Origin of the sequence: Endozoicomonas acroporae (assembly GCF_002864045.1) — a bacterium.
GTDB lineage: Bacteria > Pseudomonadota > Gammaproteobacteria > Pseudomonadales > Endozoicomonadaceae > Endozoicomonas > Endozoicomonas acroporae.
In genome coordinates this window covers 1-57,442 of record NZ_PJPV01000044.1, presented here as the reverse complement: position 1 = coordinate 57,442, position 57,442 = coordinate 1, and the positions used below count along the sequence as shown (strand labels likewise).

The 57,442-nt window shown below is 49.6% G+C and carries 59 protein-coding genes (1 of these 59 cut by a window edge); 25 read left to right on the top strand and 34 right to left on the bottom strand.

The window, feature by feature from the left end; translation table 11 throughout:
* A protein-coding gene (gene ilvD / locus CX664_RS06995) for a dihydroxy-acid dehydratase (RefSeq protein ID WP_101746038.1) crosses the window boundary here: on the bottom strand, positions 1 to 1,786 show its 5' portion. The gene continues 56 nt to the left of window position 1, outside the view; the window shows 1,786 of its 1,842 coding nt (coding positions 1–1,786); it begins with the start codon at positions 1,784 to 1,786; its stop codon lies beyond the left edge, outside the window.
* A 265-nt stretch (positions 1,787 to 2,051) separates the two neighbouring features.
* On the bottom strand, positions 2,052 to 2,762 hold the full coding sequence (locus CX664_RS06990; RefSeq protein ID WP_101746037.1) for a DUF3581 family protein: 711 nt from the start codon (positions 2,760 to 2,762) through the stop codon (positions 2,052 to 2,054).
* 410 nt (positions 2,763 to 3,172) lie between these two features.
* On the opposite strand from CX664_RS06990, the gene CX664_RS06985 reads away from it, so the two are divergent.
* Positions 3,173 to 5,740, top strand: coding sequence for a tetratricopeptide repeat protein (locus CX664_RS06985; RefSeq protein WP_145999876.1), 2,568 nt, complete (start codon positions 3,173 to 3,175; stop codon positions 5,738 to 5,740).
* A gap of 37 nt (positions 5,741 to 5,777) precedes the next feature.
* Here CX664_RS06985 and lipA read toward each other — a convergent pair whose 3' ends face one another.
* The 5 genes from lipA to CX664_RS06960 all read right to left on the bottom strand — a co-directional run bounded on the left by lipA (position 5,778) and on the right by CX664_RS06960 (position 10,002).
* On the bottom strand, positions 5,778 to 6,788 hold the full coding sequence (lipA, locus tag CX664_RS06980) for a lipoyl synthase (RefSeq protein ID WP_101746056.1): 1,011 nt from the start codon (positions 6,786 to 6,788) through the stop codon (positions 5,778 to 5,780).
* Positions 6,789 to 6,941: 153 nt separating this feature from the next.
* Complete coding sequence (gene lipB / locus CX664_RS06975; RefSeq protein WP_180966404.1) at positions 6,942 to 7,649, bottom strand: lipoyl(octanoyl) transferase LipB; 708 nt, start codon at positions 7,647 to 7,649, stop codon at positions 6,942 to 6,944.
* Between the two features lie 14 nt (positions 7,650 to 7,663).
* Positions 7,664 to 7,930, bottom strand: a complete 267-nt coding sequence (locus tag CX664_RS06970) for an HP0495 family protein (protein ID WP_101746054.1) — start codon at positions 7,928 to 7,930, stop codon at positions 7,664 to 7,666.
* Positions 7,931 to 8,200: 270 nt separating this feature from the next.
* The gene (locus CX664_RS06965; RefSeq protein WP_241693405.1) at positions 8,201 to 9,412 is read right to left on the bottom strand and encodes a D-alanyl-D-alanine carboxypeptidase family protein; all 1,212 of its coding nucleotides are present in this window, start codon (positions 9,410 to 9,412) and stop codon (positions 8,201 to 8,203) included.
* 122 nt (positions 9,413 to 9,534) lie between these two features.
* Positions 9,535 to 10,002, bottom strand: coding sequence for a GNAT family N-acetyltransferase (locus CX664_RS06960; RefSeq protein ID WP_101746034.1), 468 nt, complete (start codon positions 10,000 to 10,002; stop codon positions 9,535 to 9,537).
* A 267-nt stretch (positions 10,003 to 10,269) separates the two neighbouring features.
* On the opposite strand from CX664_RS06960, the gene CX664_RS06955 reads away from it, so the two are divergent.
* Entirely contained in the window at positions 10,270 to 10,677 is a 408-nt protein-coding gene (locus CX664_RS06955) for a hypothetical protein (RefSeq protein WP_163369678.1), read from the top strand.
* A gap of 35 nt (positions 10,678 to 10,712) precedes the next feature.
* Here the strand turns inward: CX664_RS06955 and CX664_RS27755 are convergent, their stop codons facing one another.
* The 8 genes from CX664_RS27755 to CX664_RS06915 all read right to left on the bottom strand — a co-directional run bounded on the left by CX664_RS27755 (position 10,713) and on the right by CX664_RS06915 (position 20,101).
* Positions 10,713 to 11,606 (bottom strand): septal ring lytic transglycosylase RlpA family protein, encoded by an 894-nt coding sequence (locus CX664_RS27755; protein ID WP_180966403.1) that lies wholly within the window; start codon positions 11,604 to 11,606, stop codon positions 10,713 to 10,715.
* A 392-nt stretch (positions 11,607 to 11,998) separates the two neighbouring features.
* Positions 11,999 to 13,069 carry a lytic murein transglycosylase B gene (mltB, locus tag CX664_RS06945; RefSeq protein ID WP_101746031.1) on the bottom strand — a complete coding sequence of 357 codons (1,071 nt, stop codon included), beginning with the start codon at positions 13,067 to 13,069 and terminating at the stop codon, positions 11,999 to 12,001.
* 133 nt (positions 13,070 to 13,202) lie between these two features.
* Complete coding sequence (rodA, locus tag CX664_RS06940; RefSeq protein WP_101746030.1) at positions 13,203 to 14,348, bottom strand: rod shape-determining protein RodA; 1,146 nt, start codon at positions 14,346 to 14,348, stop codon at positions 13,203 to 13,205.
* Positions 14,348 to 16,213 (bottom strand): penicillin-binding protein 2, encoded by a 1,866-nt coding sequence (mrdA, locus tag CX664_RS06935; RefSeq protein WP_101746029.1) that lies wholly within the window; start codon positions 16,211 to 16,213, stop codon positions 14,348 to 14,350. Before mrdA ends, rodA begins: the two co-directional genes overlap by 1 nt.
* A gap of 21 nt (positions 16,214 to 16,234) precedes the next feature.
* Entirely contained in the window at positions 16,235 to 16,702 is a 468-nt protein-coding gene (gene rlmH / locus CX664_RS06930; protein ID WP_101746028.1) for a 23S rRNA (pseudouridine(1915)-N(3))-methyltransferase RlmH, read from the bottom strand.
* Complete coding sequence (gene rsfS, locus CX664_RS06925) at positions 16,702 to 17,049, bottom strand: ribosome silencing factor (RefSeq protein ID WP_101746053.1); 348 nt, start codon at positions 17,047 to 17,049, stop codon at positions 16,702 to 16,704. The genes rlmH and rsfS overlap by 1 nt, the downstream gene beginning before the upstream one ends.
* Positions 17,050 to 17,205: 156 nt before the next feature.
* Positions 17,206 to 18,444: a glutamate-5-semialdehyde dehydrogenase gene (locus tag CX664_RS06920; protein ID WP_101746052.1), complete on the bottom strand. Its 1,239-nt coding sequence runs from the start codon at positions 18,442 to 18,444 to the stop codon at positions 17,206 to 17,208.
* Between the two features lie 100 nt (positions 18,445 to 18,544).
* Positions 18,545 to 20,101 carry an ATP-binding response regulator gene (locus CX664_RS06915; protein WP_101746027.1) on the bottom strand — a complete coding sequence of 519 codons (1,557 nt, stop codon included), beginning with the start codon at positions 20,099 to 20,101 and terminating at the stop codon, positions 18,545 to 18,547.
* A gap of 245 nt (positions 20,102 to 20,346) precedes the next feature.
* On the opposite strand from CX664_RS06915, the gene CX664_RS06910 reads away from it, so the two are divergent.
* Positions 20,347 to 21,243 (top strand): SDR family oxidoreductase, encoded by an 897-nt coding sequence (locus tag CX664_RS06910; RefSeq protein WP_101746026.1) that lies wholly within the window; start codon positions 20,347 to 20,349, stop codon positions 21,241 to 21,243.
* 12 nt (positions 21,244 to 21,255) lie between these two features.
* Positions 21,256 to 21,993, top strand: a complete 738-nt coding sequence (locus tag CX664_RS06905) for an FAD-binding oxidoreductase (RefSeq protein ID WP_101746025.1) — start codon at positions 21,256 to 21,258, stop codon at positions 21,991 to 21,993.
* On the opposite strand, the gene CX664_RS06900 is transcribed toward CX664_RS06905, so the two are convergent.
* A complete protein-coding gene (locus CX664_RS06900) occupies positions 21,978 to 23,204 on the bottom strand; it encodes a VTT domain-containing protein (protein WP_101746024.1) in 1,227 nt (408 codons plus the stop codon). The genes CX664_RS06905 and CX664_RS06900 overlap by 16 nt on opposite strands.
* Before the next feature lie 389 nt (positions 23,205 to 23,593).
* Between CX664_RS06900 and tesB the strand changes: the two genes are divergently transcribed.
* From tesB to CX664_RS06865, 6 genes are all read left to right on the top strand, one after another.
* On the top strand, positions 23,594 to 24,469 hold the full coding sequence (tesB, locus tag CX664_RS06890) for an acyl-CoA thioesterase II (protein ID WP_101746023.1): 876 nt from the start codon (positions 23,594 to 23,596) through the stop codon (positions 24,467 to 24,469).
* A gap of 259 nt (positions 24,470 to 24,728) precedes the next feature.
* Positions 24,729 to 25,829, top strand: coding sequence for a polysaccharide deacetylase family protein (locus tag CX664_RS06885; RefSeq protein ID WP_101746022.1), 1,101 nt, complete (start codon positions 24,729 to 24,731; stop codon positions 25,827 to 25,829).
* Positions 25,830 to 25,963: 134 nt separating this feature from the next.
* Positions 25,964 to 26,317 carry a c-type cytochrome gene (locus tag CX664_RS06880; RefSeq protein ID WP_163369668.1) on the top strand — a complete coding sequence of 118 codons (354 nt, stop codon included), beginning with the start codon at positions 25,964 to 25,966 and terminating at the stop codon, positions 26,315 to 26,317.
* A gap of 169 nt (positions 26,318 to 26,486) precedes the next feature.
* Positions 26,487 to 26,933 carry a hypothetical protein gene (locus tag CX664_RS06875; protein WP_145999874.1) on the top strand — a complete coding sequence of 149 codons (447 nt, stop codon included), beginning with the start codon at positions 26,487 to 26,489 and terminating at the stop codon, positions 26,931 to 26,933.
* Positions 26,934 to 27,042: 109 nt separating this feature from the next.
* Positions 27,043 to 27,351: a hypothetical protein gene (locus CX664_RS06870; RefSeq protein ID WP_101746019.1), complete on the top strand. Its 309-nt coding sequence runs from the start codon at positions 27,043 to 27,045 to the stop codon at positions 27,349 to 27,351.
* Between the two features lie 58 nt (positions 27,352 to 27,409).
* Positions 27,410 to 28,360 (top strand): hypothetical protein, encoded by a 951-nt coding sequence (locus tag CX664_RS06865; protein ID WP_101746018.1) that lies wholly within the window; start codon positions 27,410 to 27,412, stop codon positions 28,358 to 28,360.
* Here the strand turns inward: CX664_RS06865 and CX664_RS06860 are convergent.
* Both CX664_RS06860 and mpl read right to left on the bottom strand, forming a co-directional pair.
* Positions 28,328 to 28,951, bottom strand: coding sequence for a flavin prenyltransferase UbiX (locus CX664_RS06860; RefSeq protein WP_101746017.1), 624 nt, complete (start codon positions 28,949 to 28,951; stop codon positions 28,328 to 28,330). The genes CX664_RS06865 and CX664_RS06860 overlap by 33 nt on opposite strands.
* A gap of 9 nt (positions 28,952 to 28,960) precedes the next feature.
* Positions 28,961 to 30,334, bottom strand: a complete 1,374-nt coding sequence (gene mpl, locus CX664_RS06855; protein ID WP_101746016.1) for a UDP-N-acetylmuramate:L-alanyl-gamma-D-glutamyl-meso-diaminopimelate ligase — start codon at positions 30,332 to 30,334, stop codon at positions 28,961 to 28,963.
* A gap of 211 nt (positions 30,335 to 30,545) precedes the next feature.
* Here mpl and CX664_RS06850 point away from each other — a divergent pair, with 211 nt between their 5' ends.
* Entirely contained in the window at positions 30,546 to 31,811 is a 1,266-nt protein-coding gene (locus CX664_RS06850; RefSeq protein ID WP_101746015.1) for a 6-phosphofructokinase, read from the top strand.
* A gap of 22 nt (positions 31,812 to 31,833) precedes the next feature.
* Here CX664_RS06850 and CX664_RS06845 read toward each other — a convergent pair whose 3' ends face one another.
* The 7 genes from CX664_RS06845 to livH all read right to left on the bottom strand — a co-directional run bounded on the left by CX664_RS06845 (position 31,834) and on the right by livH (position 43,023).
* Positions 31,834 to 33,186, bottom strand: coding sequence for a two-component system response regulator (locus CX664_RS06845; RefSeq protein ID WP_101746014.1), 1,353 nt, complete (start codon positions 33,184 to 33,186; stop codon positions 31,834 to 31,836).
* Between the two features lie 59 nt (positions 33,187 to 33,245).
* The gene (locus CX664_RS06840) at positions 33,246 to 34,076 is read right to left on the bottom strand and encodes a CheR family methyltransferase (RefSeq protein ID WP_101746013.1); all 831 of its coding nucleotides are present in this window, start codon (positions 34,074 to 34,076) and stop codon (positions 33,246 to 33,248) included.
* On the bottom strand, positions 34,073 to 38,251 hold the full coding sequence (locus CX664_RS06835; RefSeq protein ID WP_101746012.1) for a response regulator: 4,179 nt from the start codon (positions 38,249 to 38,251) through the stop codon (positions 34,073 to 34,075). The genes CX664_RS06840 and CX664_RS06835 overlap by 4 nt, the downstream gene beginning before the upstream one ends.
* Before the next feature lie 1,003 nt (positions 38,252 to 39,254).
* On the bottom strand, positions 39,255 to 39,974 hold the full coding sequence (locus CX664_RS06830) for an ABC transporter ATP-binding protein (RefSeq protein ID WP_101746011.1): 720 nt from the start codon (positions 39,972 to 39,974) through the stop codon (positions 39,255 to 39,257).
* Complete coding sequence (livG, locus tag CX664_RS06825) at positions 39,974 to 40,705, bottom strand: high-affinity branched-chain amino acid ABC transporter ATP-binding protein LivG (RefSeq protein WP_420810351.1); 732 nt, start codon at positions 40,703 to 40,705, stop codon at positions 39,974 to 39,976. The genes CX664_RS06830 and livG overlap by 1 nt, the downstream gene beginning before the upstream one ends.
* A gap of 54 nt (positions 40,706 to 40,759) precedes the next feature.
* The gene (locus CX664_RS06820; RefSeq protein WP_101746009.1) at positions 40,760 to 42,100 is read right to left on the bottom strand and encodes a high-affinity branched-chain amino acid ABC transporter permease LivM; all 1,341 of its coding nucleotides are present in this window, start codon (positions 42,098 to 42,100) and stop codon (positions 40,760 to 40,762) included.
* Positions 42,097 to 43,023, bottom strand: coding sequence for a high-affinity branched-chain amino acid ABC transporter permease LivH (gene livH, locus CX664_RS06815; RefSeq protein WP_101746008.1), 927 nt, complete (start codon positions 43,021 to 43,023; stop codon positions 42,097 to 42,099). Before livH ends, CX664_RS06820 begins: the two co-directional genes overlap by 4 nt.
* A 290-nt stretch (positions 43,024 to 43,313) precedes the next feature.
* Here livH and CX664_RS06810 point away from each other — a divergent pair, with 290 nt between their 5' ends.
* Positions 43,314 to 44,468 carry a tyrosine-type recombinase/integrase gene (locus CX664_RS06810; protein ID WP_101746007.1) on the top strand — a complete coding sequence of 385 codons (1,155 nt, stop codon included), beginning with the start codon at positions 43,314 to 43,316 and terminating at the stop codon, positions 44,466 to 44,468.
* A gap of 17 nt (positions 44,469 to 44,485) precedes the next feature.
* Here the strand turns inward: CX664_RS06810 and CX664_RS06805 are convergent, their stop codons facing one another.
* The 8 genes from CX664_RS06805 to CX664_RS06770 are packed head-to-tail and all read right to left on the bottom strand — an operon-like array spanning position 44,486 to position 49,985.
* Complete coding sequence (locus tag CX664_RS06805) at positions 44,486 to 44,740, bottom strand: pyocin activator PrtN family protein (protein WP_219622134.1); 255 nt, start codon at positions 44,738 to 44,740, stop codon at positions 44,486 to 44,488.
* 17 nt (positions 44,741 to 44,757) lie between these two features.
* Complete coding sequence (locus CX664_RS06800) at positions 44,758 to 46,008, bottom strand: Rha family transcriptional regulator (protein WP_101746006.1); 1,251 nt, start codon at positions 46,006 to 46,008, stop codon at positions 44,758 to 44,760.
* Between the two features lie 47 nt (positions 46,009 to 46,055).
* On the bottom strand, positions 46,056 to 46,409 hold the full coding sequence (locus CX664_RS06795) for a hypothetical protein (RefSeq protein ID WP_101746005.1): 354 nt from the start codon (positions 46,407 to 46,409) through the stop codon (positions 46,056 to 46,058).
* Between the two features lie 12 nt (positions 46,410 to 46,421).
* Positions 46,422 to 46,901, bottom strand: a complete 480-nt coding sequence (locus CX664_RS06790) for a single-stranded DNA-binding protein (protein ID WP_101746004.1) — start codon at positions 46,899 to 46,901, stop codon at positions 46,422 to 46,424.
* A 2-nt stretch (positions 46,902 to 46,903) separates the two neighbouring features.
* The gene (locus CX664_RS06785; protein ID WP_101746003.1) at positions 46,904 to 48,457 is read right to left on the bottom strand and encodes a YqaJ viral recombinase family protein; all 1,554 of its coding nucleotides are present in this window, start codon (positions 48,455 to 48,457) and stop codon (positions 46,904 to 46,906) included.
* Positions 48,457 to 49,347, bottom strand: coding sequence for a recombinase RecT (locus CX664_RS06780; RefSeq protein ID WP_180966402.1), 891 nt, complete (start codon positions 49,345 to 49,347; stop codon positions 48,457 to 48,459). Before CX664_RS06780 ends, CX664_RS06785 begins: the two co-directional genes overlap by 1 nt.
* Positions 49,337 to 49,684, bottom strand: a complete 348-nt coding sequence (locus tag CX664_RS06775; RefSeq protein WP_101746001.1) for a hypothetical protein — start codon at positions 49,682 to 49,684, stop codon at positions 49,337 to 49,339. Before CX664_RS06775 ends, CX664_RS06780 begins: the two co-directional genes overlap by 11 nt.
* Complete coding sequence (locus CX664_RS06770) at positions 49,653 to 49,985, bottom strand: hypothetical protein (RefSeq protein WP_101746000.1); 333 nt, start codon at positions 49,983 to 49,985, stop codon at positions 49,653 to 49,655. The genes CX664_RS06775 and CX664_RS06770 overlap by 32 nt, the downstream gene beginning before the upstream one ends.
* Positions 49,986 to 50,146: 161 nt before the next feature.
* Between CX664_RS06770 and CX664_RS06765 the strand changes: the two genes are divergently transcribed.
* Positions 50,147 to 50,638, top strand: coding sequence for a RusA family crossover junction endodeoxyribonuclease (locus CX664_RS06765; RefSeq protein ID WP_101745999.1), 492 nt, complete (start codon positions 50,147 to 50,149; stop codon positions 50,636 to 50,638).
* Here CX664_RS06765 and CX664_RS06760 read toward each other — a convergent pair.
* Complete coding sequence (locus CX664_RS06760) at positions 50,633 to 51,271, bottom strand: helix-turn-helix domain-containing protein (RefSeq protein ID WP_180966401.1); 639 nt, start codon at positions 51,269 to 51,271, stop codon at positions 50,633 to 50,635. The genes CX664_RS06765 and CX664_RS06760 overlap by 6 nt on opposite strands.
* A gap of 193 nt (positions 51,272 to 51,464) precedes the next feature.
* On the opposite strand from CX664_RS06760, the gene CX664_RS06755 reads away from it, so the two are divergent.
* From CX664_RS06755 to CX664_RS06700, 12 genes are all read left to right on the top strand, one after another.
* On the top strand, positions 51,465 to 51,743 hold the full coding sequence (locus CX664_RS06755) for a hypothetical protein (protein WP_101745997.1): 279 nt from the start codon (positions 51,465 to 51,467) through the stop codon (positions 51,741 to 51,743).
* Positions 51,727 to 52,875 carry a hypothetical protein gene (locus CX664_RS06750; RefSeq protein WP_101745996.1) on the top strand — a complete coding sequence of 383 codons (1,149 nt, stop codon included), beginning with the start codon at positions 51,727 to 51,729 and terminating at the stop codon, positions 52,873 to 52,875. Before CX664_RS06755 ends, CX664_RS06750 begins: the two co-directional genes overlap by 17 nt.
* Positions 52,760 to 53,320, top strand: coding sequence for a replication protein P (locus tag CX664_RS06745; protein ID WP_145999873.1), 561 nt, complete (start codon positions 52,760 to 52,762; stop codon positions 53,318 to 53,320). Before CX664_RS06750 ends, CX664_RS06745 begins: the two co-directional genes overlap by 116 nt.
* Positions 53,321 to 53,405: 85 nt before the next feature.
* Positions 53,406 to 53,909: a DUF1367 family protein gene (locus tag CX664_RS06740; protein ID WP_101745994.1), complete on the top strand. Its 504-nt coding sequence runs from the start codon at positions 53,406 to 53,408 to the stop codon at positions 53,907 to 53,909.
* A 7-nt stretch (positions 53,910 to 53,916) separates the two neighbouring features.
* Positions 53,917 to 54,228 (top strand): Ref family recombination enhancement nuclease, encoded by a 312-nt coding sequence (locus CX664_RS06735; RefSeq protein WP_101745993.1) that lies wholly within the window; start codon positions 53,917 to 53,919, stop codon positions 54,226 to 54,228.
* Between the two features lie 62 nt (positions 54,229 to 54,290).
* The gene (locus tag CX664_RS06730; RefSeq protein WP_101745992.1) at positions 54,291 to 54,824 is read left to right on the top strand and encodes a hypothetical protein; all 534 of its coding nucleotides are present in this window, start codon (positions 54,291 to 54,293) and stop codon (positions 54,822 to 54,824) included.
* Entirely contained in the window at positions 54,814 to 55,038 is a 225-nt protein-coding gene (locus CX664_RS06725; protein WP_101745991.1) for a hypothetical protein, read from the top strand. The genes CX664_RS06730 and CX664_RS06725 overlap by 11 nt, the downstream gene beginning before the upstream one ends.
* A gap of 156 nt (positions 55,039 to 55,194) precedes the next feature.
* Positions 55,195 to 55,593 carry a M15 family metallopeptidase domain-containing protein gene (locus tag CX664_RS06720; RefSeq protein WP_101745990.1) on the top strand — a complete coding sequence of 133 codons (399 nt, stop codon included), beginning with the start codon at positions 55,195 to 55,197 and terminating at the stop codon, positions 55,591 to 55,593.
* On the top strand, positions 55,586 to 55,993 hold the full coding sequence (locus tag CX664_RS06715; RefSeq protein ID WP_180966400.1) for a 3TM-type holin: 408 nt from the start codon (positions 55,586 to 55,588) through the stop codon (positions 55,991 to 55,993). The genes CX664_RS06720 and CX664_RS06715 overlap by 8 nt, the downstream gene beginning before the upstream one ends.
* Positions 55,994 to 55,995: 2 nt before the next feature.
* Positions 55,996 to 56,244, top strand: a complete 249-nt coding sequence (locus tag CX664_RS06710) for a hypothetical protein (protein WP_101745988.1) — start codon at positions 55,996 to 55,998, stop codon at positions 56,242 to 56,244.
* 2 nt (positions 56,245 to 56,246) lie between these two features.
* Complete coding sequence (locus tag CX664_RS06705) at positions 56,247 to 56,606, top strand: helix-turn-helix domain containing protein (RefSeq protein WP_101745987.1); 360 nt, start codon at positions 56,247 to 56,249, stop codon at positions 56,604 to 56,606.
* Positions 56,582 to 57,442: terminase large subunit (locus CX664_RS06700; protein ID WP_219622132.1), on the top strand; the 861-nt coding region annotated here is incomplete at its 3' end. The genes CX664_RS06705 and CX664_RS06700, both read left to right, overlap by 25 nt.

Sequence of the window (57,442 nt, the reverse complement as noted above, 5' to 3'; positions counted from 1 at the left end):
GGGCATAAGCTTTAAGCGCCGTGGAGACCCTTCTTGGCCTGGGCTTAACCGGCTGCCAGGCAGCTTTCCCCCGGGCCTCCATGGCTGCCCGTCTGACGGCCAGCTGGTCTTCGGTCAACTGGACATTAATGCTTCGGCTGGGAATATCTATCCGAATGATATCCCCATTTTCCACCAGACCAATAGCACCACCGGATGCGGCCTCAGGAGAAGCATGACCAATGGAGAGTCCGGAAGTCCCCCCGGAAAAGCGTCCATCCGTCAGCAGCGCACAGGCCTTACCCAGTCCTTTCGATTTCAGATAACTGGTGGGGTAGAGCATTTCCTGCATACCCGGCCCACCTTTTGGCCCTTCGTAGCGAACAATCACCACCTCTCCCGGCTGCACCCGGTCTTCCAGAATAGCGTTGACCGCGTCCTCCTGACTTTCACAGATATGGGCCGGACCTTCGAAGACCAGGTTATCATCATCAACACCCGAGGTTTTGACGACACAGCCATCGGCGGCAATGTTGCCATAAAGCACTGCAAGCCCCCCTTCAGTACTGAAAGCATGTTCCAGTGAGCGAATACAGCCTTCTGCCCGGTCATCATCCAGTGTCTCCCAGCGATAATCCTGACTGAAGGCTTCTGTCGTACGAATACCGGCAGGACCGGCCTTAAAGAACGTTGTTACCGACTCATCACGGGTTTGGATAATATCCCAACGGGACAGGGCTTCACTGACGGTGGCGCTGTGCACCATGGGAATATCATTGTGCAATAATCCGGCACGATCCAGCTCACCAAGGATACCCATCACCCCACCCGCCCGGTGCACATCCTCCATATGGTATTTCGGGGTGTTGGGTGCCACTTTGCATAACTGGGGAATCCGACGGGATAACTCGTCAATATTACGCATATCGAAAGGTATGCCACCTTCCTGGGCAGCCGCCAGCAGATGCAGGATGGTATTGGTCGATCCACCCATGGCGATGTCCAGACTCATGGCATTTTCAAACGCCTTGAAACTGGCAATGGATCTGGGCAGTACACTCTCATCGTCGTGTTCATAATAACGCCGGGTGATGTCAACAATACGGCGAGCTGCTTCCAGAAACAGCTGCTCACGGTCAGCATGAGTAGCCAGCATGGAACCATTGCCCGGCAGGGAAAGACCCAGCGCTTCCGTCAGACAATTCATGGAGTTGGCGGTAAACATCCCTGAGCAGGAACCACAGGTTGGACAGGCTGAACGCTCATACTCGGCAACGGTTTCATCATCGGCATCTGAAGCGGCGATCACCATGGCATCAACCAGGTCAAGCCCATGTTGTGACAGTTTGGTTTTACCCGCTTCCATTGGCCCACCTGACACAAAAACCACCGGGATATTCAGGCGCATGGCCGCCATCAACATACCCGGGGTGATTTTGTCACAGTTGGAAATACAGACCAGCGCATCGGCTGTGTGGGCATTGACCATATATTCCACAGAGTCAGCGATGATGTCCCGGCTGGGCAGGGAATAGAGCATGCCATCGTGCCCCATGGCAATGCCATCATCCACGGCAATGGTGTTGAACTCTTTCGCCACACCGCCATGCTGCTCAATTTCACGGCAAACCAGTTGCCCCATGTCCTGCAAATGAACATGGCCAGGCACGAACTGGGTAAATGAGTTAGCGACAGCAATAATGGGTTTGTTGAAATCCCCATCGTTCATACCTGTTGCCCGCCATAGCGCACGGGCTCCGGCCATATTACGGCCATGGGTGGATGTTCTGGAGCGATAGGCTGGCATGAAACAGTCCCTCTACTAACGGTCAATGGCAAATGGTTTTATTCTTGCTTCGTCTGTACCCGGTAACGTTTAGAAAGCCACTGCACTCCATTGCTGACGGGTTTTTCATCACCATCCGATGGCGGCCGGTTAGAATATCAAAATTCAGGCGATTTGTCTGACTATGTGGCAATACCACTAGAAAAACCGGAATCGAATCCACGCTTCAAAGTCATCACAGAAAATAAGACGTAATCATTGAAAAGTGGCCATTAAAAAAAGACGCTCAGCCGGCAAACTGGTGCTGCCGGGCGCTGTGCTTTTCAATCATGATATCAATGGCTTCCTGGTCATAGGGCCGCAAGCCGGAGAGAATCATGGTTTTCTCCCCCATGCCCACCACATCGCCATTTTCACGGTAAACAAAGTTAAGCGTTACCTTACCGCGCTTGCCATTAACGTCCAGAGTCGCGCCTGCTGCTTCCAGGTGCGGATTTACCAGGTCAACACGGGCCATTTTCAAGGTCATGCTGTCGTAGATGACCAGCGGTTTGACGGCATTGATCATTACCCCATGGGATTTCATCAGCGGCACAAAGACATTGGGGAAACTCTCACCGGAGAAAGCCACATAACTGCGCACCAGCTGCTCAATCATCAACGTATCGTGGCTGCAGGCTCCGTGGCGCTCAATATCCAGATACAGCTTGCCGGAAAGATCATAAATGCTCTTATGCCCTTTATCGTTGGTACAGATTTCCAGCTCAACACCGTCGGTGACCATACCATTGAAAGTGACACGCATATCGCTATACAGGCCTTCGCTCAGCAGGATTTTGGCAAATAGCAGATCACCCGGAACGCAGAAGCGGGAGTTATCCACATCATGCAGAGGGTTAAAATCATTGGCAATGCGCTTCGCAAACTGGCTGGCCTGTTCGCGGGTAAAGGAAAAGCGGTTGTCTGCCAGAGAGGTACAGTATTGATCAATAAACATAGTGTTAAAGCTGAATTCCTGCCGCAGTCATCCCTTCAGTCAGGCGGCACTCAATGCCGCTGGCTATCGGATGTTCAGTCATTAGTGACAAATACCCATGGTAAAACAGCGAATATTCTACCCTGCTCTGGCCCACAGAACAGTAGGGACGGGAAAGCGGCTATTACTCAGAGGCATAAGAGCAATAGCAAACACCTTACCATAAGTGGTTGACCAACTACTTATGAATATCAAGCAAGCATTGCGAAGGCCGTAGTTTCAGGAAACACATCTTAAGTGAGTAGCCCCCTGAAGCCTACCAGTAAATCGTAGCTTTTTGTTTAAAGCATCATTACCGAACTTAACGTTATTGCCGTGGTCTAAACATACAGTTCAACTGCAATTCAACCCCTGACGCTAGACCCAAACCGATGGCAAACTCTTATAACCTCTCCCCTCATCTACCGTTTGTCCCTCAAACCTCAAACGATCACGGGGCATTTCTGGAAGCATTAGCGTTAACTGAAGCGATAACGACTTTGAAGGCACATCTGCCAAAAGAGGGGCAAACACAGGAACCACTGGATCTACGTAACCGATCTGTCAAAGCAACTGAACATCAGGTTGTTCAGTACACGAAAGCACAACTGGAAACGAAAAAAAAGCTGTGTCATCGAGGGAACAATGTCACTTTAGAAAGAGAAAAACGATATTTTCAAACACCATCAGCAGAAACACTCTCTCATCTTCTGGACCAGTTCCAGGCTACTTATGTGAAATTCTGGGAGCTACAGGAAGTCGTGGAATGCAGACCAGAGAGTTTGCCAAAGAGCTTATTAAACATAGCGGATGATCTTGAACAGTTTGAAAATCACACTATTGATTTTTTACTGAGCTGCATGCCTTCCGATCCTGAGCAAATTCAGGACCTTTTCTTAATGGCTATTTGGTTACAGTGGACAAAAAACTCTAAACGTGAAATAGAATCAGCCAACTATATTTTAATCAGCAAACGGATTTTATCCTTTTTCGAAAATGACAAAATGGCCAATATACCACTTGCAAAAATTAATCATAGAGTCATTTGCTGCGATCTAGAGAGTCAGAAAATGGAGCCTTTTGATGAAGACTTACTGCCCACATTTATCATCACAAGTATTACCAACTCATTAAAATACATACTTTTTTTTAGAGATACTGAAACTATAAAAACCAATGTCATTAAATTTATTCATGACTCCGAATTATTTAAAAAAGATCAAGACACGCAACAACGGCTCGCAAAAAATTTAACTATCACAGAATTGTGTGGGTCTGCGCTCAATTTGGTTAATAAAGTAAAATGCAGTAATCTTGCTATCATTCCCGATTCAACAGACATTCCTGATTTAAACCCGAATTCGTTATTATTCTACGTGTTTCGGTTTGGTGAAAATGGTCAGCTGGCATATAACTCACCGGACATTAGCCTGTCAGCATTGGAACAGCTCATCCGTTTCCTCCAGATCCCCGAATTCAAGAAAAAAGTATCACCTTTAATACAGGAAATTGCATCAACAGAAATACACCTGCCAGTTTTGAATACTATTTGTAATTTTCTGATCAGTCCAGATACCTTCCACCTTATCGATATCCCCAACAAAGACAGCAGGCTCTATTTATCCGCAGTTTTGTACTACCTGAAAAACGAACCTCAAAAAGCAGAAAGTGAGCTGTTAAAATCCCGGGCCCCTGAAGCCCGATGGTTACTCAGTAAGGTGTATGAGCAAAGCAACCGATTAGAAGAAGCCATTCACCATTCCAGACTGGCCATACAACAAGGTATCAGTGCGGCCAACCTGCAACTGGCTTTGCTGCTGATCAAGAACAGCAAGAATGATCTCGGTTCAATAGAGGAAGTTATTATCCTCTTGCAGAGGGCTATAGAGCACTATGATTTTATCGATGCCAAAGACGTATCATTATATATTCAGGGAATTATCGATGAACTGGAACTCTCCGAAACAAAACCACTCGCGCTGGAAGCGACATCTGACGAAAAAAAGGGATCCAGAAAACAACGACGCCGTCCAGGCTCCACCAGAAAAGAGAAAACCACAAAAATACAGGGTAAAAAAAGATTTCAGGGAAGTTTACCCAGAGACCTGAAAGATCAAAAACAAAGCCCTGGCGAAGATCAATGTTCTATCAACACCAGCCCTGTGTGCTCCACAAGCATCAAAGAAAAACCCATTCAAGGGAAAAGCATTAAATCAATCCCTCGAATCCGGCTGTCCTACATCAGCCTCTCCGTTACACAGTTATTGCACAACAGCGACTTTGAACAGGCTCGAGCCGCATTAGAACAATTCTGTCAGGAAACCCAGCTCACAATACAACAGGCAAGCTTTGCTCACATGGATTTATGGAGCCTCAGAGTGATAGCAAAAGGATCTGAACATCTGGAAGCCTTCAATGCGTCAGCCAAACAAGAACAGAAGTCCGGTGAGTTAAATATACTGGCTCAATCCGGCAAAACATTAACTGATTACGGCCTGGACCGGAAGGCTTGCGACACGGTTTTATTATCTGACGACATTGCAAAAAACCAACTGGCCATTCGAAAACTGATTATTGATAAAGCGCTGGGATGGCTATGCTGCCTCCACCCTTGTGACCAGAATTTAGCCGACTATAAGGCTCAGTGGATCATTCAGCCCTGCGCTATAGCCAGGCATCATTTAGCCGAATTTGAACATAGCCTGTCACTGACATTTGTCACCGGTTCTTTTTTATCCCTTATTGGCCACATACATGGTGATATGGCAACAGATTGTGATGACCAAAAAGAGAAAAACAGGCTCAAACAAAAGTCGGGGGAGTTTTATAGCACAGCCAATGAGTTTAATAGTTGGAGAATTCGATTAAAAAACGAACCCTCGTTACTTCATCGCATCGCAAAAAAAACCCCGTTAGGCGATATTCAAAGACTAAGGAAAAAACTGGCCGCAGAGCAATAGCGTCAAAGATGGGGAGATTGCCTCCCCCCCATTCGTATCAAAGACCAACGTTGTTCTTCTGTAAGACTTGCTCCGCACGATAACTGGATCGCACCAGCGCACCGGATACGACTTCAAGAAACCCTTTTGCCAATCCCCATTGCCGATATTTTTCAAACTCTTCCGGCGTCACATAACGCTCAATGGGAAGATGGTTAACCGTTGGCTGCAGGTACTGGCCAAAGGTAACAATATCCACATTAATGGCTCTCAGATCATCCATGGCTTCCAGAATCTCATCATCGGTTTCACCGAGCCCTAGCATCAGGCTGGTTTTCGTCAGGACATCAGGACGGTATTTCTTGGCATGCTCCAGCACAGCCAGTGTCTGCTCGTAACTGGCCCTGGGATCACGCACGGGGTGAGTCAGTCGGCGCACGGTTTCTACATTCTGGGCAAAGACCGCTATGGGGCTATCAACAACCTTTTCAACGTGGGACATGACACCGAGAAAATCAGGTGTCAGAACCTCTACATCTGTATCCGGGTTTTCTTCTTTAACCCGGCGAACCACCGCAGCGTAATGTCCGGCTCCACCATCCGGCAGGTCATCCCGGTTCACCGAGGTCAGCACCAGATATTTCAGATTCATCAGCTTGACCGAGTTAGCGGTGTGCTCTGGTTCATCATGATCCAGCCACCCTTTGGGATTCCCGGTATTCACAGCGCAGAACCGGCAGGCCCGGGTGCAGGTATCCCCCATCAACATGATGGTTGCAGTACCAGAGCTCCAGCACTCGTTGATATTCGGGCACATGGCCTCTTCGCAGACCGTACTGAGCTTATGCTCATGCACGGTACTTTTGACTTCTTTGTATTTTGTGCCGTGACTTGCTTTTATTCTGAGCCAGGATGGTTTCCGCTGCATCGGGGCATGCTGCCCCCCGGCACTGGCTTTAATGCCATTTTTAATGGCTGTGATACCTTTGTCATTGACAAATTTGGTGCCACTTTCTATTTTGACGCTACCGTCTATTTGCACGGTAGGAATAATGTTTTCCGGTTTCATCCGTGGGCTTTCTCCGGTGAGGCCGCTATTCACGAGCTCATGACCTTCTAATGGCTCATGGCTATCAAACGGTTCAAGACCGCTGTTTTCGGAATGAGTAGACATGCCTCCCCCTGTTTTTTTGGATTACTGCTAACTGGACTGGTAAACGGCTTAATCGTTATCTCCGCTATCTGTCGTCAACAGCTCATCAATCGCCGTTCTTTCATCAATATTGATGTAGCTGAGTGCTTTCTGAAAGCATACCAGTAAACGCCGACTCACTTCCTCCATATCGACATTTCCCAGCAGCGATGCCATATCCACCACATTAAGCCCGGGATAACCACAGGGATTAATACGGTTAAACGGTTCCAGATCCATATCGACGTTCAGGCTTAAACCGTGGTAAGAACACATCTTACGAAAGCGGAGCCCAAGGGATGCAATCTTGGCACCATTGACATAAACACCCGGCGCATCCGGCCTGTTCTGTGCCTCTAAACCATAACTGGCCAGCATTGCAATGACGGCACTTTCCAATGCAGAAACCACAGCCCTTGGACCACTCTTCTTCCGGCGCACATCCATCAGGAAGTAAAACACCAGCTGTCCCGGGCCATGATAGGTAACCTGGCCACCACGATCCACCTGAATAACCGGGATATCTCCCGGGAAAAGAACATGTTCCGGCTTGCCAGCCTGCCCCTGGGTGAAAACCGGGGGATGTTCCACCACCCAGAATTCATCCCGGGTCTGATCATCCCTATTGGCAGTAAAGGCTTTCATAGCCTGCCAGACAGGCTCGTAATTTCTTCGCCCGAGATGACGAACGATCAGGTCATTTTCAATACCGTCAGACTGTTGGGTGCTTTCAGCCATCAAAGCCCTGTCCATTACAAAACCATCTGAATACGGCCACTGGCTTTCAAATCTTCAAAGAGCGCCTGCAGTTGGGGTTCGCCAGTGGCATGAATAACCACGGTCACTGACATGTACTTGCCATTTCGGCTGGTTTTCATTTTGGCATGGCCATCAAAGTCCGGTGCGTGTTTGGCCACCACCCGCAGCACAAAATCTTTATAATCGGGAGCGGAGTGCCCTACGATACGAATAGGGTAATCACAGGGAAATTCAATTTTCGGGGCCTGTGGCTCATTCATAACCATCTACCTACATCATTGTCGGACTGTACGTCGGACTATAAGTAGTTAACCAAATGAAATCATATATTTCTGACTAAGTTGTCAGTCACTCTGCGGCGTTGCAACTCCGGTCACATAGCTACGGCTATGCTCCCTACGTTGCGCCTTGCATAGTAACTGCCCACTTAGCCAGAAATATACGATTCCATTTGGCCAACTACTTAAACAGTAAAAGCGCTGCACCCTGGCCGGGAATACAGCGCTTTTCACGCTTATCTTTAACCCGGGTTATGCAAACAGCCCGGTAAAGAACAAGACAATACTATCCCAGATACGCTTGAAGAAACCTCCCGGCTCAACAGCCTGCTGAGCAATCAGCGGCACCTCACGAACCAGTTCATCTTCCAGCATAACGTTCACTGAACCGATGGTCTGACCTTTCTTGATGGGTGCTTCCAGCTTTGGGTCGATCTTCAGAGAGGCGGTCAGGTTCTTACCCGTTCCCCTGGGCACAGTGACAATCAGGTCTTCGGTAATACCCGCAGTAATTTCACTGATGTCCCCTTTCCAGACCTTAACGGTTTGCAGAGACTCGCCACTTTTTTTCACGTCCACATTTTCAAAGAAGCGGAAGCCATAGGTCAGTAGTTTCTGGGCATCATCCGCACGCTGCTTCTCACTGGCGGAGCCCAGCAGCACCGCAACCAGACGGCGGTCATCACGCTGGGAGGTTACTGCCAGATGGTAGCCGGTGTCTTCAATATGCCCGGTCTTCAGACCATCCACATAGGGGTTGGTCCAGAGCAGACGGTTACGGTTTGCCTGACGACGCAGGGGTTTACCGGTTTTTTTATCAACGCCGTACTGAAAATACTTCTCAGCATACCAGCCGTAATATTCCGGATAGTCCTGAACGATATGCTTGCCAAGAATGGCCAGGTCACGGGCGGTCGAGTAATGGTCATCTATTGGCCAGCCGGAAGCATTCTGGAACAGCGTGTTGTTCATGCCAAGCCGCTGGGCGGTACTGGTCATCAACTGGGCAAAGGCTCCCTCGCTGCCAGCGATGTGCTCAGCAACCGCAACGCTGGCATCATTACCGGAAACGATAATGATACCTTTCAGCAAATCTTCAACCGTTACCCGTTCCCCAACTTCAATAAACATAGTGGAACCGCCCAGGCTCCATGCTTTTTCACTGACCAGCACCTGGTCATCACGGTGGATGTTGCCCGCAGCCATTTCCATTTCAGCCAGATACGCGGTCATCATCTTGGTCAGGCTGGCCGGATGCATGGGCTCATCGGGATTCTGTGAGGCCAGCACTTCACCGCTGGCGGCGTCCATCAGAATGTAGCTTTTCAGGGACACTTCCGGTGGTGAAGGAATCTGTCCATAAGCACTGGCCTGGCCGGCAAAAACAAGACCAGTCATGGCCAACGCTCTCAGCCAGTGGGGGGCCACCAGCTTATAAAGGGAAGATAAAATTCTTTTGCCCATGCAGGTAAATGCTCTGAGTATATGGATTTTCATCATTATAATGTTCAAGTCTTTAGAGGTTAACTGCAACTTACAACAACTGATAACAATTCATCGATTGACACAGCAGATCTTCCGTCAAGTCAGACGCGAGCAGGCATATTAGTCATAAGGAATATTGTTTTCCCATGATAGATATCCTCATGAAAAGTACACCAACCCAACTGCTCATAAAAGTTCACTTGATCCGGAGTATACAGGAATAGCGGACCCAGGTTCTGCTGCCGTGCATATCCCATTGCCACCTTTACCAGCTGCTGACCATAGCCATGCCCCCGCTTCGATGGTTCCACATAGACATTGGCCAGCCATGGTGAAAACTCCGGATAGTTTGGCAGATCCTCTTTGAGAATGCTGACTGATCCCCAGACACGCACTCCCTCTGCAAGCACCCAGGTTTGCGGGATCAGGTCGGTCAGCAAAGAAGCTTCCATATCCTCCCGAAAGTCACTCAAATCACTCCCGGGGTATAAAGCCCCCCACTCCCTGTAATGCCAACGCGCAACCGTTTCGATGCATGAGGGCAGGTCTTGCAAATTAACAATTTTCATCAGGATTAATAGCAAAGAAATCTATAACCATGATTGTACCCCAAAGCACTGAAAAACCTGACCTTACGGAAAGCAGGGCAGCTAAAAAAACACTACAAACGCTGCGCCCCAAGGCCTGACGGTGACAATAAATTATTCGGGCAAGGTTGCCAAACGCCCTCTATTTTTACCTGTGAATACACGACTATGAGCCAGCAATGCCTTTCAACCGTAACAGTAATCAATAACTCTATGATTGATAAAACATGGGACAGTGGGAGTGACACAATGTTAAATGAAGACCTGTACGAGTGTCTGATTGAGCTCGGTATCAATGAACCCAAAGCTCGGGCAGCAGCAAAAGAGAACGCCAAACTGACGGAAATGAGCGAAGACATTGTCACCATACGACAAACGGTCTTTGAACTCACCCGCCAGAGCAGCGGGATGAATGAGCGCCTGATCAATGTTGAAGAACTGATGAAAGCTCTGATTCAGCGCATCAACAGTATGGAACAGTGGCAGACTCAAACCGATGAACATCTGACGGATTTTGAAGGTCGCCTGACGGGGGTAGAAGGGAAATTGATCGGTGTTTCAGGCAGGTTAACCGGCGTTGAAGACCGTCTGACCCGTGTAGAAGATGAACTGGCCGAAATCAAAGGCATGCTGAAAATACTGGTTGATAGAGAATAGGACAGAGTTAATCCATCCTATCCATAGCCCGAATCTTATGGGGCTTTGACGACCTTTTCAGACTGTTCTGCCTCTACTTCAGTCACCATCTTTTCGGAAGTTCCCGCATCACCCATGGACTTTTCATCGACAGGCTTTTCATACACAAGATAGGGCGACGCAAACTCAGCAGAGCTTAACCCCTCCAGCAACTCCTCCAGATGATCAGGACTTTCCACCGGACCAATCCTCACCCGATACAGCGGTTCTGGTGCATCCCCCTTGACCACTTTCGCCTGGACTCCCGCCCGGGAAAAGAGATCCCGACGTAATAGCTGCGCATTATGGTAGTTTTTAAAGGCGGCCAGTTGCAGGTAGAGCAACTCTCCATCCCGTTCATGGGCGGGAGAACGGGCAAAGATCTCCGGGTCAATGCCTTCTATTGCCACATTCGCCAGCCCTGAATCAGCAAACCCCAGCTTTTTTGCCGCAACATAAGAAAGATCGATCAGTCGGTCACCATGAAATGGCCCACGGTCATTGACCCGCACCACCACCGACTGACCATTCTCCAGATTAGTGACCTTGACATAGGAGGGCAATGGCAATGTTTTATGGGCCGCCGTCATCTTGAACATATCATAGATTTCACCGTTGGCCGTCTGCTTCCCATGAAACTTGGTGCCATACCATGAAGCCTCGCCCTTTTCTGCATAACCATTGGCAGAGGCCATCGGCTGATAGTGAATCCCACCCAGGGTATAGGGTGTATTTTTAACAGGGACCTGTATCGGCGATGGGACTGCATCGGGAATGGTACTGATATCAACGGAATCCGCCGGTGGGCCATCCTGAACCTGTGGACTACTGCTACAGCCAACCAGGGCTGATAGCATGACGGCCGGCACCAGCCGGAACCCCCGGGTGTTAATTCCCACGATTTTCTTCATTGATACCAGGCCTGAGAGACCGGCTCCAGATCGTCCCATTTGATCAAACACACTTTTCAACGTTAACAAATAATATTCCTGAGGGTTCGTTATCAATCAACCGGGAAGCCGCCGAAGGCTCACCTTACAGTGAGCCTTCAGCAAAGATCAGCAAACTAGGAGGCTGACCGAGAATAGACTGCCCTAACGGCAACTGCTCCTGCGTTGCTCTAGCTCCTGCATCCATGCAGTCGTGCGGTGGCAGAAAATTGGTCTAAAAATCCGCTTTTGTTCGGCAAATAGCCCCGCTATTCACCTCACAAAACCGAATTTTTATCCTCAATTTTCTGCCATCCTCGCTACGGGGTCGCCTAGACGGGCGCTATTCTCGGTCAGCCTCCCAGGGAAAACCATCACCCCTGTTTACCTTTCGCAACCTGCTTTTGCAATGCCAGAGACCGTTTATAACTGTCCTTCACTTCTCTGGACAACTGATAAACGGCAAGGGCATACATCTGGCTACGGTTGTAGCGGGTAATAACATAAAAATTATGCAGTCCGACCCAATACTCCGCGCCAGCACTGCCTTCATGTTTCATTGCCAGAACTTTAGAGGATTTCGGTACCATTTTCGGCACAGCCCACCCGGCTTTTTGCACAAGACTCAGTTTTTTGTCCGGTTTCAATCCTGAAGAGACGATCTGCTCATGCTTAACGCCTGAAACCTTTGCCTGAACTGCCACACCACTGCCGTATTTCCAACCGTGTTTTTGCAGATAGTTGGCAACACTGGCGATGGCATCTTCATCGCTTAGCCAGATATTTGCCTGCTGATCGCCGGTATAATCAACCGCATAGGCACGGTAGCTGGACGGCATGAATTGTGGAATGCCCATGGCTCCGGCATAGGACCCGGTCAGTTCATCAACGTCCAGATTCTGTTCACGGGCGAGCAGCAGAAAATTTTTCAGCTCTTTGCGAAAAAACTCACCTCTTCGGGGAAAGTCAAAGCCCAGCGTCGTGAGCGCATCCAGCACTTTAAAGCCACCGGTCTGCCGACCGTAATAGGTTTCTACACCAATAATCGCCACAATAATATTGGCTGGCACCCCCAACTCCTGTTCAACACGGGCCAGGGTTTCGGCATTTTCTTCCCAGAAGCTGACACCCTTCGCTATTCTTTCTGGCGTGATAAATATCTTGCGATAGTCTTTCCACTCCAGAGTCCCTTCTGCCGGACGGCTGATCAGCTCCAGTGCCCGCTCGGAACGCTCCGCCCCGGACAGAATATCCTCAAGCTCTGTCCTGGAAAAACGGTGTTGAGTTACCAGCTCATCAATAAAAGCATCAACATCCTGCCTGCCCAGATAGTCACTGTCGTGATTTTCCTGGGCTAGTGCCCAGGTGACAGGTGTAGCAACCACAGCAGCCATCAGCAGGCCACCACGAAACATTCGACGGAATACCCCGGGAAAATTTTTCATGTATCCGTACCTATTCAAAAATAACAAACTCAGGGTTCTCACAAACACCAAAACAACTACAACAATACATAACCCAACCTGCCTCTACATTAATCGACAGTGGGTTTGAATTCTATGGAAGAAAGGTAAAGATCTATTGGGAAGCCCTCAGAAAAGAGCGATGGGTATGTATCGACATCAGAAAACCAAAACCGGCCAGCAGGGTCACCAAAGAAGTCCCCCCCCGGCTAACCATGGGTAATGGAACACCCACTACTGGCAGGAGTCCACTGACCATCCCGATATTCACAAAGATATACACGAAAAACGTCAGAGTAATACTACCTGCCAATAAACGACCAAAGAGCGTCTCGGCATTCAGGGTGATGAACAGTCCCCGCCCCAGAATCAGGGTATACAGGGCAAAGAGCACCAGACACCCCATCAGGCCAAACTCTTCCGCCAGAACGGCAATGATAAAATCCGTATGGCTCTCTGGCAGAAAATCAAGATGCGATTGCGTGCCCTGTAACCAACCCTTGCCATAAAGCCCACCGGAACCAATAGCAATGGTGGACTGGATGATATTCCAACCGGCTCCCCACGGGTCACTTTCAGGGTTCAGAAATGTCAGCACTCTCCGCTTCTGATAGTCATACATAAAGAACTGCCAAAACACATAGATCGCTGGTACCGCAAGACAGATAGCAGAAAATATCATGCGCTTGCGCAAACCGGCCAGCAGCAGCACAAACAGGCCCGAAGAGCCAATCAAAATAGACGTGCCAAGGTCAGGTTGTTTGGCAATAAGTACCACCGGCACAGCAATAATAATCAGTGAGAAAATCACATCTTTAAACGAGGGAGGCAGTGGACGCCTGGCCAGAAAAGCTGCCATGGTAATCGGCATAATCAGCTTGATCACTTCCGATGGTTGAAACCGGAAACCCGGCAGCTGAATCCAGCGTTGTGCACCTTTGGACTGTACGCCCATAAACAGAACGGCCAGCAATAGCAGCACCCCTGCCACATAAAACCACTTGGCCCACTGCATCAGCACCCTTGGCGGAATCTGGGCCACGATCAGCATGCCGGTCAGACTGATGCCCAGGTAGGTTGCCTGTCGAATAACAACCGACATATCCCGACCGGTAGCACTGTAAAGGATAAAGAGCCCCGCACCACAGAGTAAAAGCAGAAACCCGAGCAACATAAAATCAATATGCCAGCGCATGGACAATCCCGGGCCGCGGCCAAACCCGTGGAGATCGATCTGGCGAACAAAATCCTGGTTGGCCATTATTTCTCTCCCTTCACTTGATGGCTGTTGGCCGTTAATCTTGGCAGCAGGTAGGAATCCATAACCTTTCTGGCGACATTGGCAGCACCATTGCTGTTTTCCAGAATAACAGCAACGGCAATCAGGGGATCTTCTACCGGTGCAAATGCGACAAACAAACTGTGATCCCGCTCGAACTCTTTTAGCTTCTCAGCATCGTACTCCTCTCCCTGGGGAATACTGACCACCTGTGCTGTCCCGGTTTTACCGGCCATACGATACTTGAGTCCCCGACCGATTCGCCAGTGTGCGGTTCCCCCAGGAGAGTGAACAACATCTTCCATGGCTTTGATGATGAGTTCCCAGTTCTTGGCTTCCGCCTCGGGAGTCCAGCCAATGGTGATGTCATCCCCCCAGAATTCCCCCTGGATTTCAGGAATATCCTCTTTCACCAGACGGGGCTGAACATACTTGCCACGGTTGGCGATAAGCGCCGTTGACTCTGCCAGCTGCAAGGGGGTTGCCAGCATATACCCCTGCCCGATGATCGCAATCACTGTTTCACCCGGATACCAGGGCTGACCATAGGCACCTCGTTTCCACTCACTGGAGGGCAAAAGGCCCGGACGCTCTTCCCTTATATCAATGCCGGTTTTGTGGCCAAAGCCGAATTGATCAGCAAAATCATGGAGATTATCGATACCCAGCTTCCCGGCCTGAATATAGAAATAGGTATCATTGGATGCCGATATCGCGCGGGATAAATCAACCCAGCCATGACCGGAACGTTTCCAGTTACGAAAACGGTGATCACTGCCCGGTAGCTGAAACCAGCCTTTATCAAAAATTCTATCCTCTGGTTTGACGATATCATTCGCCAGCAGTGCCAGCCCCATCACCGGCTTTACTGTGGAGGCGGGTGGGTACTCACCTAATGATGCCCGATTGTACAACGGTCGCTCGATATCTCTGTTGAGCGCATTGAACGTTTTACTATCAATCCCCGTCACAAACAGATTGGGGTCAAATGATGGATTGCTGGCCATTGCCAGCACCCCGCCGGTTTTCGGGTCCATGGCCACCAAAGCCCCTCGGCGGCCATTGATTGCATCAATAGCCACCTTTTGCAGCTCACTGTCCAGATAAAGGTTAAGATCCTGACCTGCGTGCGGGCTAACTTTTTTCAACACGCGCAATACCCGGCCACGGGCATTGGTCTCTACCTCCTGATGACCGGGTTTACCCAGAAGTACCGACTCATAGGCGCGCTCTACACCAATCTTGCCCGTGGTATGAGTCCCGGAGTAGAGAGCCGGGTCCAGACGTTTCAAATCCCGATCATTGATTCGGCCTACATAGCCGATGCTGTGGGCAAAACGCTTTCCTTCGGGGTACTGCCGAATCAGTTCAGCATTGATATCCACCCCCGGCAAACGGAAAAGATTCACCGAAATCCGGGCAATCTCTTCGGCAGTAAGATCAAACTTCAGAGGGACCGCTTCATAAGGTCGGCGTCGCTTAACCCGTTGATGAAAACGCTGCAGCTCACCGTCGGTCAGAGACAAAATATGACCAATATCATCCAGTAAACCAGCAAGATCTTTGGTCTGCTCCCGAACAATCGACAATATATGGCTGGGCTTGTTAACGGCAAGAAGCTTGCCATTGGTGTCGTATATCAGGCCACGGGTAGGAGGGATTGGCTGAACCAGTACACGGTTCTCATCCGATTGCGTGGACAGCTCATTGTAGCGAACAACCTGAAGATAGAAGAGGCGGGAAACCAGCCCCATAGCAAGGAGCACCATAAAGCCAATGGCAACCCAAATCCGGATATTTACCAGTCTTTTTTCTGCCCCATGGTCCTTTAAGGTATCCTGCGGCATGTTATATCTCAGTCATCAGTTTTACTTATGGTAGGGATGATTGTGAAGAATGCTCCAGGCTCTGTAAACCTGCTCAGCCACCACAACCCTAACCAGCGGGTGCGGCAATGTTAATGGCGACAATGACCAGCGGAGATCCGCCTTTGCCAGGCATGAGGCATGCAAACCCTCCGGCCCGCCGACCAGCAAACTGACATTGCGGCCACTGTGTAACCAAGCCCCCATATTGTCCGCCAGCTTTTCTGTACTCCAGGCCTTGCCCATAATTTCCATGGTGACCACCAGGTCGCCTGAACCCACAGCAGCGAGCATCTGGCCAGCCTCTTTCTCCTGAAGGCGATTAATGTCAGAGCCTTTACTGCGCTTACCGAGAGGAATCTCAACAAGCTCCAGTTTCACGTCCGCACCAAGCCGACGACTGTATTCCCTGTAGCCCTCTTCAACCCAACCCGGCATTTTTGAGCCAACCGATATCAGCCGAATCCGCATCAGGAGGGCTCAGCGACAACCAGGTCAGCACTGTCCCAAAGTCTTTCCAAGTCATAGAACTGGCGGGTAGCAGGCAGCATCAGGTGGACAACGACATCACCAAGATCCACCAGAACCCACTCGGACTTGTCCTGACCTTCAACCCCTAACGGTCGAACACCCTGTTTCTTACACTGCTCAATGACATTATCCGCCAGCGACTTGACATGACGGTTGGAGGTACCACAGGCAATCACCATAAAATCGGTAACACTGGTTTGACCCGAAACATTCAAACAGGTGATTTCATTACCTTTTACTTCTTCGATAGCTTCGACAACAAGCTGTTTTAACTCATCAGAATGCATAGACTGCAAAATTAACCTCGTATTGACGATCCGGCAGAGCATGGTTTGTTACCCTGTGCCGAATCAGGCCATTTAAACAGGGCAGGCTCTCAGCATTAATCATAGAAGTCAATGCCCGATACGCACCAGAGGCGGAAATCCACTATCAGAGCAGTATCACTGGCGAATATGGCCATCCCCAAAAACCACATACTTTTGCGAAGTCAGCCCTTCCAGGCCGACAGGCCCACGGGCATGGATTTTGTCGGTAGAGATACCAATTTCAGCACCCAGACCATATTCAAACCCGTCGGCAAAACGGGTGGATGCATTCACCATAACTGAGCTTGAATCCACTTCCCGCATAAAGCGGCGGGCACGGGTAAAGTCCTCAGTGACGATGGCATCGGTATGATGAGAACCGTAGCGATTGATATGAACGATGGCTTCATCCATATCCAGAACCACTTTAATGGCCAGAACGGGACCAAGGTACTCTTCTGACCAGTCTTCTTCTGTTGCCGGTACCGCACCGGGCAGAATCTCACAGGTAACGGGGCATCCCCGCAGCTCAACCCCCTTCTGGGAATAAAGTCCTGAAAGCTCCCGCAGCAAAGGCTGAGCCACATCCTGATGCACCAGCAGCGTTTCCATGGCATTGCACACACCATAGCGATGGGTTTTCGCATTCATGGCAATCCGGACGGCCTTGCTGTGATCGGCCCGATCATCCAGATAGACATGGCAGACACCGTCCAGGTGTTTAATCACCGGTACCCGGGCGTCAGCACTGATGCGCTCAATCAGTCCCTTGCCACCACGAGGTACGATCACATCGACATACTCAGGCATGGTGATCAGCGCACCGACAGCGGCACGGTCAATAGTTTCAACCACCTGAACCGCATCTTCAGGCAACCCTGCCTGGGCCAGTCCCTGCTGAATACATCGGGCAATAGCCTGATTGGAGTGAATGGACTCACTGCCGCCACGGAGAATAACCGCATTGCCAGATTTCAGACACAGGCTTGCTGCTTCCACGGTAACGTTTGGACGGGACTCATAGATAATGCCAATGACGCCCAGAGGCACCCGCATTTTGCCTATCTGAATACCGCTGGGTACATACTTCATATCATCAATTGTGCCGATGGGGTCTGGCAGGGCTGCCACCTGACGGAGACCTTCAATCATGGTATCAATTCGGGCATCGGTCAGTTCAAGGCGATCGAGCATGGCGGCATCAAGCCCACGTTCCCGGCCAGCGTCCAGATCCCGGGTATTGACAAACTTCAGCTGAGAACGATCCGCTTCCAGTGCGTCTGCTATCGCCAGAAGTGCCCTGTTTTTTATCGCAGTATCAGCAACAGCCATCTCCTTACTGGCCTGCCGGGCTCTCTGGCCCAGTCCATGCATGTACTCCGTCACTTGATCAGCCAATGTCTTTTCTCCCGGCAACTTGCATCACCACTATCGTTAATTCTCTGCAATAAAAGGCTGCAAAACAGCCATATTATCAGTCCGCAATCGGCATGGTAAATTCAAATATCGTCCCGCCTTCCGGGTGACGCTGGAATGTCAACCGACCACCATGAGACTGTATAATGGAGTGACATACCGTCAGCCCAATACCCATACCATCCACCTTGGTGGTGTAAAACGGCGTAAACAGTTTTTCTTCGGCATCATCTGCCAGACCATGGCCACGGTCAATGACCGACACTTTGACAAAGTTATCATCCAGCTTTTCGGTGCGAACATAGACACCGATACTGCGGGTCTCCATATCTCTCATCGCTTCCATGCCATTACGAATCAGGTTCAATGCCACCTGCTGGATCTGCACAGGGTCAACCTTCACATTCGGAAGCCCCTCTTCCTGCTCCAGATGGATTTCCATATGGTTGTTACGGGCGTCAACTTCGGCAAGCTTGTAGGTATCCTGAATCAACCGGTTGGGATCGACGCTGCCCAGAACATGGTCCGGTTTCTTCACAAAAGAACGAATACGGGCAATGATTTCCCCGGCCCGCCGGGCCTGGGTATTGACTTTTTCCATGGCCTCGGAAAGACCAAGGTCATCCGCCAATTCCAGCCGGGCCAGCATTCTTCTGGCCACCTGGGCGTAATTGGAAATCGCGGTCAATGGCTGATTTACCTCGTGGGCAAAGCCAGCGGCCATCTCACCCATGGTGCTCAACCGAGAGACATGGGTCAGCTGCTCTTTCTGGCTTTCCAATTCATCCAGGGCCTTCTGCAGGGCTTCCTGCTGCCTTTTTTTCTCGGAAATATCCCTGAACACAACCACTGCGCCAGTGGGGGCACTGTTTTCCATAATCGGCGTACAGGAAAAATCCACCGGAAATGGCGAACCGTCACTGTGCAGGAACGTGGCATTTTCAACGGTTTTACTGACACCTTTGCTCAGGGATACCTCAATCGGTGCCAGTGGCCCTGATGGGGCATCTTCACTCCCTTTCATCAACTGAATCAGGTTCTGCCCCGTCAGTTGTTCTATGGACCAGCCGGTCATGGCAGAGGCTGCCGGGTTGGCAAAGGTGATCAGTCCCAGTCGATCAAGGCCGAATATCCCTTCATTCATACTTTCCAGAATGCGGGCCTTATCAGCCTCCAGCTGTCGATTTCTCGCGGAAAGCGCCTGTTCAAGCTTATGGATTTTCAACTGGGTCTGTACCCGGGCAATGACCTCTTCCGCTTGAAATGGCTTGGAGATAAAGTCCACTGCGCCGGTTTCCAGGCCCCTGACCTTGTCTTTGGTATCATCCAGGGCGGACAGGAAAATCACGGTTATATTGCGGGTTTCCGGGCTTTCCTTCAGCCGTTGGCAAACCTCATAGCCATCCATGCCGGGCATCATTATATCCAGCAACACTAAAGCGGGTTTTGCCTTGACAGCGATCCTGAGAGCACTCTCTCCATTTTTGGCAATAAGAAGCTTATAGCCACGGCCACTGAGGGTTTGCAGTAATACCTGCAAATTGGTCGGATTGTCATCCACAAGAAGAATACGCTCTTCTTCATGCTGCTCTACAGGAGCTTCAGCCAGATACATCGTCAGCAGACCCTGATTTCAGAAGGTTCATCAATGTAAAAATAGACGGAAATAAGTGGCTTATCTTACTATAACTTCGGCTTTTATCAGAGACCTTACTGCCATCAATCACTCTGGCCAATGTTTTCGACGTTGAGAATTTTTTTCCTGAGTTCTCTTATTCATGTTTCAATAGAGCTATTTCCCGTATTGATCCAATGGCGTTGAATGGCCCGTGATCATTAACTCATAACGACCGAGTGCTTATGAAAATACTATTGATTGGTGGTACCGGGCTGATCGGCCAGGAAGTACAGCGGTTGTTCCTTGACAAGCAGATCCATTGTATCGCTCCGAAACGGGATGAATTAAATCTGGACAATCCTGAGTCCATTGATGCCTGCCTGAAAAATTACCAGCCAGATATCGTGGTCAACTGTGCAGGTTATAACGATCCGGTTAAGGCCGAAAACGAGCCCTCCAAATGCTTCCGGATAAACCGGGATGCCATGGCAACACTGGCGGATGGCTGCCACCGACAGCAGGCCATTCTTGTCTATATTTCCACCTACCGTATTTTTGATGGCAGCAAAAAGGAAGCTTATACCGAAAAAGATATACCTAACCCTGCCGGTGTTCTGGCCACCAGCCGATGGCAGGCAGAACAGCAAATCAGTGAGCGCTGCCCAAGGCATATCATCCTCCGTCTATCCTGGGTCATCAGCCACCGACGCACCAACCTTTTAAAGTACCTTCTGGATCAGATCAGCAAAGAGCAAGAGGTTGCCGTGGTATCCGATCAACAGGGGTGCCCGACCCCCAGCGACGATGCGGCAAGAGTTATTGTCGCGATCATCCAGCAACTGGGCTGTGGGGCTGAACCCTGGGGTACTTATCATTACGCTGGTGCAGAGTCTATCTCTGAAAACCGTTTTGCCGAGGTGGTGATTTCTGAGGCATCGCAATTTCAGGACCTGAAAATCCGAAAACTGCGTATGGATAAATTGAACGATCGTAATGGTATTCAGGCACCAGCCAATGCAACCCTCTCCTGCCGGAAAATTTTAAGTACCTTTGGCGTTCATAATAAACCCTGGAGAGGAGCACTCGCACGGATGATCAGAAGCTATTATGAAAGCGGTAACACTGAAATAACGTCATGAGGATAGCTATTAATGCCCGGTTCTCTTTTCTCTGCAAAACTCTATAAGACTGAACAGCTCAGTGCCAATACACTGCAGCTGAGCTTTGAGTTGGCACAGGACGAAGGAGCGAGTTTCAATTTTATTGCCGGACAGTTTGTGCAGCTGCAGTTTGAAATGGATGGAAAACTTCATAAACGAAGTTATAGCATTGCCAACGCACCGGAGGACTTTAAGGCAACCGGCCTGCTGCAAATAGCGCTCAGCCTGGTCAGTGGTGGGGTTGCTTCCGGGCTTTTCCAGAAAGCCCCAGCCGGAACCGAACTGGATATTTCTGGCCCGTTCGGGGCCCTCACGCTGCCGGACACCTTTCCCGGACAGCTTCTTCTGGTGGGAACTGGCACAGGGATTGCCCCCTATCGAAGCATGATTCCGCAGTTGAAAACGCTTAGCGATAAAGGAACAGCTGTCACCGTTGTGAAGGGCTTCAGATATCGTGAGGAAAGCATTTATTCTGAAGATTTTGCCCAACTGCCAAACTTAAAGTACCGCACCTGTTTAAGCCGTGAGTCCACCGTAAATACAGCAAACCATGAGTTTACGGGCCACGTGCAAGACCAGTTTGACGCCCTCAACCTGGATCCTGAAAACGATGTGGTTTATCTCTGCGGAAATCCGGGCATGATTGATGATTGCGTGACTCTGCTCAGAGACAGAGGGTTATCCCCCCGGCAAATCAAACGGGAAAAATACGTTTACTCCGGGCACTGACTCCGCTTTTCAGCCCAGTTTGTCAGCTCAAGAGCAACCAGTCCCCAGAATAAACCAAGGCACAATCCCGTCATAACGTCGCCAAACCAGTTAACCTGCAAAACCAACCGGGCAAAAGCATCACTCATCACCAGCCCCAAAGCGACACTGGCCGATAGCCATTGGACTTTAAATGGACGGTTTACTGCTACCGGGGCAACAAAAGAAAACAGTACATAGACGATGACTGTTGCATGCACAGAGGGGAAAGCATAAAGATCAAGCCATGTCACAGACCTGTCACTGTCTGCCAGCCAGTTGATAAGCCAGACAGAGCAAACCATTAATACACCACCAAAAAGCAGACTGAACAGAGTGGCAACCCGATTAGAACGGTAAAGCCAGAATAAGCCACCTGCAGAAACAATACCCAAAACAGGAATACTGCCAATCTGGGCCACCCAGTACATCACCTTTTGCAACCAGGGCAATTGAACCGCTTTCAGCCATTGGTCAACACCTTGATTGACGCTCTCCAGCAACCCTGCCCGGTGAGCAGTAATCAGTAAGGTAAGCAGCCCTGATATCAGCACCAGATACCCGATAAACCGGGGCTTGAAGTGACGATGAGCACTGATCAGCAATGGCGGAAGCAGGATGGCAACACCGGTAATGGCTGACAACACAACCAACAATTGATCGGGCACTTTATCATGCCACTGAAGTGCGGCTCCCGTCAGATAACCCGGAAGCAGGTAAACCGGAGACCAGGCAAGGGCGGAGAGAATATTAACCGTAAAAAAGTACCTGGGAACCATACCCATCATACCTGCTACTGCCGGTATGATGGGGCGGACAGGACCAACAAAACGCCCGATCACAATGCTTAAAAAACCATACTCCCTGAAGAAATCCTCACCACGTTCCAACCATTGAGGATGACGATTAAATGGCCACCAGCCCCTGACTCGCTCGTGGTAATGATAGCCAAACAGGTAACTGACCCCGTCCCCGACAACAGCTCCCAGAAAAGCCCACAGGAGGATTGGATAGATAGAAATGGAAGCCGCCCCGGCAATAGCCGCTAATGCAAACAGCAGGGCCACACCCGGCAGAACAATACCCACCACAACCAATGATTCCAAACAGGCCACCATTGCTACAGCAGGACCAATCAGGCCAGTGTTCTGCTGTAACCATCTATGAATGGCATCAAAATAAGCGTTATCCATGATTTATCGCGGCCTTGGTGGGAAATACCTTGCTATCGATCCGGGCTGATGTGTTATCAGAATTAGACTACAGTTTCATTCTAATAGACTAACGGGCAATGATGACATCGGAACGTTACCAGAAATATTGCCAGATGCTTGATCGTAAACAGCCAGAGCTTACCGTTTTAACCGGCCAGATTCATAAACCCACAATTTATCAGCTATAACGGGCAATGGGCTAATAATCCTTCCTGCTGATACAGCCTGATTTGCAAAGCAGGCCTGAGCGTTTAAACTGCGCCAGTTTTACCGGGTAAATGCGGGCCTGTTGTTACCCGATAACCCAAAGCATCAACACAATATCTGCCGCCAATCTCAACAACGGTATGCAGCCAGGGAGTTACAGGATGAGTGATGTACTGGAAGAACTGATAAACCAACTGAAACTGGAACCGATTGAAAACAATATATTCCGGGGCCAGAGTCAGGACCTTGGTTGGGGGCGGGTATTTGGTGGCCAGGTATTAGGCCAGGCGCTGTCTGCGGCGAGGCAGACGGTGGATCCAGAACGTCATGTTCACTCCTTCCATAGCTATTTTCTTCGCGAGGGCGACAGCAGCAAGCCGATTGTCTACACGGTGGACTGCATTCGCGATGGCAGAAGCTTCAATACCCGCCGGGTAGTCGCCGTGCAAAATGGACGCCCTATTTTCCATTTGTCCGCATCCTTTCATTTAAACGAAAGTGGGTTTGAACATCAGGACCCGATGCCAAACGTCATACCCCCGGATGAAGCCCTGAGCGAAAAAGCCCTGATTCAAAGGCACAGCAACCTGATTCCCAAGCCGCTGCAAAAACGACTGCTCAGCGATACCCCCATTGAGATTCGCTTTGCTGACCCGGTTGATCCAATGGCAGAAGACACCAGGGCACCACATCATAAAATCTGGATAAGAGCCAACGGAAAACTGCCCGATAATCCCGGACTGCATAAATACCTTCTGGCCTATGCCTCAGACTTTCAGTTCTTACCCACCAGCATGTATCCCCATGGGGCTGCCGCTTTCCAGAAACCCGTTCAAATAGCCAGTCTGGACCATGCCATGTGGTTCCACCGCCCATTCAGGATGGATGAGTGGTTACTGCACTCTATTGAAAGCACCCATGCCAGCGGTGCCAGAGCGTTGGTAAGAGGCCAGATATTCAATCAGGCTGGAGTAATGGTAGCGTCTACCATCCAGGAGGGGCTGGTCAGGCCGATCAGGGTTCAGACCAAGGTCTAAAGGAAGAATGAGCTGACCGCTCATAAACTTTTAATTGTTCGCTATTGAAACCTGGACCACCAATCAGCCCCTGCCTTTGCTGTTTGGTGGTTTTTTTTGTCCGGATGTAGGACATGGAACCAGGCTCTGGATACCTGAGTAGCCAAAAGTGGTCATTAGTACGATAGTAAATCCCCCTTGTTGAAGGTTAAAATCCCAGCCCGGATATTTCATCAACTGCCCCGAATCCAGCTGGGGGAAACCGTATTAAGGGAATACTGTGAGCTTGTCATTTCTGCTGAAGCCCGTTGTCGGTAAATTGAGGCAATACCTGCCCTGCATTTTTACACTTCTCTCGATAATCCCGGCCTTGAGTCAGGGATCCGGTTCTGCAGTCATATTGCAATATCACCATGTCAGTCATGAAACCCCGAAAATCACCAGTGTCACCCCCGAGACATTCAGGAAACATATCAACTATCTTGCGGAGAATAAGTTCAATGTGATGCCACTGGTTGATCTGGTTGAAGCACTTCGCAATAGAAAGACATTACCGGAAAAAACAGTCGCCATCACTTTTGACGATGCCTATCTGAGCATTTACACCGAGGCATTTCCAATACTCAGGGAACAGGGGTTGCCATTTACCATTTTTGTCACGCCCGCACCGGTGGATAAAAACTATCAGAAGTTTCTCAGCTGGGCGCAACTGCGGGAAATGACGGAAGCAGGTGCTACCCTGGCAAACCACACCATGAACCACGCCCACAGTGTAGAAAGACTGCCCGGAGAAACCAGGGCACAGTGGCGTTCCCGGTTCCGTCAGGACCTGGATATGACAGAAGCCAGAATCCGGGAACAAACCGGTCAAAGTGTTAAGATGTTTGCCTGGACTTTTGGTGAAACCTCCCCGGAACTCAGAGTTTCACTGGATGAGATGGGTTATACAGGATTTGGTCAGCAGTCCGGAGCCGCTGGTGAATATTCTGACTTCACTCGCCTGCCCCGTTTCCCCATGGCGGGTATTTATGGGCTGAAGGACTTTGCCATTAAAGTCAACAGCAGGGCTCTGCCAGTAACCAGCCAGAGCCCCGACTCATCACTGATCACTCAGGATAACCTTAAGCCCGAACTGGAGCTGGCCCTGGCTGAAGGGAATTACCAGAAAAAACAGCTTAAGTGTTACGCCTCCGGCCAGGGTGAGCTGAAGGTAACCTGGCTTAATAAAGAGATGACTCTGTTCAGGACTCAAGCCAATAAACCATTACCAGTAGGCCGAACTCGCTATAACTGTACTGCACCATCCAACAGTGGTCGGCACTACTACTGGTACTCCCATGCATGGCTCAGATTGACAGATGAAGGTAAAGCGCTGGATTGACCACGCTGAATGGCTGGAGCTTTTAACGTTTCGTTGCGTGCCTGCAACGAAACGTGGATAGGCTCTAACATGTAGTGGCAAACGTAAAGTGTTTTATTAACCGCTCCATCAATTTAAGTGAAGTCGGTGGTTTGATGAAAACAGTGTTAAAAATCAAAAAAATAGTACCAGTCGCCGTTTTTCTTCTGGCTGGATGCACTGACCAGCAGTCTGCTACTCAAATTCAGCCGCCCCCCAAACACCTTGAAGCAGCACAGGCAAAAGCGATGCAGCTCTGCGCGGGATGCCATGGTCCAACCGGTATTGGTACAACGCCACTAAACCCTAATCTGGCCTGTCAGAAAAAAGAATACATGGTTAAACAACTGCAATACTACCGAAACGGTGCCAGAACCACTCACCAGCCAATGAGTAATATTGCCAGGCTGATATCCGAAGAAGAAATCGAGAGTATCAGCGAGTGGTACTCAATAACCGGATGCTTATAAGTTCCTCCAAATTGGGATGTCCCGGTAAATTAACAAACCCCGAATGCCCCCTTAAGATCTGTTTTTCTACCCATCACGCCAGGATCTATTAAATTTTCAAGTAAAGGTGGGAACCTTAATTGCTTTTGTTGGTCTTAATTATCAAATCGACGTAATAAGTGTGCTTGAAATGACCGTATCATACCCCTCTGCTGGCATTACCCCCAACGCATCACCCCCTTCTACTGATGCCTCACTGAGCCACAGTGATGAAGGTGGCAACAGCTTTGGCAGAAAAATCGTCAGCATTTTTACCAAAATCCGTATGTCCTCCAGCTTCAGTGAAGAGCATTCCGCATGGAGTAATATCTCAAGCTTTTTCAAAGGCCTCCACAGTCGGGCTGTAAAGCTTGTCAATTATGTGTCCAGACACTTGGGTGAAATGTTACCGCCCTTTTTTACCAAAGCCGGAATTGGCAGTGTGGCAGGGTTCGTTATAGGCGTCTTAACCCCTGTCGGACCGCTGTGGGGGACTGTTGGCGGATTGCTGATTGCTACAGGCTGGCAACTGGGCGTTGAGTATAATAATGATCGGGATAAACCCGATTTAACCAATCTTAAGTCGTCTCAACCTTAATCGGGGGAATCTCTTTTCCTGTTTTTATTTGTCAGGCTTGAAACCCCTCCCACAGCAACTAGTTTTATATAGGTAAACGTATTTTATCTATACAGGCATGGAGCCCATCATGGAAGATCAAAACATCGAGAAACTGGCGCTGATCATATCCGCCAACTGCATTCGTCAATCCACCATTGAAGAGTGTCAGAAAAAAGGACAGATAAACGATCAACAACTGAATCAGATCAATAAAGAAATGTCTGATCGAATCTTTACCTTCCTGACTTACCTGCTGAAAAAACCGGCTGATGAATACACCGTCATGATGGAAGCAATGGCCAAACACTACCCGGAGAATTGGGAACAGCCTGAGCTGAGCCAGCTTATTCTCCAGCAACAGGCCCAGACCGCTAATTCTGCGTCAACTCAGCATTAATAACCTGTTAAGAGAACCAGCTATGCTTGTCCCTGCGGCATCTTCAGGGACAAAAACAATGCCCGGCTGGAAGAGTCGATTCCATTACCGATTCAATTACCAGCGGTTTCTGGTAGGGACACTCATGTATCTTTCCATGCTTTCCCAGGCGGATACCGTCGATCCTGGTCAACACTATAAAACGCTCACATTAACACTGGATGAATTGTTAACAGAGCTGCGCATTTCCCATGCCCCTACCCTGGAGTCAATGATCGATACCGCCCAGGTCTGGCGCAGAAAACCGGGACAGGAGCGGTGGGAATTACCAGGGCTGGATATATCAACAGACAAAAGATACAGAGTCCTTGATCTGCTTGAAAAGCTTGGACTCATATCCCCCATCGGGCCATTAACCAGGCAATATGATTATGCATTGCTATTGGGAGCCACTGCCCCCGGCATGAAACGCAGGCTGGACTTGTTAACTGACTGGTGGCGTCAGGGTGTCCGATTCAAGCGTTTGATTTTTCTGGTGGGCCAACGCCCTCTCACCCCGGGGGCTGACTACCTGGACATTCTCACCAAAAAGCCTGGCAAGAAGACCCCGGACCCACGCCCTTTTACCGAAACAGAGGCGGCAATCATGCTGCATCAACTGGTACCCATGCCAGAGGCGATGAGAGCCCTGCCGGTTGAGTTTATTGATACACCACGAAACTGGAGGAACGGCTTCTGGCACAGGCCCAATACCCGCGAAACACTCAAGCACTGGGTGAAATCAGGCCCACTACCGGGAACTGCCCTGGTTATCTCGGAACAGCCCCATGGGATTTACCAGAAAGAAGTCGTAAGACAGGAGTTGCCGGGTTTTGACATTGATCTGGCGGCAGGTCCGGCAGACCCGGCAACCAATCTGCCCATCTATCTGGATGCCCTGGCGTTATGGCTTTACAACCTGAAGCCTTTTATTCCGGGGGCAGAACAACCAGCCCCTTCAAAGACAATGATCCCCCCAGGACGGCATTAACTTCTGGGAAATTCCCAGCTGATCCAATATCCGGGCAACAATAAAATCGACCATGTCATCCACGGTTTCCGGCCGATGGTAAAAACCCGGAGACGCAGGAAGAATAACACTCCCCATCCGGCTCAATTTCAACATATTTTCCAAGTGTATTTCAGAATAGGGGGCTTCCCGGGGCACGATGATCAGCTTGCGTCGCTCCTTTAATACCACTGTTGCTGCCCGCTGTGTCAGATTATTACTTAAACCACAGGCAATGGCCGACAAGGTTCCGGTACTGCAGGGGCAAATCACCATTGAGCTGGGAGCACCACTGCCTGAAGCGACAGGCGACATCCAGTCATCCTCACCAAACACACGAATCTGTCTGGGAGCAGCACGATATCGGTTGGTAAAAAATTGCTCAATAGCGTCAGGCGTATCACCAATCTCAAGATCCATTTCTGTGGCCAGAACCACTTTGGCGGCCCTGGAAACCAGAACAAACACCTGTCGCTCGGCCGCAACGAGACTTTCCAGTAGCCGAAGCCCGTACTGGGCTCCGGAGGCCCCCGTGATGGCTAATGTTACTCTTTCAGGATTTGATCGACTCATCACTTAACCTTAATTTTTCTTGAGTTTTGCTTTCAATCCACGGGCTATACGGCCATGAATCCCTTCAAACCCGCCATTACTCATCACCAGCAAATGGTCACCAGCCGAGGCGGTATCAACCAGATAACGCACAATGGCTTCTGTGGAATCCATAACCGATGACTTTATCGCGCTATCCTGCACTAACTCGGCCAGTGGCCAGTCAAGCCCCTGTGGTTTAAACCAGATAACTTCGGAAGCCTCTGCGGTAGAGGCGATCAATGTCTCCTGATGCACGCCCATTTTCATGGTGTTTGATCGGGGTTCAATGATCACACGAATATTCGCATTTTCCCCCAGTTTGGCCCTCTGCCCGGCCAGAGTGGTGGCAATCGCCGTTGGGTGATGGGCAAAATCATCATAAATCCGTATCCCCCCAACCTCCTCAACCATTTCCATCCGCCGCTTTACCCCCTGAAAGACAGAAAGCGCCTCACAGGCTGTATCTGGCAAGACACCGACATGGTGAGCGGCAGCAATGGCGGCCAGGGCATTGGCAACATTGTGATCACCTTCCTGCTGCCAGTTCACGGTTCCAACCTCAGTGCCTTTATACAAAACCTTAAAGTGGCTGCCATCGCTACTGACCGGTGCAACTTGCCAGGGACTGTGACTGCCACCCAACTCTTCCTGTTCAGACCAGCAGCCCATAGCCATAACGGCTTCTATCTCGGGAGTACCGGCAGGATAAATAATTCGACCCGTACCCGGAATGGTCCTGACCAAATGGTGGAACTGCCGCTGGATAGCCGCAAGATCATCAAAAATATCCGCATGGTCAAACTCAAGATTATTGATAATCAGGGTTCGTGGCTGGTAGTGAATAAATTTTGAGCGTTTGTCAAAGAAAGCGGTGTCGTACTCATCCGCTTCAATCACAAAAAAGGGGGTACTGCCAAGTCTTGCGGAAATCCCGAAATCTTTCGGTATCCCCCCGATCAGAAAGCCCGGAGACATGCCGGCATATTCCAGGATCCAGGCCAGCATACTGCTGGTGCTGGTTTTACCGTGGGTACCGGCAGCCGCCAATACCCAGCGGTCAGGGGCTATGTACCTGGCAAAAAATTCGGGACCTGAAACATAGGGAAGCCCCTTCTCCAACACGTACTCTACAGCGGGAATCCCCCGTTTCATGGCATTGCCAACCACCACAAGATCCGGTGACGGGTTGAGCGCGTCAGCACCATACCCTTGAAATAATGAAATACCCTGTTCTTCCAGTTGTGTACTCATCGGGGGATAAACGTTCTCATCAGAGCCTGACACGTCAAACCCAAGCTCTCTGGCCAGCATGGCCAGACTTCCCATAAAAGTTCCACAAATACCCAGAATGTGTATGTGCATTCCCGATCTCTCCAAAAAATAGGTGCTCCAGGAGCCTGTCCGAGAATTCTGACATTGTTTTTGCCCTATGCGCAAAAGGACGTTGACATTGAAAGACCATCAGCCCATAAAATTGATACATAACAGCGCTACCAATAAACTCTTGATCGGGTATCATCTGCAACCAGTCAAGAACGCAAAACAACATACAGCAACACCCGGAATTTAACCGATGACATTGAAGCACGCTTTTTACGCACAGTCTGGCGGTGTTACCGCTGTTATCAATGCCAGCGCCTGCGCGGTTATTGAAACGGCTCGTCGTTACCCGGATAAAATCGGTAAAGTCTACGCAGGGCATAATGGCATACTGGGCGCTTTGCGTGAGGAGCTTATCGACACCTCCTACGAGTCCGATGAAACCATCGGCGCATTACTCAGGACGCCCGGCGGAGCCTTTGGTTCCTGTCGTTACAAGCTGAAGTCATTTGAAGAGAGTGAAGCGGAATATCGTCGGTTAATTCAAGTCTTTCAGGCCCATAACATTGGCTACTTTTTCTACAACGGTGGCAATGACTCCATGGATACTGCCTGGAAAGTGTCCCAGCTCAGTGAAAAAATGGGGTACCCGATTACCTGTATCGGAGTCCCCAAAACCATCGATAATGACCTGGCGGTTACCGATAACTGTCCGGGCTTTGGTTCGGCGGCCAAATACCTTGCCGTATCCACCAAAGAGGCCAGCCACGATATTGCTTCCATGTGCGATACCTCAACCAAGGTGTTTGTCATGGAAGTCATGGGACGACATGCCGGCTGGCTGGCAGCCGCTACCGGCCTTGCTGCCCGCCAGGAGGGTGATCCACCGCACATTATCCTGTTCCCTGAGTTGCCGCTGGACAAAGAAAAGTTTCTTAAAAAAGTCCATGAAACCGTCAATAACGAAGGTTATTGCGTGATCGTTGCTTCAGAGGGAGCCAAATACGAAGATGGTAGCTTTATCTCCGCGTCCACAACCGTAATTGACTCCTTTGGCCACCAGCAACTTGGCGGTGTAGCTCCGGCCCTGTGTAATATGATCAAGCAGGAGCTGGGTTACAAATACCACTATGCTGTCGCCGATTACCTTCAACGTTCAGCCCGCCATATCGCTTCACGTGTTGACGTAGAGCAGGCTTACGCTGTGGGTAAAGCAGCGGTTGAACTGGCCGTAACCGGTCACAATGCGGTGATGCCTGCCATCGTTCGAGAGTCTGACATGCCCTATCGCTGGGCGATCAAAGAGGTAGCACTGGAAAAAGTCGCCAACTTTGAACGCACAATGCCACTGGACTTTATCAATGAAGATGGCTTCAACATTACCCAAACCTGTCGGGGCTACCTTGAACCATTGATTGAAGGCGAGGAGTACCCTGCTTACCTGAACGGCTTACCTCGTTTTGCCAGATTGAAAAAAGTGTTTGTCGAGAAACAGCTGGATACAACATTCGACGTGTAATGTTAACTTAGCCGTTCATTGATTAACCCGGATATGAAATATCCGGGTTAAGGTCGGAATAAAACCGAAAGTCATTCCGACCTTCATTCTTCGCTACATACATGGCTTCATCTGCCGCCTTGATCAAACCATCAGCATCACTGCCATTCTCAGGGTAAAGTGCAATACCAATGCTGGTACCTACTTTTCTTGCAGCATCGCCCAGTTGATGGGGTTCCTTCAGTGCGGCGAGAATTTTATTGGCAACCGTTCTGGCATCTTCCGGGTTCCTGACATCGTCCAGAACCACGGCGAACTCATCACCACCGAGCCTGGCAATCAGGTCAACCTTCCGGATACAACCCTCCAGGCGATTGGCAACACTGGTCAGTAACTGATCCCCTGCATCATGGCCAAGCTGATCATTGATCTGTTTAAAATGATCCAGATCCAGGAACATAACCACTGTCTTATTCTGGTAGCGGTCACTCCGGTCCATTGAGGACTGTAGAAACTCCCGGAATAACGTCCGGTTAGCCAGCCCCGTCAGGCTATCGTACTTGGCCATTTTCACTAGCTGATCTTCCAGCTGTTTGCGCTCAGTTATATCCTGAAAGACAAACACGGCTCCCTGAACCGCGTTCCTGTTATTAACGATGGCCGCAATATTGAATTCCGCCGGAAACCGTCCCCGGCTCACGTTAATTAATTCGGTGGACTGTTTAAGTGTCCCACCCTGTTCCAGGCACTCACGATAAATAGCTGACTTCTGCCATTGCTCCTGAGCTGTTTCACCCGTGGTGTCGTCCAAAAGAAACTGGCTGATATGCTGATCCAGAAAAGCGTCTTCAACACCGCCCAATAACTCACAGGCTGTCGGATTGATAAAGGTTATCCTGCCCTCTTTATCGACCCCGACAATACCTTCTCCTGCACAGTCCAGCAGCAGCTTGTTCTTCTGACTGATCCATTGCAGCTCCCTGGTTACCTGTTCAAGCTCGAGGCGCTGTTCCTCCAGCTGTAAAAATACTTTCACTTTACCCAGAAGAATTTCCGGCACAATCGGTTTAGGCAAATAGTCAACAGCACCCGACTGATAACCCTTGGCTACGTAGCTTTGATCTTTATTAATCGCCGTCACAAAAATGATGGGTATATTGGCCGTTTGCTTGTTACTGTGCAGCAATGTCGCCGTCTCAAAGCCATCCATGCCGGGCATCTGCACGTCCAGAAGAATAACCGCAAAGTGATGGGCCAGAACCTCAGACAGGGCCTTCTCGCCAGAATCCACCTTGTGGATCTCAGCCCCCAGCGGCTTTAGTAACTTATCCATCGCCAGCAGGTTTTCCGGGCGGTCATCCACAACCAGAATTTTGACTTTGCTCTTTGTCTCCATACCAGACAATCCCTGTCTTATTCCCAAAAGGTTCCATTGATTCTGTCAGCCGACTGAATTCACGAGCCCAGCTTCCTGTAAATTCGCAGCTTATTACTGACATCTTCAAGATGCTCACTGATCTGGCTGAACTTCAGGTTCTCTCTGCGCCCGATACAGAGAAATCCCCTCGGGCATAAACTGTCGTTAATCAGAGTTAACGCCCTGTCCTGTAACTGCTCATTGAAATAAATCAGTACATTGCGGCACATCACCAAATGCATTTCGCCAAAAACCCCATCCGTCACCAGGTTGTGATTGGCAAAGGTCAGCCGTTCCGATAAGCGACTGTTGACCTTGATTGAATCATAGAGGCTGACCCAATAATCACTGAGCTTATGCTTCCCACCGGCAAGGCGGTAATTATTTTCATAAAGTTCAATATCTTCTGCCGGATAAATCCCCTTTTTGGCCAGATTCAGAGCATCATCATTGAAGTCCGTAGCGTAAATCTGACAACGATCCAGTATCCCTTCCTCTGCCAACAGGATCGCCATAGAGTACACTTCCTGACCGGAAGCGCACCCTGCATGCCATATCTTGATAAACGGGTAAGTCTTGAGCACAGGAATGACCTCTTCCCGCAAGACTTTAAAGACATCCGGGTCCCGGAACATTTCCGTCACCACAACGGAAATACTTTTCACAAACCGATAAAATGCCCGTTGATCGTGCAGGAACAGGGGAATCAACTCACTGATATGCTTGATGCCGCTCTGCTCCATGTATTTTCTTACCCGACGGATCATGGATGCTTTGGCATAGTCATGAAAGTCATAGCCATAGTGCTTCTTGACCGCGTCCAGCAGTAGATCGAGTTCCAGGTCAGCTACCGGGCAAGTCTCCATCATCGCAGCAGCCACACCTTCAGCATTGCTGTCAGCTTGTCCATATCCAGCGGTTTGGTCATGTAATCATTGGCGCCTGCCTCAAGGCATTTGGCCTTGTCACCTGCCATGGCCTTGGCGGTCAGGGCGATCACCGGAAGCTCTTTGAATTCATTCATTTGCCGAATAGTCGCGGTGGCTTCATAGCCATCCATAATGGGCATCATAATATCCATTAACACCAGTTCAATGCCGTCTTCTTCCTCAAGCTTGCTGATCGCATTTTTGCCATTGTCTGCCAGTACAACTTCCAGCCCCATGCCCTGAAGGGCTTTGGAAAGGGCAAAGGTATTTCTCAAGTCATCATCAACCAGCAGGATCTTGTGTCCATCAAGACGCTTCTCTGACCCTGCCACCGGCTCATCGGGCGTATCATCCACCTGATCCTTATTAACGGTATGCAAGAACAGGCTGACTTCATCCGTGATTCTTTCCAGGGCTCTATCACCTTTCATCACCATGGCATTGGTGAATTCCTGCAGCCGTGAATGCTCAGTCTTATCGACAGGGTGCGCGGTGTGAATCACCACTGACGGCATATCTGATCCTAATTTTCCTGTCATTTTTTCCAGGAACTCCAGCCCTCGTACCTCTCCCAGCTCCAGATCCATAATCAGGCAATGCCACTGTTGATCAATAAGCCTCTTCTCAGCTTCTTCTGCTGTGCTGGCATACCCTACATGGAGCCCTTTTTGCTCCAGCATGCTGCCTACCAGGGATCTTTGCTCTTCATCCAGATCGAGAATCAGTACATCGTGAATATCCTGGCTAATGGCCTGCCCAAGGGTCAAAAACGCTTGATCAATATCGGTAACCGTCACCGGCTTTCTCAAATAACCAATAGCGCCAAGACTGGAAACCAACTCTGGATCCCGTCCCGAAACAATATGCACCGGAATATGCCTGGTTGACTCATCGCCTTTTAACTGAGCAAGTACCTCCTGCCCATCCATATCCGGCAAGCCTAAATCCAGAATAATGGCCGAGGGTTGATGTTGTCGGGCCAGGGCAATTCCCTGCTCTCCTGTTTCTGCATGCAAACAGCCAAAGCGATGTTTACCCGCCAGTTGACCAAGAATGGTGACAAAGTGATGATCATCTTCAATCACCAGCAGCTGATAATCAAACGATGCCGCAGGCACAGATAACTCCGCCTCCTGGGGCGCATTATTTATTTCTGGCTTTTGAGCAGGAGCCTCTGACACTCCCATAGACTGGTCAAACACATCGGACACATAGTTTTCTGCCAGTACTTTCTCAGGACCAAGAGAACACACTGGATTAGCCGGCAGGAACAGGGTAAAGGTGGTTCCTTCATCTTCCTTGCTGTCCAGCTCAATAAAGCCCCCCAGAAGTTCTGCCATCTCTCTGGAAATCGCCAGACCAAGCCCGGTGCCGCCATATTTTCGGCTGGTAGACCCATCGGCCTGCTGGAATGAGCCAAAAATCGATTCCTGCTTCTCTTTGGGAATCCCGATCCCACTATCTTTAACAGCAAAACCAGTCCAGGTATCGTCTGAAAAATGGCCAGAGCGGGTTTCATTAAACATCCTTACCTGAACACTGCCTTCCTCGGTAAATTTGAACGCGTTAGAAAGGAAGTTCTTGATAATTTGCATTAGCCGCTGGCTATCAGTGAAAACAGACCGGCTGGTACCACTCTCTATGCTGATCTGAAATTGCAGGCCACGGCTTTCTGCCAGTGGGTTAAACATGGCTTCAATACTGCCTTTGATCTCATTCAGGGGCGTATCATCAAGGTTGACCGACATTTTTCCCGCTTCGACCTTGGACAGATCAAGAATGTCGTTGATCAGCTCGAGTAACTCTTTACCACCGTTGTAGATCACCTGCGCAGACTCTACCTGGTCCTCTGTCAGGTTACCTTCGTCGTTTTCTGCCAGCATCTGGGAAAGGAGCAATAAAGAATTCAGGGGTGTGCGCAGCTCATGGGACATATTGGCAAGAAATTCAGATTTATATTGACTGGCCCGGGCAAGTTCCTCCGCCTTTTCCGTTATCTTTTTACTGGACAGCTCAATATCTTTATTCTTTCTCTCAATCTCTTCTTTCTGGAGCATCAGCTGTTCGCTGAGTTCTTCCAGTTCGACATTGGATTTCTGCAGCTCCTCACTCTGGGCTTTCAGCTCTTCTTCAGACTCTTCCAGAATACCGGCTCGCTTTTCCAGCTCTTCATTAACTGAACGCAGCTCTTCTTTTTGTTCCTTTAGTGCTTCTGATTGCTGGGTGGTGGTATCAAGCAGCTGATTAACCCGGGTTCGATACTGGGCAGAGTTAATGGCAATGGCGATACTTTCAACAGAATGTTGCAGAAACAGGCGCTGCTCATCCGTCATTGGACCAAGCCGGGCAAACTCAACCCCCCCTTTCAGGTCATTTTCATAGCACAGCGGGACAATGATCAGATGAGTCGACCTGGCAGAGCCCAGTCCGGACTCAATTTCAAGATAGCCATCGGGTACATCGGCTATCTCCATCGTTTCCCTTTCCAATGCTGCCTGACCAATCAGCCCCTCACCCATGGCAAAAGACTTTGCCTGTTGATTGCGTTTACTCCAGGCATAGGTGCCCATCAACTGCAGCCGGTTGTTATCATCTTTTACAAACATGGCACCGGAATGCATATCCAGATAGCGGGCAATATAAGTCACAATGTTACGGCACAGCTCAGCCATTGCCTGCTCACCACGGACACTGTTATACAGCCCGGCCATTCCTTCCTGAAGCCAGTTTTTCCGGGTATTTTCCGCACTGACGGTACGCAACCTTTCAGTCATCTGGGCAAAACTGCGACTGAGTTCGCTGATCTCATTATTACCGTTCAGGACAGTCCCTTCGGCGTAGTCACCTGCGGCGACTCGATTGACCCACCGGGTAATCCGGCGGATAGGCTTCACCAGTTGTCGGGTAACAAACAGAGCAATAACCACCACCAGGGCAAAAGTGATGGCGATAAGCACAAAAAGACGTTTTTGAAAGTCCTGAACTGAGGCAAAAGCATGCCGGTGCGTTACTTCTGAAAGGATGACCATAGGGGTTCCGGCAATATTTATTGGCAGATAAATCCCCAGAACTTCTTCACCATGAATGTAGCTGCGAATATGGTTCAAGCTCGCTTTAGCCGCCCGACCGAACACGTCCTGCTCGTCCAGATTTAAAGCGTCAAGATCTTCTGAAATGGATTCCAGATCATGCTCATGCTGGCCAATAGACTCAAAAGCATGACCATTATCTGCTGAAAATCCTCTGAAATGGTCTTCTTCCTCTCTGTAGCTCCCATCATCCTCAAGATGGCTTAACCACAGGTTAATCAGCGGATTATCATCGCCAAATTTAAGCTGTTCCTGATTTTCAAACCGGGTACCAAAGCGAATTTTACGATCCTTACCGACAAGAAACGACGAGAGACCGACGTCACTGGACTCACCTTTATCAAACATCACCTGAATATTCTTCGGGTGAATCTGCACCGCAATAAAGCCCACCGCTTTCTGGAAGGAATCCGCCAGCGGTAATATTAAAAAGATGACTTTCTCATTGCCTATGGGCGGGTAGGCAGCAAGGTCGGCATACTTTGGCTGCTGATCATTCAGGCTGGCTTTAACAGCCTGGGAAAACAACGTATTTTCCAGTTCTGAAGAGAACAGGTTTTTGCCTAAATCACTGTATTCATTCACTGTGAAGAGAATATTGCCTGCCGCATCACCCAGAATCACATCGGAGTAGTCATAGAATCGCAGGAAATCCACATACTCCATGGAGTACTTTTCATAGATATCCCCGTATTCCCTGGAATTAATAAACTCAGAAACCGGCTGGCTTTTAAAGCCGGGAGCCAGCACCAGTTCGGTAATAAATGCTTCGGAAGATGATGCCATAATGAATAAATTGGTTAACACCGTATCAAAGTATTCATTAATGCGTTGAGTTAACTGAAAATTTATTGATGAAAGCTGATCATAACGATCTTTGATAATGGCTTCTTTTCCGGTCTTGTACTCATTCAGCCCAACAATCACAACAGGGCCAATGGATAAAACAATAAACCAGAGAAAAAGCGTGAGTGCCAGACCACCCGTCTTTCGCTGACTGTTTTCACTGGGTGATTCTGAACTCATGGCCTGATCTCTGTGCTTTAGCAAAGGATGGAGTCCAGGAGGCTGACCGAGAATAGCGCCCGTCTAGGCGACCCCGTAGCGAGGATGGCAGAAAATTGAGGATAAAAATTCGGTTTTGTGAGGTGAATAGCAGGGCTATTTGCCGAACAAAAGCGGATTTTTAGACCAATTTGCTGCCACCGCAGTAGGGCAGTCTATTCTCGGTCAGCCTCCTAGAGTTTTTCCATCTCTTAATCATCGTTAAATTGCACAAAAAACTTAGGGTTTGGTGCCATAAGAACCAAAGAAAAATCCAATACAGAGATGGCTGCTACAGGTGGTTATAAATCGGTATGCTGATGATTTGGAGGGGAGTGTTGTTTTGATAAAAAACCCTGGCAGGCACCCGCCAAGTCTTTGTAACCCTAGACTTAACCCTGATATTGCCGGATGACTACTGAATCAACATTCCAAGGGTAACCAGTGAACCCGCCAAAACGCTCAGTGAGCTGGCTAACATCAATACTTCCGGCGTGGTCAGCTTATCGTATTCAGGTTTCATGGTGCAATTCCTTGTACTGCTAGTTCAGTTATAGGGAAAGTATAGTACTGGGAACACGGCCTTTTAACCAGAACTACCACGCCATTAACAGATTGATTTCAAATGAATAAATAAAAAATAATGATAATTATAATTACTATTAAAAATTTAAATTGTTATTTTGATTCCAAAATATGGCTGATACTAGAGTTTTACCCAGTTAACCTATTGAAACCAAAGCGGCTCCTACTGGTACATCATCATTTCGATAAGTTTGATATGTACAATCTCCGTTCACCCTGAGCGGAGTCGAAGGGTGATTAGCACAGTCTTTATTCAGGGTATGGTGCTTACGCCCTTCAACTGTGCATCCTGAGCGGGGTCGAAGGACGCTCAGGACGAACAGAGCCGGGAGCCATTGATAGAAGTTCTCTCAAAGCCGCGTATGGCAACCCCTTCAGACATCAAAGGAAAATACCGCAATCACCCTCCCAGATAGGCCTCCTGGACAGATTTATTCACTAGCAGAGCCTGTCCGGAGTCATGCAGAACAATCTTCCCATTTTCAAGCACATAGCCGCGATCTGCCAGCTTCAGCGCCTGGTTGGCATTTTGCTCAACCAGAAAGATTGTCATCCCTTCATCCCTCAGCCTGGCAATAATGTCAAAAATCTGTTGAATCACAATAGGAGCCAGGCCCAGTGAGGGTTCATCCAGAAGCAATAGCCTTGGCTTACTCATCAGAGCCCTTGCTATGGCCAGCATCTGTTGTTCACCTCCGGACATGGTGCCTGCCCGCTGGGTGAGGCGCTCCTCAAGACGTGGAAACAGCTCAAGAACATGGCGATACAGCTGACGATAATCCTGCTCTTCGGTGAAAAAGCCACCCATGCTGAGATTTTCTTCCACGGTAAGCCGGGAGAAGACACGCCGACCTTCCGGCACCAGGGCGATACCAGAGCGCATGATATTCGCCGTATCGTCCCGGGTAATGTCCCGCCCACCATAAAAGATCTGCCCACTGCTGGCCCGTGGATCACCACAGAGTGTCATCAGCAGAGAGGTTTTTCCCGCACCATTGGCACCAATTAACGTCACAATTTCACCGGCCCGGATCTCTACACTCACGTCATCCAGTGCCTGAATCTGGCCATAAAAGGTAGAAACATGCTCAAGGCTTAGCAATGGTTTATCGTTATTCATCAGGATTCCCCTAAATAAGCCTTGATCACTTCAGGATGATTGCGCACCGCTTCCGGTGTTCCGGATGCCAGGGGCCTCCCCTGATTAATAACATAGATCCGGTCCGAGATTTCCATTACCAGTTTCATGTCGTGTTCAATAAGCAGCACTGATACACCATGATTTTTCCTGAGATCGGAAATCAACTTATCCAGCTCGCGAGTTTCATTAGGGTTCAGTCCTGCAGCGGGCTCATCCAGCATCAACAGTTGTGGGTCGGTCACCATACAGCGGGCAATTTCCAGTCGTCGCTGCTGACCGTAGGCCAGGTTTCCGGCTTCACGATTGGCAAACTCAGTCAGGCCAACTTTATTCAGCCAGTAAGCAGCCCGCTCCATCGCTTTTGCTTCACTCTTGCGAAACGAAGGCGTTTTAAACAGCCCGGCCAACAACCCTGTGTTCAAATGACGGTGCTGGGCCACCAGCAGATTTTCCAGAACCGTCATGGCTTTAAACAAACGCACATTCTGAAAAGTCCGCACCACCCCCAAGCGGGCAATTTTAAAGCCAGGCAGCTTTTCTACCGCCTGGCCCTGAAAAAGAATCTTCCCTCCGGTTGGCTTATAGAAGCCAGTCAGACAATTAAACACTGTCGTTTTCCCGGCACCGTTCGGACCAATCATGGAGACAATTTCGCCTTTACGAACTTTGAGCGCCATCTGATCCACGGCCAGCAGACCGCCAAAGCGCATACTGAGATCCGATGCTTCCAGCAAACACTGACTCATCTTATAACTCCCTGCAGATTAAACGCTTTCAGCAATGGGCTGACGATTAACAGAAGCATCATCTTTTTTATCCGACGGATGATCTTTCAACGTCAGATGAGGACGTTTCATGGGCATCAACCCTTCCGGACGCCACATCATCATCAACACCATCATCAAGCCAAACATCAGCATCCGGTACTCCTGAAACTCCCGGGCAAACTCGGGCAGTACGGTCATAATAACGGCAGCAAGAATAACGCCCATCTGTGACCCCATGCCTCCCAGAACCACGATCGCAAGGATGATCGCTGACTCAATAAAGGTAAAAGACTCCGGACTGATAAAACCCTGCCGGGCAGCAAAGAAAGTACCGGCAAATCCGGCAAACGCCGCACCGATGGTAAAGGCCGACAGTTTGATGGCTGTTGGATTCAAACCCAGTGAGCGACAGGCAATATCGTCTTCCCGAAGCGCCTCCCAGGCCCGGCCAATGGGCATTCTCAACAGGCGGTTAATAATGTAGAGCGTTAACAGCACCAGAAGCAGCGCCAGGATATAAAGGAAAATCACTTTATAGCCGCTGCTGTAGTCAATCCCGAAGAACTCGTGAAATGGCACATTGCCGTCTTCTTTGGCTCGCCGGGAAAATTCCAGACCAAACAACGTTGGTTTTGGAATCTGGCTGATCCCGTTCGGCCCTCCGGTAATTGAGGTCCAGTTATTCAGCAAAATACGAATAATCTCGCCAAAGCCCAGGGTAACAATGGCCAGGTAGTCTCCACGAAGCCTTAATACCGGAAACCCCAGGATAAAACCAAAGAATGCCGCCATAACCCCGCCGATCAACAGGCAGCTCCAGAAATCAAGACCAAAGTATTGGCTCAACAGCGCATAGCTGTATGCTCCAACGGCATAGAAGCCCACATAACCAAGATCCAGAAGACCTGCCAGACCAACAACCACGTTAAGGCCCAGACCAAGCATGACATAAATAAGCGCCAGTGTTGCCAGGTCCACCGCACCACGGGAAACAAAGAAAGGCCAGACCATCAGCCCGGCCACGGCAAAACTGATCAGCAGCCGCTTCAGGGGCTTATTATCATCCAGTGATGGCAGCTGAACCTGCGGTAGTGGGTTGTGTTTTTTGGCTCCCTGCCAAAAAGCAGAGATGGGGTTGCGGAATAACTGAACCAGGAAAACCAGAACAGCACCGGCAAGAATCAGGTGCCACCGCTCACTGGCCGCCAAGTAAACGACCAACTCTGTATTTTCAGTGGACAGCTGAACCCCAAGCATTAACACAGCAAGCAGCAACAGCGCTCCGCTTGCCATAAAAGCAGGAAACCAGCGCAGTGTGGTAGATGACTGACTATTCATACCTTTTCTACCTCCGGCTTGCCGAGAATTCCTGAAGGTCGGAATAACAGAATCAGTACCAGCAGACTAAAGGCGACGACATCTTTATATTCGCTACTGAAATACCCTGCGGTAAACGCTTCGGTAACACCAAGAATCAGGCCGCCAAGCACAGCTCCCGGAATACTGCCGATGCCACCAAGAACCGCCGCTGTAAACGCTTTCAAACCCGCCAGAAAACCAATATAGGGGTTAATAACGCCGTAGTAGAGACCCAGTAAAACACCGGCCACCGCAGCCAGTGCCGCACCGATAATAAAGGTCAGGGAGATAACCTGGTTGGTATTGATGCCAAGCAGCCGGGTCATGCCCAGGTCTTCTGCACATGCCCGGCATGCACGCCCCATCCTTGATTTGGAAATAAACAGCGTCAGAAGTGTCATGGTGATAAACGTAATAATGAAAATCACCACCTGCATGTACGACAGAGTGACATTAAACTCATCAGCGGGCCCAAACGTCCAGCCACCGGTAATCAGGCTGGGCATTGCGATATCTCTCGAGCCCTGAACGATACGGACATAATTCTGTAGAAAAATCGACATACCGATCGCCGAGATCAGGGCAATCAGTCGATTACTGTTTCTTAACGGTCGATAGGCCACCCGCTCAACGGCAAAGCCGTAAGTACTGGTAATAATAATGCTGATGATAAAAGCGGCGGCCAGCATCAGGGCAATACTGTCAACCCCCATCAAGGCAAGACCGGCCAGCACGGCAAAGGCAACATAGCTGCCGATCATATATATCTCGCCGTGGGCAAAGTTGATCATTCCAATGATGCCATAGACCATGGTATACCCGATTGCTATCAGAGCGTACGTACTACCTATCGTAATCCCGTTAAGTAGTTGTTGTATAAAGTAAAATCCAGCTTCCCCCATGAAATACACCTCTTTATTATTCTTTTCATGTCTAACTATTTATTAGTATTAAGTACTGTTTTCATACACCGTTGCCAATATATTGCCAACGCTATGCTATGATTGACAACGTCGTTGGCATTCGTTGGCATTTTTATTTTCCAGATCCCCTATAAGCCATAAGAATAAAGGGATGTAGCGAATATGATCACTGCCAATGCCAACGATATGCACTACAGCATCCAATGCCAAGGATTTGTGGCAACTATACACAGATAATTAATCAGCGAGTAGTACTATAGTGGGGCTTTATGGCTATTGATATCTCAAAAGAACGACAAGACAAAACGATCATCTATATCGCTTCTGTACGGTTAAGAAAAAAACATCCATCCTTTAGTCGGTTTGAACGCAGACGATTTACCGAGAAAGTCCGGGCTACTGAATGGGCCTCAAAACGTGAGCGAGAGTTTCTTAATGAGTTTGAAAATATACTGCTAGGCAACCCAATGCCGGAACCGGTTGAAGATGTCACTTTGGAGGAATACATTAATCGTTTGATTAAGTATGTTAATAGAAAGGGCATTACCGATTTTAAAAAAAATGACTGGTCATGTATTAAAAAGTGGCGGAAGTTTCCCATTGCGAAAATACATTCAAGCAACCTGACGTCACAGCACTTTATTAAACACTTTGAAACACGCATCACGGTTGATGGTGTAACACCTGCAACCAATCATCGGGATCTTGCCGCATTGACAAATGCACTGGCATGGAAAGACAGAATTGAATGCCCATTTAATAGCGAGATGCTTACCGATGAATTCAGAAAATCTATCTTTAAGCAAAAACTGACTGGCAAATCACGCCATCGTGACTACAGACCAAGTGAGAACGAATTTACTTTAATCTATAAGTATTGCTTAAAACGTGACCACCACCCATTATCGGAAATCAAATACCGCCACTTAATGTTGTTTGCCGTTTACAGCACATTCAGACTTGACGAAATATGCAACCTGACCTGGTCAAATTTCAACCATGATACGGGTCGAATTATCGTTGAAGATCGAAAGGATCCAAACTCAAAAATGGGAAACACGCATAACATCAAACTTCCTGATGAATGTATTGAGATCATCAATATGCAGAAACGCAATCCGGAGGAAGACAGGATATTCCCATTTAACTCTGCTTCGGTTTCTAATAAATTTTGTGAAATGACGAAAAATTTAGGTGTTCCCGATGTTACCTTTCACTCATTCAGACACGATGGTATTTCACGCTGGTTTGAACAGGGAAAAACGATACCCCAGGTTGCCCACCTTTCTGGTCATGTTAACTGGAACAATTTGAGGAGATACACCCATCTGCATGAAACAGAAGTTGTCGACCTGCTGTCTATCTGCATGAAACTGGAAAAGGAATATAAAGAACAGAGGATTCAGGAACTAATGGATGGGTAGGCGGGGGGAATCCCCCCTCACTGATTTAAGATTTCCCAGTCGTTTCGATGGGCTTGATATTGACGATCCAGGTACTCTGCCAAGTCACTTACTTTAACCAGATAGGGCGACTTCTGACTGCGACTTCCCCTCATGACCGGGATGGGGAGCTGCCCTTTTGCAGCCATGTTTCTGGCTTGCTTTTCTCCCAGGTTAAAAAACTCCTGACAAACCTGTTCAAGTGGCACAAATGCCTTATTGTACTGAGCCAGTAGTGCAAATTCGGTATTCATATTTATCTCCCCTGCCATCAAAAGAACTTCAAAATGTCATAACCCAATACGGGTTGTGCATTACTGGTGGTTAGTCGTTTACTGTTCCGGCTATGGAAGGTGACTTCGGTAGGGTCGTACATCAGTCCGTACTGCCAGCCACGGTCGGTAAGCAGGTACTTGCCTTTTTTTCCCTGCCCGGTCCATTTGATGATCCGGAGTTTTTCCAGCACTTCCACAACGTGCTGACGGCTTCGGCCAATAAACTCACCCAGCTCTACCAGGGAGAAGTAATCGTCCAGTTCGTAGCGATTGCGTTTCCGCTTTTGCTTTCTTGGTACCGGCTGTTCATCGGTTTCTGAACCAAACACCACTGGATCCTTCTGCCGGGCTTCCTGCTCGATAGAACAATGTATTGACGGTGGGTCTTCTGCAGGAGTGGGCTTAAGACGACCCAGTACGGACTGGAACCATTTCACCTGCTTTACCGGTGTTCCGCTGTTGTGGGATTTACCGGTATCAAGGATTTCACAATAGGGTTGCCCATACTCGGTGGGCACCCACTGGTTTTCTAATTTGATTTGCAGGCTGGCGGCTTCCAGCAACTTATTCACTTGTCGTGGATCCTGCGCGGGGGTCATCATCTGGCCGAGCTGGGTAGGCGTGAAGGTCATAGCCTGAACAGGGGCAACCAGCTGTTTTTGCCCCATGGCTTCCAGTGGTGAGAAACCGATCTGGCTTTTCAGCATCCGATCAGCTGATAGCAATTTTTGATTGCCGGTAAAACCCAGGGCTTCTGCCAGGGCAACGGCACTTCGGGTGGAGGCGATGTTTTTCTCAAGCTGGAGATGTGGGTCAACAGGTAATGTTGATTCGTTGAGCTGGATCATGGGAGCAGCTTGACCTGATTCCAGCTTATGCCAGCGCCCAATAACTGCAGCCCGTCGTTTCACGTCATAACCGGTAATCAGGACTTCGCATTCAAACCTTGGCAAGTTGTATTGGGTGTATTCCTGACCATTCTGGGGGTTGATATAGGTGTCCCCAAACTTGGGGAGACTCCATTCCATCTGTTCACACATGACTTTTATGTCACGAATAACATGGTCGTGTCGCTTACCGGTGATCTCGGCAATCTCTCGGCTGGACATGGTTTCGGGCTGGTCATTTTTCATTCTCGCCCTGGCATTGGTCACAACATGGGTAGTGACTTCATCACTGGCTGCTCTGCCCTCCTCTGTCATCGATGAGAAATTGAATGGGTCGTTGTTCTGCTGGGTGCTATCCATGCTTTACGGTCCTTATAGTTTTGTTTTATTCGCCAGGATATGGCCGCTCAATGGAGAGTGCTTCCCTCATTCCCGGGCATATCAATGGCCGGGCACAACGGGTTATAGGATTGGTGCAGATCGTTAGCCTCCTGAAGCAGGTAGGCTGAGATAATCATGCTCTGTGCATGAACCTCGTCGTCATCGACAATGGTGATAGCGGTCAGTGCCTGAATAAGCACTTGTCTCAGGCAATCGTAACAGGGCAATTTTTTGGCTGGGTCGTTGACGACTTCGACGGCCTGCTGTTGCTTCTTGCGCCGTAGTTTGAGCAGTTTCTCTGCCTCGTCGTATTGCCCGGTTCTTTTCAGGTGGGCAATTTCCAAACCAAGGCATAGGTGGTCCAGTGTGAGTTTTGGCATCCTTGCCTCCGGTCAGAATGGGATTGAACTGTCGTATTGGTCGTAATGGTCTTGCTGCTGTGGCGCAGGCTGGCTGCCATTGTGAGTATTGGCATACTGGTTTTGCTGCTGAACTGGCTGCTGATACTGCTGGCCACCAGCCTGACGACCATCCAGCATATTCATCACACCACCAAAACCGTTCACCACAACTTCTGTGGTGTAGCGATTCTGGCCTGTATTTGGATCCTGCCATTTGCGGGTCTGCAGCTTGCCCTCGATATAGAGCTTGCTGCCCTTCTTCACAAATTGCTGGGCGATTTCAGCCAACTTGCCGAAGATGACAATCCGGTGCCATTCGGTTTTTTCCTGCTTCTGGCCCTGCTGGTCCTTCCATTGTTCAGCTGTTGCGAGGCTGAGATTGGCCACAGCCTGACCGCCCTGGGTAAACCGGATGTCGGGGTCCTGCCCGACATTACCGATAAGGATGACTTTGTTGATGCCGTTAGCCATGGTTATGCCTCTTTCAGTTTGAGTTGTGTGGCTGGGGTCAGCAGTCCGCTGCGACGGATCACCACCTGAACACCGTATTCATTGCCGTGGCGGTCATAGCGGAAGCTATCCATAACGGACGTACCGACCATTTTTTCCACTGTTTTAACTGTGCTGGCGAGAATCAGCTCTTTCTGTTCTTCTGGTGCGTAGAGCAGGTCCTGCTGGTCTTCTTTTTTTTCCGGAGCAGGTTTTTCAGGGGCCGGGGCGGACTCATTGGCGGGAAGGTTCTTCCGGCTTTCCTGATTGAGGCGCATTTCAATAATGGCCATCAGGTCCAGTTGGTCTTTGTGGAGCAGCAGATCCAGATCGGGAAACAGGTAGTCCTTGCCAATAGCCAGCTTGTTATAAACCGCCAGATTTTTTTCCAGGGCAGCAGCCTGCCGCTTCAGTTCGATCCGAGCCTCAGCCAGTCGGTCATTAATGGCTGACTGCATTTTCTCGGTTTTCTTTTTACCCTTGATGACCTCCTGAAAGTCTGCTGCCGCAGCGACTTGTGGGACAAAGGCCGGATGCAAGGTCTTGTTGATGGCCTGACGGTCTTCTTCCAGGGCCGTGATTGCTGCCAGAACCATGGAGTCCTTGAGGTGTTTCTTATTGTTGGTGATCTGGTTTTTCAATGAGGTGCGCTTGCTTTTGATTTGCTTTTGCAGGCGGTCAATGGTGTCAAACAGGCTGGCAATGTCCGGTACTTGCGACAGGGCCATTGCTTTTCCGGCTTTCAGTTTGTCCTCGGTGTCGTTTAGAAAAGCCACTGCGGTTTCGGCATCGGCAAAGTCCTGGTCAGAAACCAGCTCTGATTTGATGGCTTTGACGGTGTTGCTGATTTGCTCTTCCAGTGCTGGCAGGTTGGATTGGTTTACCTGACCACTGATGTTGATGGACACCACTGAGCAATGACTGATGAGTTCCCCCTTAAGTACCGGCTTTGGCGCGACCGGTGTGAAACTTTCCAAATCCGCCTGAAATTGCTGCCATCCGGCGATCAGGGCTGCACGACGATGTTCCTGAGATTCGTAATAGACGTGGCGCAGGTTGGCAGCGGAACCATCGGAACAGACAAACAATACCCGTTCGGCACCGCTGACCAGTAACTGTTGTTCCAACTGCCAGTAGTAGGCGGGTTCAATACCCTCGCCCTCAATCTGGGCAACCAGCTTCTCATTCCAGAGCTTGTGCTCGAACACCAGGGTATTGTCAAAGGTGATGCCATCAAAACTGGCCAGCAGGGGCAAACCATCAATCGTGACCGTTCCCGTGGTAGGAAACAGTGGACGGCCGGCGATGGCATCTGCCAATGGTCGTACACTTTCTTCTGCCGCGTGGCCTTCATCAAACTTCTTCTGCTGGAACTCGGTAACTTCCGGCACGCTACCGGTTTTCTTCTGGTGCAGTAACTGGTCACGGGTGGTAAACGGACTGTCGCCCATCATGGCCGGTGCTTCACTGGCAGTGAAATAGTTCTGGCGCAGGGTTAGCCATTCAGGGCTGCCCTGTTCAACGGTATGCTCTTTCATTATTTTTCCTCTGGCACGAAGCTCTGCAGTTGTTTGATTTGCTGGGGGGATAACGGGGCTCTAGTGGCAATTTTTTGCGCTACTTTTTCGACGGTCCATTTACCGCTGGCAATGGCGGACTGGTAATCGGGCAGGAACTTTTGGAAGTCTTCATCCGGGTAATAGTCAACCATGGGCGTACTTTCACCCTCGATAACATCAATGACGTTACCCTCGTTTTTATTAATGGTGGCCACGGTTTCCTGGAACCGCTGGGCACTGCTGGCAGAAGGCCACTGTTTGCTGGCTCGCTTGATAATGGCTTTTTTGGCCATTTCTTCGTACCAGCTATTCCAGACGGTCTGGGTTTTGGCGGCTGCCTTGATCTTGTCAATCTCTGCCCGGCTCATCACATCGGCCAGTACGTCACCGCTGGCGGTTTTGGCGATGCAGTAGACGCCCACCACCTCACCACGGTCGGTGGCAAAAGGATTCATCAGGTGGTTGGGTTCCTTGCAGGGACCGAGATAGTCAAAGCGATCTTTTTCCCGGACGATTTTCGCCCGTACCCATTGAATGGCGCCACTATCAATGGCCACCTTGCATAACCCTTTAAAACTGATGCGAAGCTGGCAGATGCTCTGGCAGGTCTGCTTGTTATATTCCGGCACCAGGTAAGCCAGTCCGTTGGCCGGGTTCAGGGTCAGGCCGCAGGTGGCCACATTAATGATGGCGTTCTGGATGCTTTGCGGACTGCATTTCTGCAGGGACGGATTCTTTTGAAACGCCTCCAAGGCAAACTGGCTCTCTTCCGCCCAATGCACCAGCTTTTCCCGCATGGCGATTTTGACGAAGGTCTTTTGCTGGGCACCAATAATGGTTTCGTTGAGGGATGAGGTATCAGCTTGCATGGCGAAGAGCCTCATCCCGTTGAATGCGATCCTGCAAAGCGGAAATTACGTCCACCAGTTCTCGAATCAGGTTGTTAAGGTCGGTCAGGTGGCTGCTCATTTCGTTTTCCAAACGCCAGGGCGTTATCTCTTTCTCAATAAGCGTCTGCAGTTGTGTTTGCGGAGTGTCTACAAAGATCACCTGGCATAAACGACGGATCAGGTTGTTCATACGGTGCAGGTGGTAGACAAAACCGTTGAATGCCAGCCATTCACTGATGGTTTTCTCAATACAATCCTCAAGGCGGTTTACTTCAGCGTTTTCATTAACCACGGCAATAACCTCGCTTGCTCGCATAGTTGATGATGTCCCAGCCGGAAAGGCGGGAGTTTTCGTCGTTGCAGTCAGATACCAGCTGCTTCACAGCCAGCCAGCGGTAACCCTGCATGGGATGGAATTCTTCGGTGGTGAGAAATTTTACGAACGTGGTGAGGGTCAGCACGCCGAACCCATTCACCCGGAAGGACAAACCGCTTTCAAGTTGGGTCTGGAATCCGGTTTCAATCCGGTCAAGCTCGGACTCCACATAAGTTTCAAAGGCTTCTGAGGTGTCCATGGCAGACAGGTGCCGATTCAGGTCAGTGGTTACTGCGTCCATTTTGGCTCCGTTGTTTTTTTATTAATGGTTAATTTATTTATATATAGGGATAGCAATTCCACAAACATAAATCTTATGATCTATTTATATTAGATTTCAGTTTTCGATTAGTTATTTCTATAAATCTGCTATAACCAGGTATTTCAGGGGGGGCAAAGGGGATGCATAGGGAAAGGGAAGAGATCCGGAGCTGGATTGCCAAGCTACCTGAGGTTTTACAAAAAGGGATTGCAGGCAATACAAAAGTGATAAGTGCTGCTGTACTGGTCAATGCCGTGCCCATGGGCAAGGCACGACCCCGCTTTACCCGGAAGGGCCGCTGTTATACGCCGAAAACGACACAACAGGCCGAGCAACAAGTGCAACAGGCAGGGCGGCAATGGCACCGGGGTGAACCTCTGACAGGATCACTTGGGGTGGAGATTGTGGCGGTCAGTGCGGTGCCAGCAAGCTGGTCACAGAAGAAGCGGGCAGAGGCGTTGGCGGGTGTTATCCGGCCAGCGGTGAAGCCGGATTTTGATAATGTGGCCAAACTCTATTGCGATGCCCTGAATGGCATTGTCTGGCAGGATGACAAACAGATTGTCGATGGCCGCTGCATCAAGTGCTACGGCCAAAAGTCCGGGGTGTTAATCTGGTGCTGGGCGTTATAGCAGTGATTTGCTAAAACCTACCGCCGTTCCACGGTATATCTCAGTGATTGGCCCTTCATGGGTCAGGTGCAGATTGTGGTAGAGGGGATTGATGATCCGCAAGTGATGCAGGTTGTCATTAATACGCTTCCACAACCGCAGGGTGGTAATCCCCTCATGCTCAATCAGTATGATATTGCCCGGTTTCGGTTGGTGATCCACGTCGATCTGCACACGACTCCCCTCCGGGATGTGCATTTTTTCCGCATTCGTGGGGTCAATCATGGTGTCATTATCCAACAACACGACAAAGCTATTCTGACTTTCTGACTCGATGATACGAATGCCGGGGTTTTTCTGAATTATGCGTTCTTTGCTTTCGAGTTCTGCCAGGTATGCCTCTACATCCTCAAAAGTTATTTCTGCCAAATGGCTGGAATCCATGGTTTCTTCACCGGTTTCCAGCCAGCTTAATGAGACCTGAAGGGCTTTGGCCATGGCCATTTTCTGTTCCAGCTTGGGTTCCCTGGCACCGTTCATCCACAGGGAGACACTGGACGTACTCCATCCGGTAATCTCGGCAATACGTACATCCGTCAGCTTTAATTCTTTGGCTCGTTCTCTGGCACGTTCAGACCAATGTTTAGCGTTCACTGTGAAAAGTCCATTATCAGCAGATTGTGTGTCTTTAAAAGTATCACGAATAGATTCTACGAAAAGATAACGCAGACCGGGAAAAGCGGAGTCAACCCTCATAAATTCCACGTTCGTGGATTTTTTATTGCATTAACCATGACGATAGTAAATATTAATACTTCAAAACAATAAAACCATGGAAGGAAACGTCATGATCGACGATTCAATACCAAAACACTGGTATGAGCTACCCTGGCCAATCAAGGGTTATGACCCCCACTTCGAAATGTCCCATGACCTCTACGATGAGCTGGTGAGGACCTACCCCAGCATCAATGTGGAGCAAGAGCTGATCAATGCTTATGCCTATATGAAGGAACGGTTCCCCGGATGCGACGAGGGCCAGTTTACCCGATTTATCACTAACTGGATGGAGAAAAACGAGAAGGTTAAGCGGAAGACTAACCGTTGGTTTGGGAGACAGCCATGAGCAGGTTGACAGCCATGAGCAGGTTGATACCCATAAGCAGGGGGAAGTCATGAAAGCATTCGGCAAGATCGAGAGCCGGTTTTGGGACAGTTTGCGCCATGAGCAGGTCAGCGATCAGGGTAAGTTGCTGGCGGCTTACCTGTTGACCTGCAAACACGGCAATATGCTGGGGATTTTTAGTCTGCCACCGGCGTACATCATGGGAGACCTTGGCTGGGATGCGTCGTTAGTGTCACGAACACTTCACGAACTGGTCACGAACGAGTTCCTAACTACCGCCGAAGACCATGATTACCTCTGCATCAACAAATTTATGGACCACAACAAGACCGATAACGTGGCACAGATGGATGCACGGTTACGTCTGTTTCTGGATCTGCCCCGCACCCTGCCCCGCACTCTGCCCCCTGTTATGGCCATCGTTGAGCAGGAATTGCTGAAAGCCAGTAATTACAAGGCTTCCAAGGATACCCCGGGGCTGATTGAACAGGTTCGTGAATGGTTCGGAAACGGTTCGTCAAAAGTTCGCCTAGAGAATAAGAGAAATAGAGAAATAGAGAACTGTTTAAAAACTAATGGTACATCCGACGATGTACCCGGTCAGTCAGACGTTGCCCCCGCAGCACCAGAGTTCCCCGACCACTTTGAGCAATGGTGGTCACAGTACCCGAAGCGGGAAGGTCGCAAAGGACATAAGCGACAGTCTTACGGTAAGTACAAGACCAGGATCAGGGAAGGTGTCAGCCAGGAAGTCATGCTCGACAACGTAATGCGCTATGCCAGCTACTGCGATCAGACCGGCAAGACAGGCACCGAGTACGTGATGCAGACCCTGACCTACCTGAACGACCCTGACAACATAATCAGCAAGTGGATTGTGAACCATGAAAACCGGCAAGGAACTGCTGAAAAATCCAGCCTCATTGATCAAGTCTACCAAGCGAACAAGCACCTCTACGAACCAGCACACGACACTGGCTATCACCCCGAGAATGATAGCGGACCTGTTTGGAACCATGACGGGCATATTCGGGGCGAAGTGGACACGGGAGCACGGACTGGCGGACAGGACGGGGCAGTGGCTGGAAACCCTGAAGGACTTGCACCCCAACCAGTTGGCGATGGGGACTAACCGGGTTCGGTTAGGGGGTAAGGACTGGCCTCCCACGGCTCCGGAGTTTCGCAAGCTGTGTCAGCCGCTGCCAGAGGAATTGGGATTGCCCACGTTGGCCAAAGCCTGGCATGAAGCCAATGAGTTTGCCGATCAGACCAATCGCCACGAGTGGAGTCACCGAGCGGTGTATCTGGCCGGGTATGCCGCTGGTTGGTATGAGCTGAGGAATGCCGGTACCGCTGATGAGTGTCGGGAGGTGAAGCGCCGGTTTGGAGCGGCCTACCAGAAGCAGGTTAACCGTGTATGTCAGGGTTTACCTCTGGAAGACCAGCTATCCATTGAGTATCAGTTTGATCCGTCCACCCATTCGGATCAGTTGCAGCGGGACACCATGGAGGAACAGGGCATTGACCCTCTGGATGGCGAGGGAGCCAGGGCAAAGCTGCAGGGAATGTATAGATGAATGAGCTAAGGGATGGCGTGATGCTGGCGGTAGTCTGGGTCTCGTTGGTGATGATGGGCTGCTGGATTTTTGTGGAAGCGATCTGATGGGGGCTGAACTGGAACTGGTTCGCAGCTATCAGCCACAGCCGATTTTGCTGCCGGTGTCGGCTAACGATGAAGCGTTCATTCTCAAACTGAAGCCGGGGCAGATGCTCAGTGCTGAGTTTCGCAAAACTCGTAATGGACTGTTCCATCGCAAGTTTATGAAGCTCTGCACTCTGGCTTATCAGGTGTTTGAAGAGTTACCACAGGCACCGGTGAGGATTGCCGGTTCCAATCAGTGGGTCACACCGGCGCCAGATTTCGATGAGTTCCGTTATTGGGCCATGGTCAAGGCTGGATTTTATGACGTGTTTGGTTATCCGGATGGCAAGGTGCGTGTACGGGCCAGAAGTGTTGCTTTCCGGAATATGGATCAGGTGGAGTTTGAGAAGGTGTACTCAGCGGTGCTGGATGTGTTTCTCCACTATGTGCTAAGCCCAAAGCGTGGCTGGAGTCGTGAGCAAGTGGATCAGCTGGTTGAGCAGTTTATCCACTATGACGAATAGGTGACGGATGACCAGGGAAGAAAGGGACTATATGACAGCTGTTGCGCAACTGGGTTGCATTGCCTGTCGGTTAAATGGATTTTCTGGTGTGCCGGCCGAGGTTCACCATCAACGCAGTGGTACCGGAGCAGGAAGGCGGGCCAGTCATTTTGACACGATGCCGTTATGTCCTGGTCATCACCGGTTTTATCCCGATGCCATACACGTTAATGCTCGATTGTTTGTGAAAAGGTATGGCTCGGAAGCAGAGCTGGTCAGACGTACCCGTGATGAGGTGCAGCGTTATCGACAAACCTTTGTGGGTTATACCGGAGTCTGAAGATGCTGTTTTGCCACGGATCGAAGTACACACAAGAACAACCCTTGAATAAGGAGAATGCCATGTACTTTGGTTTGGAGTCGGCGTTGATGCGGATATTTGGCACACCGGAACTGTTGGTGAAAACCGCCAGCTGGCAGCGGGAAATCAACGCGGGTTATCGCAAGACAGCCGTTGCATCAGAGTATCGCAGTACCAGAGATGAAAGACTGGGTGATGATGGTATCCGTAAGGGAGATCTTCGGGAAAGGATGCAGCCGGAACTCTTTGCCATCCTGACGATTCGCTATGACGATAACCAGGCGAATCGTTCCAGTGCATGGTTACGGGTTACCCATCTTTTCAGGGTTGATGAGCGGATTCCCAAAGCCATTCGCAAGAATCCAGTGATGCTTGCTCTCTATCTGATGTGGTTATTGCAGCATCCTGATATGCAGCAGAAGAGAGGCAAGGTAGAGATTACTGGAAAAAGCCGTAAGACACTTTATCGCTGGCGTGTTGCCTGTGAAGCAGTGTGCAACGAATGGATCAGGTTGGCTGAGGATCAGGCAGAGGAATTATTAGAAGAGGCAGGAGCCATTAAATATGAAAACTGAAACGATCGACAAACTGTTTCTGGAGCTGAGCCAGGTCACTACCGCCACCACAGAAAAGGAGCTGTCGTTACAGAAACTGATGAAGCAGGCATTTATGGCTGGTTACGAGGTGGGAAGGTCACCTCTGAAAAATAAGGTGAGTATTGATGATGAGTGGCTGCGGTTTGTGAGATGGCATGAACTGGAGAATATTGCGCTGTCTACAGAGGCTTGACTAAAAATGACCCACAAAGTACGGTAAAAGCTCATGCTGGGAAAGTTCCCGAAAACTTGATTCCCACTGCTTGAATCTTTCAAAGAAACCCGGCCCTCGTTGCCGGGTTTTCTTTTTTTATCCCTCCAAACTGAACCACTATAAAAAAGGGGCTTCATGTTTCACTTTTCCGCTTCGTCCAGGCGACATCTGTCGACTTGTGATGAGCGGCTTCAGCGCGTCTTCAATAAAGTGATTGAGCATTATGACTGCACGATTATTTGTGGCCATCGGAATGAGGCTGCCCAGACGCTGGCGTTTGAAAGTGGTAAGTCGGAATTGCAATGGCCAGACAGTAATCACAACGAGCTGCCCAGTAAGGCGGTGGATGTGATGGCTTATCCCATTAATTGGTTTGATTATCAGAGGTCTGCACACTTTGCCGGGTATGTGTTGGGTGTGGCGGAAGGGATGGGCATTAAACTTCGTTGGGGTGGTGACTGGGACCGGGATGGTGAAATCAAGGATCACCGATTTAAGGATTACCCGCACTTTGAGCTGGTGGACGATGATTAATCTGAATCCAATGGCAGGAATAGCCAAAGCACTGATGGGTGGTCTGGATGGCTTGTTTACCTCTGATGAAGAACGTGCCAAAGCTGAACTTTCATTGAATCACCAGTTGCAGCAGCCTCATATCCTGCAGGCATTGGCCAACATTGAAGAAGCAAAACATACATCGGTATTTGTTTCTGGCTGGCGTCCTGCTCTTGGTTGGCTCTGTGTGTTGATTCTTGCCTGGACCTGGATTGTTCGTGATCTGGTTATCATCGGCTTGATGCTTGTGGATAAATCCGAAGTGGTTCAACAGTTACCCACAGCGGATACCAGTACGGTAATTACTTTACTGCTGTGTTTACTGGGATTAGGTGGTGCCCGAACCATTGAAAAGCTTAAGGGCGTGGCAAGGAGATAGTTATGGGTGATGAAGACCGCTTCAATCGCATTGAGCAGAAGCTGGACGGCATCACCCAGATCCTGCAGACCTTGGCTAAACACGATGAACGGATGGTGAACCTGGCGCTGAGGGAAAAGCGCAGTGAAGAACGGCTGGACACCATTGAGAAAGCCGTGCTCAAAAACTCTACCATCAGCAGTGTGATTCAATGGATCGCCGCCACCACTACCGCAGGCATCATAGCCTTTGCCATCAAACAGTTATTCTGACCATGGCCAACCACAGCAAATACAAGCAGAAAATGTGTGATCAGGTGAAGGAGTTGATGAGCACCGGTTTAAGTCGGAAAGCCACGGCAACAGAAATGGGGATCAGCTATAACACGTTTCTGTCGTACATTGATAAGTATGAAGAATTTGCTGAAGCCGTAGCTCAGGCAGATGTGCTGGCGGAGGTGTTCTGGGAAGAAAAATACATGCAGGGAGCATTAGGGCTTAACAAGGATGTTTCCCCGGCCATGCTGATTATGTATATGAAAAACCGTTACCACTGGCGGGATCGTCATGAGCAAACTGTGGTAGCGGAAAAGATACCGACACTGGACGAATGGCTGGAAGAAAAGGACGGGTAAAGCCAGCCAAAGAACGGCTGCTCACCGAGTTTACGTTCTACGCCAGCAAGTGCCTGAAGATCCGCACCAAGAATGCCAGGGTGATTCCCTTTCAGCTGAACAAGGCTCAGCTCTACCTGGATAGCCGGATCGAGGATCAACGCCAACGCACCGGCAAGGTAAGAATTGTGGTGCTTAAGGGCAGACAACAGGGCTGTTCCACCTATACTGAAGGCCGCTTTTACTGGCTGGTGAGCAACCGCAAGGGATTACGTGCTTATATCCTGACCCATGAAGCAGATGCCACCGCCAATCTGTTTGATATGGTGCAGCGGTATCACGAAAATCAGCCACCGTTTACCCAGAGGGAACTGAAGAATAAAAGCTCCAAACTGTTGGAGTTTTACCATGATTCCGGGTATCGGGTGGGCACCGCTGGCAATAAGGGAGCAGGTCGATCATCTACGGCACAGCTGTTTCATGGATCAGAAGTGGCATTCTGGCCCAATGCGGATGAGCACCTGGCGGGCGTATTACAGGCAGTACCCAATGAAAACAATACTGAGGTCATTCTGGAGAGCACTGCTAACGGCGTCGGTGGTGTGTTTTATGATTATGTTATGGACGCTGATGCTGGGCGCGGTGATTTTGAACTGGTGTTTATACCTTGGTTCTGGCAGGACGAATACCGTGCCGAAGTCCCCGCCGACTTCACGACAGATGCCGACGAAAGATACCTGAAGCTGACTTATGAGCTGGATGATGAACAGCTCCAGTGGCGGCGACAAAAAATCTACGAGCTGAAGTCTGAAGATAAATTTGGCTCCTCGTCCTTTAGTGTGGATTTCCTTATGAAA

Coding starts and splice junctions, on each gene's coding strand:
- CX664_RS06990 (WP_101746037.1), bottom strand. CDS start 2,762: ATGTTTATTGATCAATACTGTACCTCTCTGGCAGACAACCGCTTTTCC.
- CX664_RS06985 (WP_145999876.1), top strand. CDS start 3,173: ATGGCAAACTCTTATAACCTCTCCCCTCATCTACCGTTTGTCCCTCAA.
- lipA (WP_101746056.1), bottom strand. CDS start 6,788: ATGAAACCGGAAAACATTATTCCTACCGTGCAAATAGACGGTAGCGTC.
- lipB (WP_180966404.1), bottom strand. CDS start 7,649: ATGGCTGAAAGCACCCAACAGTCTGACGGTATTGAAAATGACCTGATC.
- CX664_RS06970 (WP_101746054.1), bottom strand. CDS start 7,930: ATGAATGAGCCACAGGCCCCGAAAATTGAATTTCCCTGTGATTACCCT.
- CX664_RS06965 (WP_241693405.1), bottom strand. CDS start 9,412: ATGGGCAAAAGAATTTTATCTTCCCTTTATAAGCTGGTGGCCCCCCAC.
- CX664_RS06960 (WP_101746034.1), bottom strand. CDS start 10,002: ATGAAAATTGTTAATTTGCAAGACCTGCCCTCATGCATCGAAACGGTT.
- CX664_RS06955 (WP_163369678.1), top strand. CDS start 10,270: ATGTTAAATGAAGACCTGTACGAGTGTCTGATTGAGCTCGGTATCAAT.
- CX664_RS27755 (WP_180966403.1), bottom strand. CDS start 11,606: ATGAAGAAAATCGTGGGAATTAACACCCGGGGGTTCCGGCTGGTGCCG.
- mltB (WP_101746031.1), bottom strand. CDS start 13,069: ATGAAAAATTTTCCCGGGGTATTCCGTCGAATGTTTCGTGGTGGCCTG.
- rodA (WP_101746030.1), bottom strand. CDS start 14,348: ATGGCCAACCAGGATTTTGTTCGCCAGATCGATCTCCACGGGTTTGGC.
- mrdA (WP_101746029.1), bottom strand. CDS start 16,213: ATGCCGCAGGATACCTTAAAGGACCATGGGGCAGAAAAAAGACTGGTA.
- rlmH (WP_101746028.1), bottom strand. CDS start 16,702: ATGCGGATTCGGCTGATATCGGTTGGCTCAAAAATGCCGGGTTGGGTT.
- rsfS (WP_101746053.1), bottom strand. CDS start 17,049: ATGCATTCTGATGAGTTAAAACAGCTTGTTGTCGAAGCTATCGAAGAA.
- CX664_RS06920 (WP_101746052.1), bottom strand. CDS start 18,444: ATGCATGGACTGGGCCAGAGAGCCCGGCAGGCCAGTAAGGAGATGGCT.
- CX664_RS06915 (WP_101746027.1), bottom strand. CDS start 20,101: ATGTATCTGGCTGAAGCTCCTGTAGAGCAGCATGAAGAAGAGCGTATT.
- CX664_RS06910 (WP_101746026.1), top strand. CDS start 20,347: ATGAAAATACTATTGATTGGTGGTACCGGGCTGATCGGCCAGGAAGTA.
- CX664_RS06905 (WP_101746025.1), top strand. CDS start 21,256: ATGCCCGGTTCTCTTTTCTCTGCAAAACTCTATAAGACTGAACAGCTC.
- CX664_RS06900 (WP_101746024.1), bottom strand. CDS start 23,204: ATGGATAACGCTTATTTTGATGCCATTCATAGATGGTTACAGCAGAAC.
- tesB (WP_101746023.1), top strand. CDS start 23,594: ATGAGTGATGTACTGGAAGAACTGATAAACCAACTGAAACTGGAACCG.
- CX664_RS06880 (WP_163369668.1), top strand. CDS start 25,964: ATGAAAACAGTGTTAAAAATCAAAAAAATAGTACCAGTCGCCGTTTTT.
- CX664_RS06875 (WP_145999874.1), top strand. CDS start 26,487: ATGACCGTATCATACCCCTCTGCTGGCATTACCCCCAACGCATCACCC.
- CX664_RS06870 (WP_101746019.1), top strand. CDS start 27,043: ATGGAAGATCAAAACATCGAGAAACTGGCGCTGATCATATCCGCCAAC.
- CX664_RS06865 (WP_101746018.1), top strand. CDS start 27,410: ATGCCCGGCTGGAAGAGTCGATTCCATTACCGATTCAATTACCAGCGG.
- CX664_RS06860 (WP_101746017.1), bottom strand. CDS start 28,951: ATGAGTCGATCAAATCCTGAAAGAGTAACATTAGCCATCACGGGGGCC.
- mpl (WP_101746016.1), bottom strand. CDS start 30,334: ATGCACATACACATTCTGGGTATTTGTGGAACTTTTATGGGAAGTCTG.
- CX664_RS06850 (WP_101746015.1), top strand. CDS start 30,546: ATGACATTGAAGCACGCTTTTTACGCACAGTCTGGCGGTGTTACCGCT.
- CX664_RS06845 (WP_101746014.1), bottom strand. CDS start 33,186: ATGGAGACAAAGAGCAAAGTCAAAATTCTGGTTGTGGATGACCGCCCG.
- CX664_RS06840 (WP_101746013.1), bottom strand. CDS start 34,076: ATGATGGAGACTTGCCCGGTAGCTGACCTGGAACTCGATCTACTGCTG.
- CX664_RS06835 (WP_101746012.1), bottom strand. CDS start 38,251: ATGAGTTCAGAATCACCCAGTGAAAACAGTCAGCGAAAGACGGGTGGT.
- CX664_RS06830 (WP_101746011.1), bottom strand. CDS start 39,974: ATGAATAACGATAAACCATTGCTAAGCCTTGAGCATGTTTCTACCTTT.
- livG (WP_420810351.1), bottom strand. CDS start 40,705: ATGCGCTTTGGCGGTCTGCTGGCCGTGGATCAGATGGCGCTCAAAGTT.
- CX664_RS06820 (WP_101746009.1), bottom strand. CDS start 42,100: ATGAATAGTCAGTCATCTACCACACTGCGCTGGTTTCCTGCTTTTATG.
- livH (WP_101746008.1), bottom strand. CDS start 43,023: ATGGGGGAAGCTGGATTTTACTTTATACAACAACTACTTAACGGGATT.
- CX664_RS06810 (WP_101746007.1), top strand. CDS start 43,314: ATGGCTATTGATATCTCAAAAGAACGACAAGACAAAACGATCATCTAT.
- CX664_RS06805 (WP_219622134.1), bottom strand. CDS start 44,740: ATGAATACCGAATTTGCACTACTGGCTCAGTACAATAAGGCATTTGTG.
- CX664_RS06800 (WP_101746006.1), bottom strand. CDS start 46,008: ATGGATAGCACCCAGCAGAACAACGACCCATTCAATTTCTCATCGATG.
- CX664_RS06795 (WP_101746005.1), bottom strand. CDS start 46,409: ATGCCAAAACTCACACTGGACCACCTATGCCTTGGTTTGGAAATTGCC.
- CX664_RS06790 (WP_101746004.1), bottom strand. CDS start 46,901: ATGGCTAACGGCATCAACAAAGTCATCCTTATCGGTAATGTCGGGCAG.
- CX664_RS06785 (WP_101746003.1), bottom strand. CDS start 48,457: ATGAAAGAGCATACCGTTGAACAGGGCAGCCCTGAATGGCTAACCCTG.
- CX664_RS06780 (WP_180966402.1), bottom strand. CDS start 49,347: ATGCAAGCTGATACCTCATCCCTCAACGAAACCATTATTGGTGCCCAG.
- CX664_RS06775 (WP_101746001.1), bottom strand. CDS start 49,684: ATGCGAGCAAGCGAGGTTATTGCCGTGGTTAATGAAAACGCTGAAGTA.
- CX664_RS06770 (WP_101746000.1), bottom strand. CDS start 49,985: ATGGACGCAGTAACCACTGACCTGAATCGGCACCTGTCTGCCATGGAC.
- CX664_RS06765 (WP_101745999.1), top strand. CDS start 50,147: ATGCATAGGGAAAGGGAAGAGATCCGGAGCTGGATTGCCAAGCTACCT.
- CX664_RS06755 (WP_101745997.1), top strand. CDS start 51,465: ATGATCGACGATTCAATACCAAAACACTGGTATGAGCTACCCTGGCCA.
- CX664_RS06745 (WP_145999873.1), top strand. CDS start 52,760: ATGACGGGCATATTCGGGGCGAAGTGGACACGGGAGCACGGACTGGCG.
- CX664_RS06740 (WP_101745994.1), top strand. CDS start 53,406: ATGGGGGCTGAACTGGAACTGGTTCGCAGCTATCAGCCACAGCCGATT.
- CX664_RS06735 (WP_101745993.1), top strand. CDS start 53,917: ATGACCAGGGAAGAAAGGGACTATATGACAGCTGTTGCGCAACTGGGT.
- CX664_RS06730 (WP_101745992.1), top strand. CDS start 54,291: ATGTACTTTGGTTTGGAGTCGGCGTTGATGCGGATATTTGGCACACCG.
- CX664_RS06725 (WP_101745991.1), top strand. CDS start 54,814: ATGAAAACTGAAACGATCGACAAACTGTTTCTGGAGCTGAGCCAGGTC.
- CX664_RS06720 (WP_101745990.1), top strand. CDS start 55,195: ATGTTTCACTTTTCCGCTTCGTCCAGGCGACATCTGTCGACTTGTGAT.
- CX664_RS06715 (WP_180966400.1), top strand. CDS start 55,586: ATGATTAATCTGAATCCAATGGCAGGAATAGCCAAAGCACTGATGGGT.
- CX664_RS06710 (WP_101745988.1), top strand. CDS start 55,996: ATGGGTGATGAAGACCGCTTCAATCGCATTGAGCAGAAGCTGGACGGC.
- CX664_RS06705 (WP_101745987.1), top strand. CDS start 56,247: ATGGCCAACCACAGCAAATACAAGCAGAAAATGTGTGATCAGGTGAAG.